At 67.1% G+C, this 48,656-nt stretch carries 40 protein-coding genes; 19 read left to right on the top strand and 21 right to left on the bottom strand.

Annotated elements, in window-relative coordinates:
* Positions 1 to 289: 289 nt before the first annotated feature.
* The 10 genes from argH to ACIQ7H_RS12605 all read right to left on the bottom strand — a co-directional run bounded on the left by argH (position 290) and on the right by ACIQ7H_RS12605 (position 10,063).
* On the bottom strand, positions 290 to 1,576 hold the full coding sequence (gene argH / locus ACIQ7H_RS12650; RefSeq protein WP_395791983.1) for an argininosuccinate lyase: 1,287 nt from the start codon (positions 1,574 to 1,576) through the stop codon (positions 290 to 292).
* Positions 1,573 to 2,538 (bottom strand): N-acetyl-gamma-glutamyl-phosphate reductase, encoded by a 966-nt coding sequence (gene argC / locus ACIQ7H_RS12645; protein ID WP_395791981.1) that lies wholly within the window; start codon positions 2,536 to 2,538, stop codon positions 1,573 to 1,575. The genes argH and argC overlap by 4 nt, the downstream gene beginning before the upstream one ends.
* Positions 2,535 to 2,807 (bottom strand): hypothetical protein, encoded by a 273-nt coding sequence (locus ACIQ7H_RS12640; RefSeq protein WP_395791979.1) that lies wholly within the window; start codon positions 2,805 to 2,807, stop codon positions 2,535 to 2,537. Before ACIQ7H_RS12640 ends, argC begins: the two co-directional genes overlap by 4 nt.
* Positions 2,808 to 3,027: 220 nt before the next feature.
* Complete coding sequence (locus ACIQ7H_RS12635) at positions 3,028 to 3,627, bottom strand: GNAT family N-acetyltransferase (RefSeq protein ID WP_395791977.1); 600 nt, start codon at positions 3,625 to 3,627, stop codon at positions 3,028 to 3,030.
* A 1-nt stretch (position 3,628) separates the two neighbouring features.
* On the bottom strand, positions 3,629 to 4,939 hold the full coding sequence (locus ACIQ7H_RS12630) for an acetylglutamate kinase (RefSeq protein WP_395791975.1): 1,311 nt from the start codon (positions 4,937 to 4,939) through the stop codon (positions 3,629 to 3,631).
* Positions 4,940 to 5,169: 230 nt separating this feature from the next.
* Entirely contained in the window at positions 5,170 to 6,249 is a 1,080-nt protein-coding gene (locus ACIQ7H_RS12625) for an acetylornithine deacetylase (protein WP_395791973.1), read from the bottom strand.
* Between the two features lie 116 nt (positions 6,250 to 6,365).
* Positions 6,366 to 6,830, bottom strand: coding sequence for a GNAT family N-acetyltransferase (locus ACIQ7H_RS12620; RefSeq protein WP_395791971.1), 465 nt, complete (start codon positions 6,828 to 6,830; stop codon positions 6,366 to 6,368).
* 8 nt (positions 6,831 to 6,838) lie between these two features.
* On the bottom strand, positions 6,839 to 8,068 hold the full coding sequence (locus ACIQ7H_RS12615; protein ID WP_395791969.1) for an argininosuccinate synthase: 1,230 nt from the start codon (positions 8,066 to 8,068) through the stop codon (positions 6,839 to 6,841).
* A 141-nt stretch (positions 8,069 to 8,209) separates the two neighbouring features.
* Entirely contained in the window at positions 8,210 to 9,226 is a 1,017-nt protein-coding gene (locus ACIQ7H_RS12610; protein WP_395791967.1) for an N-acetylornithine carbamoyltransferase, read from the bottom strand.
* A gap of 282 nt (positions 9,227 to 9,508) precedes the next feature.
* Positions 9,509 to 10,063, bottom strand: a complete 555-nt coding sequence (locus tag ACIQ7H_RS12605) for a glycine zipper 2TM domain-containing protein (protein ID WP_395791965.1) — start codon at positions 10,061 to 10,063, stop codon at positions 9,509 to 9,511.
* A gap of 255 nt (positions 10,064 to 10,318) precedes the next feature.
* On the opposite strand from ACIQ7H_RS12605, the gene cysS reads away from it, so the two are divergent.
* Together cysS and ACIQ7H_RS12595 are read left to right on the top strand one after the other, a co-directional pair.
* The gene (gene cysS / locus ACIQ7H_RS12600; protein WP_395791963.1) at positions 10,319 to 11,689 is read left to right on the top strand and encodes a cysteine--tRNA ligase; all 1,371 of its coding nucleotides are present in this window, start codon (positions 10,319 to 10,321) and stop codon (positions 11,687 to 11,689) included.
* A 10-nt stretch (positions 11,690 to 11,699) separates the two neighbouring features.
* Positions 11,700 to 12,158, top strand: a complete 459-nt coding sequence (locus tag ACIQ7H_RS12595; RefSeq protein ID WP_395791961.1) for a SufE family protein — start codon at positions 11,700 to 11,702, stop codon at positions 12,156 to 12,158.
* A 162-nt stretch (positions 12,159 to 12,320) separates the two neighbouring features.
* Here ACIQ7H_RS12595 and ACIQ7H_RS12590 read toward each other — a convergent pair whose 3' ends face one another.
* The 3 genes from ACIQ7H_RS12590 to ACIQ7H_RS12580 form a co-directional block, all read right to left on the bottom strand.
* A complete protein-coding gene (locus tag ACIQ7H_RS12590) occupies positions 12,321 to 12,821 on the bottom strand; it encodes a hypothetical protein (RefSeq protein WP_395791959.1) in 501 nt (166 codons plus the stop codon).
* Between the two features lie 801 nt (positions 12,822 to 13,622).
* Complete coding sequence (locus ACIQ7H_RS12585; protein WP_395791957.1) at positions 13,623 to 16,238, bottom strand: protein kinase; 2,616 nt, start codon at positions 16,236 to 16,238, stop codon at positions 13,623 to 13,625.
* On the bottom strand, positions 16,235 to 16,846 hold the full coding sequence (locus tag ACIQ7H_RS12580) for an ECF-type sigma factor (RefSeq protein ID WP_395791955.1): 612 nt from the start codon (positions 16,844 to 16,846) through the stop codon (positions 16,235 to 16,237). Before ACIQ7H_RS12580 ends, ACIQ7H_RS12585 begins: the two co-directional genes overlap by 4 nt.
* 191 nt (positions 16,847 to 17,037) lie before the next feature.
* Here ACIQ7H_RS12580 and ACIQ7H_RS12575 point away from each other — a divergent pair, with 191 nt between their 5' ends.
* From ACIQ7H_RS12575 to ACIQ7H_RS12550, 6 genes are all read left to right on the top strand, one after another.
* Entirely contained in the window at positions 17,038 to 19,158 is a 2,121-nt protein-coding gene (locus ACIQ7H_RS12575; RefSeq protein ID WP_395791953.1) for a choice-of-anchor Q domain-containing protein, read from the top strand.
* A 197-nt stretch (positions 19,159 to 19,355) separates the two neighbouring features.
* Entirely contained in the window at positions 19,356 to 21,104 is a 1,749-nt protein-coding gene (locus ACIQ7H_RS12570) for a DUF885 family protein (RefSeq protein WP_395791951.1), read from the top strand.
* A gap of 499 nt (positions 21,105 to 21,603) precedes the next feature.
* A complete protein-coding gene (locus tag ACIQ7H_RS12565; protein ID WP_395791949.1) occupies positions 21,604 to 23,262 on the top strand; it encodes a hypothetical protein in 1,659 nt (552 codons plus the stop codon).
* A 55-nt stretch (positions 23,263 to 23,317) separates the two neighbouring features.
* The gene (locus ACIQ7H_RS12560; RefSeq protein ID WP_395791947.1) at positions 23,318 to 25,240 is read left to right on the top strand and encodes a hypothetical protein; all 1,923 of its coding nucleotides are present in this window, start codon (positions 23,318 to 23,320) and stop codon (positions 25,238 to 25,240) included.
* A gap of 98 nt (positions 25,241 to 25,338) precedes the next feature.
* Positions 25,339 to 26,973 (top strand): hypothetical protein, encoded by a 1,635-nt coding sequence (locus ACIQ7H_RS12555; RefSeq protein ID WP_395791945.1) that lies wholly within the window; start codon positions 25,339 to 25,341, stop codon positions 26,971 to 26,973.
* Positions 26,936 to 27,244 (top strand): hypothetical protein, encoded by a 309-nt coding sequence (locus ACIQ7H_RS12550; RefSeq protein WP_395791943.1) that lies wholly within the window; start codon positions 26,936 to 26,938, stop codon positions 27,242 to 27,244. The genes ACIQ7H_RS12555 and ACIQ7H_RS12550 overlap by 38 nt, the downstream gene beginning before the upstream one ends.
* A gap of 198 nt (positions 27,245 to 27,442) precedes the next feature.
* On the opposite strand, the gene dksA is transcribed toward ACIQ7H_RS12550, so the two are convergent.
* Positions 27,443 to 28,531, bottom strand: coding sequence for an RNA polymerase-binding protein DksA (dksA, locus tag ACIQ7H_RS12545; protein WP_395791941.1), 1,089 nt, complete (start codon positions 28,529 to 28,531; stop codon positions 27,443 to 27,445).
* A gap of 241 nt (positions 28,532 to 28,772) precedes the next feature.
* On the opposite strand from dksA, the gene yidD reads away from it, so the two are divergent.
* Genes yidD through ACIQ7H_RS12530 form a run of 3 tightly spaced genes read left to right on the top strand, consistent with a single transcriptional unit; the run spans position 28,773 to position 30,396 of the window.
* Positions 28,773 to 29,048 (top strand): membrane protein insertion efficiency factor YidD, encoded by a 276-nt coding sequence (gene yidD, locus ACIQ7H_RS12540; protein WP_395791939.1) that lies wholly within the window; start codon positions 28,773 to 28,775, stop codon positions 29,046 to 29,048.
* Positions 29,041 to 29,874: a M23 family metallopeptidase gene (locus ACIQ7H_RS12535; protein WP_395791937.1), complete on the top strand. Its 834-nt coding sequence runs from the start codon at positions 29,041 to 29,043 to the stop codon at positions 29,872 to 29,874. The genes yidD and ACIQ7H_RS12535 overlap by 8 nt, the downstream gene beginning before the upstream one ends.
* 39 nt (positions 29,875 to 29,913) lie before the next feature.
* Positions 29,914 to 30,396, top strand: coding sequence for a YajQ family cyclic di-GMP-binding protein (locus tag ACIQ7H_RS12530; protein WP_395791935.1), 483 nt, complete (start codon positions 29,914 to 29,916; stop codon positions 30,394 to 30,396).
* 133 nt (positions 30,397 to 30,529) lie between these two features.
* On the opposite strand, the gene ACIQ7H_RS12525 is transcribed toward ACIQ7H_RS12530, so the two are convergent.
* Positions 30,530 to 31,201, bottom strand: a complete 672-nt coding sequence (locus ACIQ7H_RS12525; protein WP_395791933.1) for a TetR family transcriptional regulator — start codon at positions 31,199 to 31,201, stop codon at positions 30,530 to 30,532.
* A gap of 50 nt (positions 31,202 to 31,251) precedes the next feature.
* Positions 31,252 to 34,047, bottom strand: a complete 2,796-nt coding sequence (locus ACIQ7H_RS12520) for an EAL domain-containing protein (protein WP_395791931.1) — start codon at positions 34,045 to 34,047, stop codon at positions 31,252 to 31,254.
* Between the two features lie 230 nt (positions 34,048 to 34,277).
* On the opposite strand from ACIQ7H_RS12520, the gene lptD reads away from it, so the two are divergent.
* From lptD to ACIQ7H_RS12485, 7 genes are all read left to right on the top strand, one after another.
* Positions 34,278 to 36,554, top strand: coding sequence for an LPS assembly protein LptD (lptD, locus tag ACIQ7H_RS12515; protein WP_395791929.1), 2,277 nt, complete (start codon positions 34,278 to 34,280; stop codon positions 36,552 to 36,554).
* A gap of 146 nt (positions 36,555 to 36,700) precedes the next feature.
* Positions 36,701 to 38,029, top strand: coding sequence for a peptidylprolyl isomerase (locus ACIQ7H_RS12510; RefSeq protein WP_395791927.1), 1,329 nt, complete (start codon positions 36,701 to 36,703; stop codon positions 38,027 to 38,029).
* 55 nt (positions 38,030 to 38,084) lie between these two features.
* On the top strand, positions 38,085 to 39,095 hold the full coding sequence (pdxA, locus tag ACIQ7H_RS12505; RefSeq protein WP_395791985.1) for a 4-hydroxythreonine-4-phosphate dehydrogenase PdxA: 1,011 nt from the start codon (positions 38,085 to 38,087) through the stop codon (positions 39,093 to 39,095).
* Positions 39,092 to 39,874 (top strand): 16S rRNA (adenine(1518)-N(6)/adenine(1519)-N(6))-dimethyltransferase RsmA, encoded by a 783-nt coding sequence (rsmA, locus tag ACIQ7H_RS12500; RefSeq protein WP_395791925.1) that lies wholly within the window; start codon positions 39,092 to 39,094, stop codon positions 39,872 to 39,874. Before pdxA ends, rsmA begins: the two co-directional genes overlap by 4 nt.
* A gap of 44 nt (positions 39,875 to 39,918) precedes the next feature.
* Complete coding sequence (gene apaG, locus ACIQ7H_RS12495; RefSeq protein ID WP_395791923.1) at positions 39,919 to 40,314, top strand: Co2+/Mg2+ efflux protein ApaG; 396 nt, start codon at positions 39,919 to 39,921, stop codon at positions 40,312 to 40,314.
* Complete coding sequence (locus tag ACIQ7H_RS12490) at positions 40,314 to 41,150, top strand: symmetrical bis(5'-nucleosyl)-tetraphosphatase (protein ID WP_395791921.1); 837 nt, start codon at positions 40,314 to 40,316, stop codon at positions 41,148 to 41,150. The genes apaG and ACIQ7H_RS12490 overlap by 1 nt, the downstream gene beginning before the upstream one ends.
* A gap of 39 nt (positions 41,151 to 41,189) precedes the next feature.
* Positions 41,190 to 41,750 (top strand): hypothetical protein, encoded by a 561-nt coding sequence (locus ACIQ7H_RS12485; protein WP_395791919.1) that lies wholly within the window; start codon positions 41,190 to 41,192, stop codon positions 41,748 to 41,750.
* Positions 41,751 to 41,872: 122 nt separating this feature from the next.
* On the opposite strand, the gene ACIQ7H_RS12480 is transcribed toward ACIQ7H_RS12485, so the two are convergent.
* The 4 genes from ACIQ7H_RS12480 to rpoE form a co-directional block, all read right to left on the bottom strand.
* Positions 41,873 to 43,318 (bottom strand): DegQ family serine endoprotease, encoded by a 1,446-nt coding sequence (locus ACIQ7H_RS12480; RefSeq protein WP_395791917.1) that lies wholly within the window; start codon positions 43,316 to 43,318, stop codon positions 41,873 to 41,875.
* A 104-nt stretch (positions 43,319 to 43,422) separates the two neighbouring features.
* Positions 43,423 to 43,860, bottom strand: coding sequence for a SoxR reducing system RseC family protein (locus ACIQ7H_RS12475; protein WP_395791915.1), 438 nt, complete (start codon positions 43,858 to 43,860; stop codon positions 43,423 to 43,425).
* A gap of 15 nt (positions 43,861 to 43,875) precedes the next feature.
* Positions 43,876 to 44,517: a sigma-E factor negative regulatory protein gene (locus ACIQ7H_RS12470; RefSeq protein ID WP_395791913.1), complete on the bottom strand. Its 642-nt coding sequence runs from the start codon at positions 44,515 to 44,517 to the stop codon at positions 43,876 to 43,878.
* On the bottom strand, positions 44,514 to 45,110 hold the full coding sequence (rpoE, locus tag ACIQ7H_RS12465; protein ID WP_395791911.1) for an RNA polymerase sigma factor RpoE: 597 nt from the start codon (positions 45,108 to 45,110) through the stop codon (positions 44,514 to 44,516). Before rpoE ends, ACIQ7H_RS12470 begins: the two co-directional genes overlap by 4 nt.
* A gap of 298 nt (positions 45,111 to 45,408) precedes the next feature.
* Here rpoE and ACIQ7H_RS12460 point away from each other — a divergent pair, with 298 nt between their 5' ends.
* Positions 45,409 to 47,451, top strand: a complete 2,043-nt coding sequence (locus ACIQ7H_RS12460; RefSeq protein ID WP_395791909.1) for a 3-hydroxyacyl-CoA dehydrogenase NAD-binding domain-containing protein — start codon at positions 45,409 to 45,411, stop codon at positions 47,449 to 47,451.
* 328 nt (positions 47,452 to 47,779) lie between these two features.
* Here ACIQ7H_RS12460 and ACIQ7H_RS12455 read toward each other — a convergent pair whose 3' ends face one another.
* Positions 47,780 to 48,394, bottom strand: a complete 615-nt coding sequence (locus tag ACIQ7H_RS12455) for a hypothetical protein (protein WP_395791907.1) — start codon at positions 48,392 to 48,394, stop codon at positions 47,780 to 47,782.
* Positions 48,395 to 48,656: the final 262 nt, after the last annotated feature.

Genomic DNA, 48,656 nt, shown 5'->3' with positions numbered 1-48,656 from the left:
TCTTGTGCAGGCGAATGTTCATGCAGTCCTCGGAGCGGAAAGCTCGGTCAGCAGGCCAACCAAGACCTCTCGTCCGACCAGCAGCGCTGACCGATTATGCAGGATGCATTCGTCCGGGATGCGACACTCGGTGGCGCGCTGTGGAACGTGCGCTACCACCAATCAATGCTTGGCGAAGCGGACTTCGGCCAGTCCACGGGCGCGGTTGAGGCCGTTGATCAAGCGATCGAGATCTTTGTCCTGCAAACGCAGCACGCAGCTCGCGAGCTGCGAACTCCGAATCCCGCCCTCAAGGCGCAGCCAGACGCTCCCGCAGCACTTCAAGCCGCAGCTGCCCCGAAGCGCCCGGCGACACGCGTTCGGCGATGCTGGCTTCGGGATCGCGCTGCGCCCAGCGCGCGGGGTCGGCGGCCTGCACGTAGGCCTCGCGGAAGGGCAGGCCGTCGCGGGCGAGTTCGACTGCGAGGTCGGTCGCGTACATCGAGGGTTCGAGCGCGGCGCGCATGCGCTCGGGCACCCATTCGAGGTTGCGCAGCAGATCCGGCAGCAGCTCCAACGCGGTCAGGCCGCGGCCGAAAGCGTGGAAAATCGCGCCCTTGGTGTACTGCAGATCGCGGTGATAGCCCGAGGGCAGGCTCAGCAGCTGTTCGAGTTCGATCCGCGCGCCTGCCACCGAGGCGTGCACCGCGCGCATCAGTTCGACCACATCCGGGTTGCGCTTGTTGGGCATGATCGAGCTGCCGGTGGTGTACTCGGCCGGCAGCTTGACGAAGCCGAACTCGGCGGCGGTGAACAGGGACAAGTCCCAGGCCAGCCGGCGCAGATCGAGCGTCGCCGAGCCCAGCGCCTCGACCGCCGCCAGCTCGAACTTGCCACGCGAGAGCTGGGCATAGGTTGCCGCCAGCTGCATGCGGCCGAAGCCGAGTGCGGCTGTCGTGTGGTCGCGATCCAGCGGCAGGTTGATGCCGTAGCCGGCCGCGCTGCCGAGTGGATTGGCGTCGATCAAGGCCAGGGTGTCGCGGGCGCGCTGGGCATTGTCGATGAAGCCCTCGGCCCAGGCCGCCCACCACAGGCCGCAGCTCGACACCATCGCGCGCTGCAGATGGGTGTAGCCGGGCAACGGCAGCGCGCGTTCGATCTCAGCGCGATCCAGCGCCACGGTCGCCGTCTCGACGCAGATCGCATGCAGGCGGCTGAGCCGATCCTTCAGCCACAGCCGCGTCGCCACCAGCACCTGGTCATTGCGGCTGCGGCCGGTGTGGATGCGCTTGCCGGCGTCGCCGAGCTTGTCGGTCAGCCAGGCCTCGATGGCGCTGTGCATGTCCTCGAAGCGCGCGTCGAGCACGAATTCGCCGGACACGATCGCCGCATCCAGGGTGCTCAGTTCGCGCTCGATACCGGCCAGCTCATCCGCGCTCAGAATCCCGATGCGCTGCAGGCCCTGCGCATGCGCGCGGCTGGCGGTGATGTCGAAGCGGATGAACTCGCGGTCGAGGATCACGTCCTCGCCGGCCAGGAAGTCCTGGATGCGGGCGTCGACCTTGACGCCGGGCTTCTGCCACAGCAGTCCACTCACGGCAGGCGCTCCTGTGCGTTGAGGCCCGCGAACTCGTCGAGGCCGAAGGCGAGGTTGAGATTCTGCAGGGCCTGGCTGGCGGCACCCTTCATCAGATTGTCCAGGGTGGAAACGATCACCACGCGGCGGCCATCCGCCGACACCGTGAAACCGCCGATCTCGACGCCGGTCTTGCCGGCGATGCGGCTGACCCAGGGCGCGGTATCCGTCACTCGGATCAGCGGCTCACCGGCATAGCGCGCGCGGTAGAGCTCGACCAACTCGGCGACCGAGGTCGGCGCCTCCAGATGCAGGTTTACGGTCATGGTGATGCCGCGAAAATGCGCGGCGACATGCGGCATGAACTCGATGTCCTCGGCCAGCTGGATGCTGACCTCGCGCTCATGGATGTGCCCCGACAGGCTGTAGGGCATCAGGTTGTCGCGCAGCAGCTCGACGTTGTTCTTGTCGGACGGGCTGGTGCCGGCGCCGCTGTAGCCGCTGACGCCGAAGCACTGCACCGGGCCGAGGATGCGTCCACACAGCGGCGCGATCGCCAGCTGCATCGCGCTGGCATAGCAGCCGGGATTGCTGATGCGTCGCTCGCCCGGCGCACGCACGCGGGTCAGCTCGGGCAGGCCGTAGTACCAGCGCGCATCGAAGCGGTAGTCGGCGGAGAGGTCGAGCAGCGCCGGGTCGAGGCCCGCCGAATCCACCGCCGCGACAAACTCGTGCGCCTTGCCGTTTGGCAGCGCGAGCACCAGGGCATCAGCACGCGCGGCGACGGCGGCTTCGGGCCCGAAGTTGACATAGTTCAGAGCCGGATCTACCCCGGACTCGAAATCGCAGACGCGCTGACCCACGCGTTCGCGTGAGCTGACAAAGCCCAGCTCGAACTGCGGATGCGCGCTGAGCAGGCGGATCAACTCGCTGCCGACATAACCGCGGGCGCCGATCAGGCCGATGCGGATCTTGGAACTCATGGGGTGCTGTCTCCGGGCGTTGGGGCGCTTGCTGGATAAGACGGGTTCAAGGTGCGCGGCCTGCCAAGGACCGTATTCCGTAGGTTGGGCCAAGCGCAGCGCGGCCCAACACCGCGTGTCGCGAGAACGATGGCTGCGACGTTGGGATGCGCCTTCGGCTTATCCCAACCTACTCGCTCGAACTGCGGATGCGCGCTGAGCAGGCGGATCAACTCGCTGCCGACAGAGCCGCGGGCGCCGATCAGGGCGATGCGAAACTCGGGATTCATGGGGTGCGAACTCCAGGCCTTGTGCCGCCTGCAGGACGAGGTTTGTTGGCGGTGCGCGGCATGCCGAGCGCCGCGTCAAGTAGGTTGGGCCAAGCGCAGCGCGGCCCAACAGCGCGCATCGCAAGAACCGCTGCTGCGACGTTGGGATGCGCCTTTGGCTTATCCCAACCTACTCGACTTGCGTGGTCGCCAAAGGGGCCAACCCGGCGGGACAGGTCGCTCATGACTGCACCTCACGCCCCAGGCGCTGCATCAGATTCGCCCGCACCTCCGGCCACTCCGAATCAAGGATCGAATACACCACGGTGTCGCGCAGATGACCATCGGGCATGCGCATGTGCTGACGCAGGATGCCGTCCTGCTTTGCGCCCAGACGCTCGATGGCCGCGCGCGAGCGCAGGTTCTGCGCGTGGGTGCGCAGCTCGACGGCGACGCAGCCGAAGTGTTCGAAGGCCTGCTGAAGCAGCATCAGCTTGGCCTCGGTGTTGAGCGCCGTGCGCTGCACGCGCTGGGCGTACCAGGTGTAGCCGATCTCCAGTCGCGGCAGACTCCAGTCGATATGGCAGCAGCGCGTGCTGCCGACGACATCGCCCCGCGCATCGAGCACGGCGTACGCCAGCGCGCTGCCCTGCGCCTGATCATCCAGTGCGCGCGCGACGTAAGCCTCGACGGTGTCGGCACTTGGCACTCTGGTGACGCGCAGGTTCCACAGCTCGCCGTCGCTGGCCGCCTGCACCAGCGCCGGCATATGCGCCCGCGATAGCGGCAGCAAATGCACGTGCTGACCGATCAGCTCCTTCGGCGCGGTGATCGGCTCCATCTCAGCCCTTCAGCGTGGCCGGGCGCTGCCGGCAATGCTCAACCGCGAAACGGATATCGTCGAACGCCTCCAGCCCGTACCAGAACACGTTCCACTTCTCGCCCTTGAGGCAGCCGTCGCTTTCCGCGAAATAGAAATCGTTGATCGCATTCTCGCGTCGCGAGCGCCAGAACAGCTTCGGGTTCTCGGCGCGCATCACCTGCCAGGCGGCGCGGCCCAGGCCCTCGCCCTGGGCGTCGTCGCTGACTGCGAACTTGTCCAGATGCGGGATGCCGTTCTCCAGGGTGAGGATCAACGCCGCCCGGTAGTGCTCGCTCACGTAGACGCGGTAGGGCTTGACCGTGTCGAAGTAGTTCTTGACCAGTTTGCGGCCGAAGCTCGATTCGATCAGCGCCTGCAGGCGCTTCATGTCCACGCCCTTGAAACTCTTGCGGACATGGATCTTCTCGCCGCGCCGCACCAGGGTGCCGGAACCACGGTGAGTGAACAATTCCTTGGCCAGCTCATCGGGCTTGGTGATCGACACTGAAGACGAAGGCGGCAGCTGCATCAGCAGGTCGTGGATCTGCTCGATCTTGACCTTCATGCCGGAGTGCAACCAGTCCTGCTGCATCAGGTGTTCGTACTCGGTCGACAGGTTGATCGAATCGATCACCTGCCCTTCGCCGTCGAGCAGGCCACCGGTGCCGGTCAGGAACACGATCTTGTAGGGCTGCAGCTGCTTGACCAGGTCATTCGCGGCCCAGTCGGCGTTCAAATTCACCATCTGCCCGCCGGCGGTTTCGCCCAGGCTGGTGATGACCGGAATCGAACCGGCCTTGATCGCCGCCTCGATGCCTTCCGTGTGCACCGTGGTGACCTTGCCGACCAGACCGTACTTGCGCTTGTTGAGGAAGTCGGCCTCGAACACGCCGCCGGGAATCGAGGTCGCGCGCACGCCGGCCATCTGCAGGGCTTCGACCAGACGCAGGTTCTCGCTCATGAACACGCGGCGGACGATGCGCAGCACCTCGGGCGTGGTCACGCGCAGGCCGTCGAGGGTCTGCTTGGTGATGCCGGCGGCCTTCATCTCATCGTCGAGCTGCGGGCCGGCGCCATGCAGCACGATCGGCGTCAAGCCCACCTGCTGCAGGAAGGCCAGCGAGCTGACCAGGGCATCCATCTCATCGCGAAGGATGGCGCCGCCGACCTTGACCAAGGCGAACCGCTCGGCATCGACCTGCGAGAAGCGTTTGAGGTACTGCTGGATCTCCTTGGCCGAGGCCATGTTGGAGAGCAGACGGACGATGGTGGGGCGGAGTTCTTTGGCCATGGGGATCTGCGGGGGACTAGTCGTAAGGGAGCGCGCTTGGGTCGCTCGTTGAGGTCGGAAGTCGATCGCTTTGCTCCCCTCTCCCCTGGAGGGAGAGGGGTCGAGGGAGAGGGGGACGGGGCTTGCCGCAAGGCTTGGCCCCCTCTCCCCAACCCCTCTCCCACGAGGGGAGAGGGGCTTGATCGCACTGTTCTAGTTCACTGCGATTTTACGGCGCGCGGGCTTGCCGATCAGGCAAACAGGCGCAGATAGGTCTGGGCGACGGCTTCCAGCTGCGCCAACTCAACCCACTCATCAGCCGTATGCGCCTGGGCGATGTCGCCCGGGCCATAGACGAGTGCGGTCATGCCGGCTGCTGAAAACAGCGAGGCTTCGGTCCAGAAATCGACCGCCGGGCCGACCGGCAAGGCGAGTTCAGTGGCCAGCGCCTGCGCGCGTTCGAACTTGGCGGCGGCATCATTGCCGCTGGGCAGTGACGGGCCGCGGAAGGTTTCCTCGAAATGGGCCAGTGCGTCGGCCGACGCGAAGCCGCGAAAGGTGTCCAGCAGGCCGTCGATTGAATGCGAGGGAAGCGGGCGAAAGCCGAACCGCAGCTCGGCCGCCGGCGCGATCATATTGGCCTTGATGCCGCCATCGACGCGGCCGATGTTGAAGCGCAGGCCCTGCAGGCCGCCGAAGACTTCATCGGCCTGGCTCTGAACAAAATCCAGCGCGCGCCCACCGAAGCGGATCGCCTGATGCAGGGCGCTCTGCTCCATCGCCTGCGCGCCCGAGGCATGGCCCGCGGTGCCCTTGAACTTCATCAGCACCGAGCTGATGCCGCGATGCGCGAGCACCGCGCGCGCCTGGGTCGGTTCGGCGACGATGGCTTCGGCAAAACCATGACCCTGGGCGAGGAAGCCGGCAATGCAGCGCGCATCGTTAGCCTCTTCGTCGGTGGTGAACAGGAAGGCCGCATCGCCCCGCGTTTGTTCCGCTGCTGCGATCAGGCAGGCGGCCGCGCCCTTGATGTCGCAGGCGCCCAAACCGATCGCGCGGTCCGCGGTGACGCGCAGCACGTGCGGGTCAGCGCTCCAGTGAGGCGAGTCGGGCACGGTGTCCATGTGCACGTTGAACACGCGCTTGGGATTGCCGCGCACGGCCAGCAGGGCGATCGCACCCGCGCCGAAGTCGGTGAGCTGGAAGGTGAAGCCCGGCAGCGCCTGCTGCAGATAGTCGAAAAGCGAGCGCCCGATCTCACGCGGTGGATTGCGGGTGTCGAAGGACACCAGCTTTTCGAGGTGCGGAAGAATGGATTCGAGCAGTGCCATGGTGAATCACCTTGATCAGTGGTTGCCTGCGTGGGCGCAAGCAGAGCAGGCCTGGGTGCACTCAATCGGGCGTCGAGCGTCCAGGCGCCGGCACCAGAAGCGCAGAGTTCTGCGCGCTACAGCGTTTTCGCGTACTCCACGAACGCGTCGTCGCGGGTCCAGCCGGCTGCGGCATACAGCGCCTGGGCCGGATGGTTGTCGAGCGCGGTTGACAGCACCAACCGCACGGCGCCGCGAGCTCGCGCCAAGTCCTCTGCGGCACGCAGCAGTGCGCGCCCCACGCCCTGGCCACGCGCACACGGCGCGACGAACAGATCGTTGAGGATCTCGATGCGCGCTGCGCGCACTGACGAGAACAGCGGATAGAGCTGGGTGAAGCCCAGCCCTGCCCCATCGTCGGCAAGTGCGATCAACACGCTCGACTCGCCGCGCTCGATGCGCTCGCGCAGAAAGCCCGCGGCGAGCGCGAGATCGCCGGGCTGGCCGTAGAACATCCGGTAGCCGTCGAACAGGGCAACCAGCGCCTCGAACACCGGGGTATCGAGGCTGGACCGCGCCAGAACATGCAGCTGAAAGCTCATTGCAGCGCCTACTTGTTGATCTCGGCCCACAGTGTGCTGCTCATTCCGAACAGCCTGATGAAGCCCTCGGCCTCTTCCACGCCCCAGTCGGCCGACTGCGCGTACACCGCGCCCTTCGCGTGCAGGATGTGCTTCGAGCTGATCGCGACCGCATCGACGCGCGCGCCCTGGGTTTCCAGCGTCACTTCGCCATTGACCTTGGCCTGCGAGCTGGCGAGGAAGGCCTCGAGATCCGCCTTCAGCGGGTCGTGGTAGAAGCCTTCGTAAACCAGTTCCACCCACTTGCGCGCGATCTCGGGCTTGAAGCGGTTCTGCTGTTTGGTCAGCACCGCCTCTTCCAGCGCTCGATGCGCGGTGAGCAGGGCGATCAGGCCCGGTGCTTCGAAGATGATCCGGCCCTTCAGGCCGATGGTCGTGTCGCCGGTGTACATGCCGCGGCCAACGCCGTACTTGGCGAACTCGGCATTGAGCCAGGCCAGAATCCGCGCGCCGGGCATGCGTTCGCCGTTGATCGACACCGCCTCGCCCTGCTCGAAACCGATCCGCACCTGCAGCGGTGCCGTCGGCCAGTCAGCGCGCTTCGCGCACAGCCCGCGCGCGCCTTCGCCCGGTGCCTCCCAGCGGTCGATCTCGCCGCCGGACATGGTCACGCCAAGCAGGTTCTCGTTGATGGTGTAGCTCTTCTGCTTGGCGCGCACTTCGAAGCCGCGCTCCTCCAGATACGCCTGCTCATAGGCGCGGGTCTGGGTGTGCTCCTTCTGGATCTCGCGGATCGGCGCGACGATGACGTAGTCGCCCTGCGCTTTCACCGCCAGATCAAACCGCACCTGGTCATTGCCCATGCCGGTGCAGCCGTGCGCGATGAGCTTGGTGCCGAGCTCGGCACAGCGCTTCAGCGCGGCATCGACAATCAGATAGCGGTCCGACACCAGCAGGGGGTACTGGCCCTGATAGCCCTCACCCGCCCACACAAAAGGTTTAACGAAACCGCCCCAGATCGCCGGGCCACCATCGACAGTGACATGGCTGGCGCAGCCCAGCTCATGCGCACGCGCCTCGATGTAGGCGCGCTCCTCGGCATCGACACCGCCGGTATCGGCGAACACCGTGTGCACCTCGTAGCCGCGCTCTTTCAGCCACGGAATGCAGAAGCTGGTGTCGAGGCCGCCTGAGAAGGCCAGCACGATTTTGGAGCCGGGAGTGGGGATTCGGGATTCGGGATTCGTCGAAGCGGGCATGCGGCGGTCCTTGGGGAGAGGGCGAGCAAACGAAGCGGATTTTGAAAGGCGATCAGGTCCACGGGGCACGGGACTTTCGGGACGCCGCAACGAAGCAGCTCTAACGAATCCCGAATCCCGAATCCCCAATCCCGCTGCGCGCTAGCGCAGCAGCGAAGCCATCACCGCCTTCTGCACATGCAGCCGATTCTCGGCTTCATCGATGGCGATACAGGCGGCCGAATCCATCACGCCGTCGGTGGCTTTGACGTTGCGGCGCAGCGGCAGGCAGTGGCTGAACACGCCATTGTCGGTCAGGGCCATCTTGCGTTCGTCGACGATGAAGTGCTTGTGCGCGTCGCGGATGGGTTTCTCTTCGTCCCAGCGGCCGAAGTACGGGATCGCGCCCCAGCTCTTGGCGTAGACGACGTTGGCACCGGCATAGGCTTCATCAGGATCGTGGCTGACGCGGAAGCTGCCCTTGGCTTCTTCGACGTTGTCGGCGGCCCAGCGCATGTAGCGCTCGTCCAGCACGTATTCCGGCGTCGGGCACAGCAGGGTCACGTCCATGCCCAGGCGGGTGGCGATGGTCAGCGCGGAGTTGGCGACGGCCGTGTTCAGCGGCTTGGGGTGATAGGTCCAGGTCAGCACGTACTTCTTGCCGCGCAGGTCGTCGGTGCCGAAGTGCTCGCGCAGGGCCAGCGCATGTGCCAACTCCTGGCACGGATGGGTGATCGTTTCCATATTGATCACCGGCACGGTCGAGTACTTTGCGAAGGCGCGCAGCACGCGGTCATCGCGATCAATCGACCAGTCCTGGAACTTCGGAAACGCGCGCACGCCGATCAGGTCGACATAGCGCGCCAGCACCCGCGCCACTTCGGCGATGTGCTCTTCGGTATCGCCATCCATCACCGTGCCGAGTTCGAACTCGATCGGCCAAGCGTCCTTGCCGGGCTGCAGCACGACCGCATGGGCGCCCAGATGGAACGCGCCCAGCTCGAAGCTGGTGCGGGTGCGCATCGACGGGTTGAAGAACACCAGCGCGATCGACTTGCCGCGCATCTGCTCGCCGCGCGGGCTGCGCTTGAACGCGGCCGCTTGCTCCAGCAGGCCGTTCAAGCCGTCGCGGCTCCAATCCTGCGTGTTGAGGAAATGGTTCATCGGGGATGCGCTCATCGGTCGATCTCGCAGACGTGGATTCGAAGGGTGAGAAACAAGAAAGCCCGGCACAGGGCCGGGCTTTCCGTGAAACTGCGTGCGGGCTGCAACGCGCGGAATTACCCAGCGATGTGGGATTCCGGTCGACGCGCGCGCGAGGTCATGCCAGAAGCCATACGGGCGCTGGTCAGGACGTCGGCGTTGAAGGGAGCAGTCAGCATAGGGCGGCGATGTTGGCACAGGCCCCGCAGAGCGGCAAGCCTGCCGGGCATGAGACTTTCGACTGAAGAATTCGCCGGACTACTCGACCGGGGTGACGCTGACGCGCACGCGCAGGTTGTTGCCAGGATCGTAGGGCAGACGGGCAAAGTAGACCTCGTCCTTCAGCCGATACTCGACGTCGAAACCAGAAAGCCGGCGCTCTTCGCGGCTGACATCGACCACGCGACAGCGACGCTCGTTGCTCTCGTACTCGCGCTCGGGGCTGTTGTTGCGATCCACATTGCGGCCGATCGCGCCACCGGCAATCGCACCCGCCACCGTCGCCGCGCGGCGACCGCTGCCACCGCCCACCTGGTTGCCAACGACGCCGCCGATGATCGCACCGACCACCGTACCGGCGGTACCGTCATCGCGCTCCCGATACACCACGCGCTGGTCTTCGCACTGTTCCTCCGGCTCGCTGAAACGGATGGTCTCGTAGACCGGCGTCGCGCTCAGCACGGTGGCATAGGTGAAGCGGACGTTCTCCGCGGCGGGGCCCGACGGTTGCGCCAGCGCTACCCCCGCGACACAGAACAACGCCAGCGACGTGGCGAGGCGATGACGGGGCGTAACGGCCGTGAGCTTCGGCATTGCGGACTCCTTGGGATGCGGCGGATCGGGATACCGGTATCGAGGGTGCCCGGTCGCCGCGATCTTGGATGCCGGGTCGAAAGCGGGCGCTGCCGCGCCTTGTGCCGGCGCGAACCTGCTGGATTCAATCAGGCCGGCCCTGAATCAGCGCTGTAGAAATCCGTTAAGCGCGCCGCAGGCGGAGCGATATTCCGATGCCGGAGCCGCCGCCCCGCCCCTGCGAGCGCCGGCGACGAGCCGCTAGACTGTCGCGCTATGGACATCCGACTCTTCAACAGCAACAGCCGCCAGGTCGAGCCGTTCCGGCCGCAAGACCCTGATCGCGTGACCTTTTACGTCTGCGGCCCGACCGTCTACAACTACGTGCACATCGGCAACGCCCGCGGGCCGGTGGTGTTCGGCGTGCTGTCCGACCTGCTGCGCCGGCACTTCGGCCAGGTGGTGTACGCCCGCAACATCACCGACGTCGACGACAAGATCAATGCCGCCGCGCGCGAGCAGAACGTGCCGATCAGCGCGATCACCGATCGCTTCGCCGCCGCGTATCGCGCCGACATGGCGGCGCTGGGTGTGCCGCCGCCGGATCTGGAGCCCGCCGCGACCGATCACATCCCGCAGATGATCCGGATGATCGAGGCCCTGATCGAGCGCGGACACGCCTATGCCGCCGACGGCCACGCGCTGTTCGCGGTCGACAGCTACAAGGACTACGGCGCACTCTCCCGGCGCAGCACCGACGAGATGCTGGCCGGCGCCCGCGTCGAGGTCGCGCCCTACAAGCGCGCCCCCGGCGACTTCGTGCTGTGGAAGCCCTCGACGCCCGACCTGCCCGGCTGGGACAGCCCCTGGGGCCGCGGTCGTCCGGGCTGGCATATCGAGTGCTCGGCGATGTGCGAGGCACATCTCGGCGAGACCATCGACATCCACGCCGGCGGAGTCGACCTGCAGTTCCCGCACCACGAAAACGAGATCGCGCAGAGCACCTGCGCCCATGGCGGCAAGGTGTTCGCGCGCTACTGGCTGCACAACGGCATGCTGACCTTCGACGGCAGCAAGATGTCGAAGTCGGTCGGCAACATCCGCCGCGTGCACGACCTGGTCCAGGAACATCCGCCGGAAGCGTTGCGGCTGGCGCTGTTGTCGGCCCACTACCGGCAGCCGCTGGACTGGTCCGAAGGCGTGATCGAGCAGAGCGTGCGCACGCTGGATCGGCTGTACGGCACCCTGCGCGATCTGGCCGATGTCGAAGCCGGCGCGGCGGTGATTCCCGACACCGTCGAGCAGGCGCTGGCGGACGATCTGAACACGCCGCTGGCCTTGGCCGAGCTGCAGCGGATCGCCGCCGATGCGCGGCGCAGCGAAGGCGCTGAGCGAGCGAGTATCAAGGCCCAACTGCTCGGCGCCGGCCGCGCGCTCGGCCTGCTGCAGCAGGCGCCGGAAGCCTGGTTCGCGCGCGGCGTCAGCGCGGACGATGACACCCGCATCCAGGCCCTGGTCGAAGAGCGCGTCGCCGCCAAGGCCGCACGCGACTTCGCCCGCGCCGATGCCATCCGCAAGCAGCTTGCCGACGAGGGCATCGCGCTCGAAGACACGCCGCAGGGCTGCCGCTGGAAGCGCGCCGGATGAGGGCGCTTCGATGAGCGCCATCACCCGCGAGTCGCCGTTCCCGCTGGAGCTGACCGCCGCCGAAGCACAGGCGACGATCGCCGAGGAGTTCGGCTACTTCAGCGACTGGTCCGAGCGCTACCAGTACCTGATCGACCTCGGCAAAAAACTGCCCGTGTTTCCCGACGAGTGGAAGACCGAAGCCAACCGCCTCACCGCCTGCCAGTCGATGGTGTGGGTGGTGTCGGAAGGCGATGCCGACAGACTGGTCTTCCACGCCGTCAGCGACTCGACGATTGTTTCCGGCCTGATCTATCTGGCCCTGCGCGTCTACTCCGGCCGCAGCGCCAGCGAGATCGCCGCCACCGAGCCGACCTACGTCGCTGACATCGGACTCGCCAAGCACCTCTCGCCGACGCGCAGCAATGGGCTGGCGGCGCTGTTGGGGGTGATTCGGCAGACGGCCGCGCGGGCCATACAAGCCAGCTGAGGCCGAGCCGACGATTCGACGCTGCGCTCAGGCCGAAGCGCTGCGCTCGATTTCAGCGCGGAAGTGCCGGCGCCGGAAGAGTGCATGCGTTCAGGAAATCTCTCGCGATCGGCATCGTACTCATGTCGAGGCTGAGCGGCTGCTGGCGCGGCTCAGCGTGTATTACAGCGATTCGAACCCGCTTTCGAACAAGGCCCCGGCGCAGTCGATAGTCCAGCGCAAGCCGCGCTCGCCTCCGCTGCTGCCCTCCAGACAGATCAGTTCCTCAAGCGCGCCATCGCGCGCCTGGGCGCAGTGGATCTCAATGGGCTGCAGCGGCTGGGCTGGAAACGACTGCTCCAAGCCGGAGACTTCGATGAGGCCGCTGCTGACGCCGCAACTCAGGGCCAAAGGTGCCCGCGCCAAGGGCTCCAAGGCCTCGATGCTGACACGTGCGCGACCCTCAGCGTCAGCGCGCAGGGCTGGCATCGTTCCATCACAGTCGAGATCCGGAGCAGGAGAGAAGGCGAGTGCCGTGCTCCCCTGCGAGGCATCCAAGGCCTGGATGGAATTGCCCGACCACGTCAACGCAGGATCGCCACTGCCGCTGGAATGGACCTGCAGGCTTTCGATTGACAGCGGGTAGATCCCCGAAGCCACGTCGGCCTGGAACCGAACATCCACCTCGCACAGGAGCTCGGCCGAAAGGGACTGCTCGGGCTCCGCTTCCGCTGCGACAACCAGAACTCGCGACTCTTCGTTGAAGTGGCATCGACGACTGCTGAAGCAGCCTGGCGTCCTGACGCTCTGGTAGCGGCTTGCAGGGAACGGAACCTCGAAACGGAGAAGGCGAACGCTCTCCACCGATGGCGTGAAGAAGATCTGCAGAGTGGCCGGGCGCGCACTGTTCCCATCCTGTCCGCCGACCGAAAACAGCAGGTGTGAGGCACCCGCAAAGACCTGCGGTGAGGCCACACACGCGGCAAGCGCGATCGACACCCGACTGCTACGAGGGCAAGGTTGACCCCATGACCGAGCCGCAATCCACCGGTGCAGCATTCGCGTTCTCGCAGGACGCTCGCGTATCGAGCCGGCGCCAGAGGTTACACGAGCGGCACAGCGAGCAGAGTTAGCGGCCCCTTCCACTTGTGTGCCTGGCACGACGGCATCCTGATCGAACTGCATCGCTCAAGAGCTGTAGGTCCCTCGGTGACATTGGATGCCAGGACGCGGGCTCCAGTTCGGCTGTCGAGAAACTGATCGCCTTTGAGGGGCGTGCCTGGCGTGTGGCCGGTCCCGGACATGCTGCGGATGCTCTTGAATCTGAGTTCTCCCACGCCAAGCCTCTCTCGCCGACCGGCAGAACGGGCCTCGCGGCGCTGGTCGGGGTGATCCGCCAGAGGGCAGTACAGGCCATGCAGGTCGGCTGACATCTTGGCGGAGTCCATACAGCGCGGCACTCGTGCCGAAGGGCTGCGTCGGATTTCAGCGCCGCGGCTTCAAAGCCGGATGCGTCGACGCGAGCTGCTTCGCCAGCGTGGCCTGCAGGCGTTCGATCTCCGCCGCCACCGGCTCGCCGGCGTCGGCGCGCAGCTGCAGCTGCTCCAGTGCGACGAGCTGGCGCAGCGGGTGCCCGGCCGGCGTGCTCAGCGCGAGAGCGTCAAGGACCTCGGCCAGCGCGCGGGCGGCGTCGAGATCGCCGCGCGCATGCTGCAGCGCGACGCCCTCGCGCAGCAGCTCGGCGCGCTGGGCGGGCTGGGCATCGCGCGCTTCGGCGTCCAGGGTGTCGTACAGCGCCTGGGCGGCGTCCCACTGCTGCGCCAGCACATGCACGTGGACCTGCTTGATGCGTGGACGCAGCGCCCGTGCCGGCTGGCCCGACTCGATGTAGGCCTGAGCCGCGGCGTCCAGGCTTGCGAGGGCCTGGGCGTGCTCAGCCAGCATCGCTTGCGCCTGACCCAGCGCGTACAGCGCGTTGGCGCGACCCACCGCGTGCAGGTTCGACATCGCCAGCGCCGCCTCGGCCTGCGCGACCGCGCCTTCGGCGTCGCCACGCAGCGCCTTGAGCCCGGCGAGGTTGGCGCGGTGCGAGCCGAGGTTGGGGTGCTCAGGCGCCAATCGCGCGTGCAGGGCGACGGCGCGGGTGTAGTCGGCGTCGGCCGCGGCCCAGTCGCCGGCGCGCTGCAGGGCGCCGGCACGCGAGGCGATAAGGGTGGCGTGGTCGGTGCTGTCGGTAGTGCCCAGGGCTTCATCGAGCGCCATGACTTCGCCGTAGCGCTGCGCGGCCTCGGCGTCGCGACCCGACAGATCCAGCAGGGCCGCCAGCGTGTACAGCAGGCTGGCGCGACGCCAGCGCAGATCGCCGCTGGCGCTCAAGGCATCGAGTTCGGCCAGCGCCTGCGCGGCCAAGTCAAGCTCGTCCGCCTGCGCCTCGCCGCGGTACAGGGCGAGGTTGGCGCGCCCCTGCAGGCAGTCGATGCGCGCCAGCCGCGCGCTCCCTTGCAGGGCATCGGCGTCGACGATCGCGGCGGCGTAGACAGCGATGGCCTCGGCCTCGCGGCCCAGCATGGCCAGCGCGCTGCCGCGGCGGCAGCCGGCGCGTGCGCGCAGTGCGGGATCGAGATCCTCGGACTGGCTGTCAAGTCGCTCCAACAGCCCAAGCGCGCGCGCATGCTCGCCGCGGTCCTGCTCGACGGCAGCCAGGCGCACCAGCAGGGCCTGGCCCGCAGCGGCATCGCTCTCGACCAGCCGCAGCGCGGCATCGCGAGCGCGGTCCAGCCAGGCATTGGCGGTCAGCGCCTGTTCGGCGCCGGCCTGGGCAAACAGGCCGGCAAAGGTGTCGACCAGACGCTCGCCGCGGTCGGCTTCGGCCAGCGCGGCATCGCGGGCCTGCTCGGCCTGCAGGCGCGCGGCATCGGCGCGACGCGTTTCCTGGCGTGCGACCAGAACGCCGCCCGCCAGAGCCAGCACCAGGGCCAGGCCCAGAGCGGATTCCAACGGATGTCGCCGCAGGGCCCGATAGAGGCGCTCGGCTCGGCCGGGCAGGCGCGCGGCGACGCTGTCGCCGGCCAGCCAGCGCTCGATATCCAGCGCCAGCGCATCGGCGCTGGCGTAGCGCTGCTGCGGCGCGCGGGCCAGCGCTTTCAGCGCGATCGCATCGAGATCGGCATCGACGCCATCGACGCGGGCGTGCCGGCTCGGCGGCTCCGCATCGCGCTGGCAGACCCGCTCGACCAGCTCGGCCAAGGCGCGTGCATCGCTGCCGTGCGGCGGCCGCTCGCACAGCGCGAACCACAGCAGCGAGCCCAGCGCATGCACGTCGCTGCGCACGTCCGCGGGCTCGCCGCGCAGCTGCTCGGGCGCGGCGAACTCAGGCGTCAGCGCGGCCTCGCGGGTGATGCCGGGCTCGGCTTCGAGCAGCTCGCCGATGCCGAAGTCGAGCAGGCGCGGGCTGCCGTCGGGCTCGACGCGCACGTTGGCGGGCTTCAGATCCCGATGCAGCACGCGCTGGCCGTGGGCGTAGGCCGCCGCCCGCGCCAGCGCCAGCACCAGCGCCACACGCTCGCGCAGGCTCGGACCCGCCTCGCGCAGCCAAGCGTCGAAGCCGCGGCCCTCGACCCATTCGGTAACCAGCCAGGGCCGGCCGTCGGCGCTGACGCCGCCGTCCAGCAGCTGGGCGATGCCGGGATGCCGCAGGCGCGCCAGCAGGGCGCGCTCGCGCGCGATGCTGCGCGCCGCCTGCGGGCGATCCAGACGCAGGAATTTGATCGCGACCGCGCGCTCGAACGCACCATCGGTGCGCTCGCCGCGCCAGACCTCGCCCATGCCGCCGCGCCCGACCGCAGCGATCAGGCGCCAGGGCCCGACCCGATCCGGGGCCGCGGCCGCACCCTCGGACTCAGGTTCGCGCTCCAGCAGGCCCGCCGACTGCTCGATCGCGCGCAGCCAGCCGCGCAGGGCCTCGGCCTCGTCGACGGCCAAATCGACCAGCAGCGACTCGCGGGCGTCGACCGGAAGATCGAGCAGCGCGTCCAGGCGCTCGGACAGCGCCGCCCAGCGCTCAGCGTCCATGCCGCCCTGGCCGCCGCTGGCCGGGTTCACGCCGGCGCGCCGCCGAGGAAGCCGAACAGCCAGCCGCGGGCCTTCAGCCAGTCGCGGCGCACGGTGACCTCATTGACCTGCAGCAGCTCGGCGATCTCGCGATCGGTGAGTCCAGCGAAGTAACGCAGCTGCACCACTTCAGCGGCACGCGCGCTGACCTTCTCCAGCGCGACCAGCGCAGCATCGAGTTCGACCAGATCGACGCCGGCCTCGGCCGGCACGTCCTCGGCCGCCGACAGCGACAGGGCCAGGGCGCCGCCGCCGCGTTTGTCAGCGCGCGCCGCGCGGAAGTGATCGACCAGCACCTGGCGCATGCAGCGCGCGGCAATGCCGAAGAACAGCCTGCGATCCACCTGCTCGGGCAGGCGCGCGCCAGCCAGCTTGAGGTAGGCCTCGTTGACCAGTGCGGTGGTGGACAGGGTTTCGCCCGCGCCCATCGACAGGCGTTCGCGCCGCGCGATTCGGCGCAGGTCGTGCTGGGCAGCGGCAATGAGCTGATCCAACGCGCCCGGCTGTGCCGGATCGAGCCGCGCCAGCAGGCCGGTCAGGCCCGCGCTCAGGCTTTCGCCCAGCTCGCGCGAGAGCGCCTCGGCCAGGCCCTCGCTCATGCGCGAGCAACCGGGTGGCTTGCGGCCGCGGCGACGACGAGCAGGAGGGGTGCGGGCAGAAAGGGCATGGAATCCGGCTTCGGCTGTGTCGGGGCGGAACTATAGGGCCAGCGGCGGGCGCCCGGCAGGGGTGGATGCACGGAATCGGCCCCGTCCTACGCATGTGCGTCAGGACATCCCCGGAGCACGCCATGAAACGTCCCCACCCCGCCCTGCCCCATGCAGTCGCCCCGCTGCTAGCCCTGCTCTGCGCCCTGCCCACAGCCAGTCGGGCCGCCGACTGGCTGTGGCCCGACACCGTGCTGGGCGGCCCCTGCGCCGGCAGCCTGCAGGCCTGCATCAACAACGCCGCCGCTGGCGACACCATCCGCATCGTCGGTGACGAGCTGAACAACCCCGACCGCTACACGCCGATCGACGAGAGCATCGAGATCACGCGTTCGATCAACCTGCGCGCCGCTTCCGGCATCGACGCGGTGTTCGCCACCGAGCGCAGCCTGCGCGTGAACCTCGGTGCAGGCAGCCACACCGTTCGCCTCTCTGATCTCAGCTTCCGCCGCGGCGGCGTGGTGGTGACCGACCTCAGCACCGTGGACGGGGGCCTCATCGACCTGCAGCGCCTGCGCGTGCTCGAACTGGGGGCGAGCGACCAGCAATCCGGCCAATGCGGGCTGCAGGTCAACCTGGGCGGAAGCTCGGCGCGTCAGATCAACATCGGCGACAGCGTGGTCGCACGCGGCGCCGCGCGCGCGGCGGACGCCTTCGGCAGCCTCTGCGTCAATCAGAACGGCACGGGTGCGCTGAACGTGAATCTGTTCCGCAACCGTGTGCTGCCGGGCAGCGGCCGCAGCAGCTTCGGCATCACCGCCTACAACCTGGTCGGAGGCGGCAGCGCGCGCGCCAGCGCCAACCGCGTGTTCGGCCCGCGCGAGGACACCGCGCTGTATCTGCATACCCGCGGCGCGGGCAGCACCCTGCGCGCGGAGAACAACCTGATCGTCGGCACCAGTGGGGAGCAGTACGCGCTGGTCATGAACGTGCCCGGCGGCACGGGCGTGATCGTCAACAACAGCCTGCTGCAGGGACAGCTTGGCCTCGCCGCCGCCGGGCTGGGCGGCACATCACCGACCAGCCTGCGCGTGGCCAACAACCTGATCGCCTGGCAGAGCGTGAGCGGTGTGCGGCTGGAAGCCAGCAACATCACCAACGCCAACAATCTTGTGTTTGTCACGACCGGCGACAGCTGGACGCCGGGCCCGGGCACGCTCAACGTCGACCCGCAGGTCGAGTCGATGGAACATCCGCGTCTGCGCCCAAGCTCGGCCGCCGTCAACGCCGGTAGCGCGAGCGACGCCACAGGCTTCAGCTTCGATGCCGATGGCGAACGCCGAGTGGCGCTTGGCAGCGTCGATATCGGCGCCTTCGAGGCCAATGGCGAAGGCGCGGCGGTGATCACCGCGACGGCGGAGACCAGCTTCTTCAACGAGACCTTTCTCCAGCCGTTTCCGACCTCGCTCAACGAGACCGACAGCGTCGCCGTCAGCCCGCAGCGCACGCTGCCCGGCACGCCCGCCAGCGGCCAGCACCTCGGCGTCTATCTCAACCCGCAGAGCGCGAGCGGCTGGTCGATCTTCCACCAGGACAGCAGCGTCAACATGGGGATCGGACAGCGCTTCCACGTGATCGCCCCGGTCGCCAGCAAGACCGGCTTCTCCCACCTGACGAGCGCGGCCAACAGCAGCGGCGCGCTCTCGCGCATCGAACATGCCTCGCTGAATGGCCTGAACTTCGCGATCGCCATTGCCCTGCACCGCTGGGAAGGCGCCTACCACGACGTGCCGATCGGGCTGGCCTGGACCAGCGCTGGCGGCGGCCGCTGGCAGGTGCGCAACGAGGACGGCAGCGCCATGCCTGCCGCCCTCAAGTTCCATCTGCTCGTGGCCCCCCTGCTTTCGCCGAATGCCGCGCAGCTGAGCCCCGGCGGCCAGAGCGTGCGCGAGCTGCGCATCGAGCATCCGCTGCTGGACGACAACCCCTGCGCGGCACCCGTGGTCGGCCGCGTCGACGATCCGCTGAATGGCCTTACGGTCAACAACCCGCAGCGCTACAGCCTTGAGTACCGGGCGGCCAGCGGGCCCGGCGCGCCCGGTCGATGGTTCATCGTCGCCGAGGGCAGCGGTACGCCCGTGTTTCCGCCCAATGTCGCCTTCAACCTGATCGTCGATGGCGCCCAGGCGGAACGCTGCCGCGCCCCGCGCGAGGACGCGATTTTCCGCGATGGATTCGAAGCGCTGTGGGCGCTTGACCTCTAAGCAGCGAGGACAGGCGCAACGCAGCCGCGAGCAGCTTGCCGGAGGCATGAGGTCGTGTCGTGTGTGCCCAGATCCATCCGGCACGCATGCGCGACCTTCGCCCATGCGAGGTGCCCACATGGACACCAACCGAAGGCATGCGGCGCGGCCGGCTCGGACAGGCACAATCGCAGCCTGACCGTTCGCCGGAGCTGCGCATGACCCTCACCCGCCTGTCCGCCGCCCTGCTGTGCGCCCTGCTGGTGCCCGCAGCCGGTTTTGCTGCTGCACCGCTGCCGAGTGAGGCGCTGGTGCCCCCGGCCGCCGAGCATGCGCCCAGCGCGCAGCTGTTGGCGCCGCTGATCCAGCGCTTCCGCGCGGATCTGGCTGCGGTCGAGCACGTGCATGACATCGCCTGGGGCGAGGCGCGGCGCGCGGCGCTGGACGAGCTGTATCGGGGCTGGGTCACGCAGCTGGAGGCGATGGATTTCGAGGCGCTCGGGCTGGAGGATCGGGTCGATTGGATTCTGCTCAACGGTGATCTGGGTGAACGACTGCGCGGGCTTGAGTTCGAACGTGAGCGCTTAAGCGAAGCGACACCGCTCCTGCCCGAGATCAGTGCCCTGATCGAATTGGCCGAGGCGCGCCGAGCGTTGAAGCAGGCTGATGGCCGAAGCAGTGCGGGCCTGCTTGAGCGCGCCCGACTCGCTCTGGCTGCGCTGGACGCGCGCATCGAGGCCAAGGACGAAGCGATCGCCGCTCTGTCGCCGGCAGTGGCGCATCGCGCGGCGCGGATTCTCGACAGCACCCGCGCGGCCCTGAAGGAATGGCACGCGCACCAGGACAGCTATGACCCCGACTTCACCCACTGGCTGGCGCAGCCCTGGCCGGCGCTGGACGCCCAACTCACCAAGACTGCGGACCTGATCCGCAAGCGCCTGGCCGGGGTCGACAACCCGGAGGTCATCATCGGCGACCCGATCGGCCGCGAGGCACTGATCGCCGCACTCACCGCCGAGCGGATTCCGTACACGCCGGAACAACTGGTCGAGATCAGCCGGCGCGAGCTGGCCTGGTGCCGCGAGGAGTTGAGCAAGGCGGCGCGCGAAATGGGCTTCGACGACTGGCGCGAAGCGCTGGAGGCGGTCAAGCAGAAATCGCCGCCGGTCGGCCAGCAGCCGCAGCTGGTGGTCGAACTTGCCAATGAGGCTATCGAGTATCTGACCGACAACCAGTTGGTCAGCGTGCCCGAGCTGTCGCGGCGCGACTGGCGGATGAACATGCTGAGTCCGCAGGCCCAGCTGCAGGCGCCGTTCTTTCTGGGCGGGCGCGATGTGTGGGTGGCGTATCCGCATTCGAGCATGCCGCATGAGAAGCAGCTGATGAGCCTGCGCGGCAACAACCGGCATTTCTCGCGCGCCGTGGTTCATCACGAGCTGATCCCCGGCCACCACCTGCAGTACTTCTACAACCTGCGTCACCAGACCCATCGCCAGCTGTTCCGCACGCCGTTCTGGGGCGAGGGCTGGGCGCTGTACTGGGAGCTGTTCCTGTACCAGCGCGGCTTTGCGCAGACGCCCGAAGACCGCATCGGCATGCTGTTCTGGCGCAGCCACCGCGCCGCGCGGATCCAGTTCAGCCTCGGTTTCCACCTGGGCACGATGACGCCGCAGCAGGCGATCGAGCTGCTGGTGAACGAAGTCGGCCATGAGCGCGAGAACGCGGCGGCCGAGGTGCGACGCAGCTTCACCGGCGACTACGGCCCGCTCTATCAGGCCGCGTATCTTCTGGGCGGCCTGCAGCTGATGGCGCTGCGCAAGGAGCTGGTCGAGTCCGGCCGGATGGACGAGCGCAGCTTCCACGACGCCATTCTGAAGGGCGGCACCATGCCGATCGATCTGGTCCGCATGCGGTTGCGCAATGAGCTGCCAGCGAAGAATCAGGCGCTGTGGCGGTGGGAAGGCTGAGGCCACTTACCGAGGCCCGTGCGCGGGGCGCCGGGGCTGAAGTTCCGGCTCTCGACCGCGATCATCTCTGACGCAGACCCCTCTCCCGCGCCTGCGCTGGAGCGGTCTCGGCCGCGCCCGCCGAGCGCCGATACGGACCGTATCGCCGACCCTTCGTCCCGCGCTAGGCGGCGCTGACTCGGCCCATGGCAGCGCTGACATTCGCGCTTGACAGTTGGTCATAATTGATCAAACTCCATGCCTACGTCGGCCGTGTGGCCATCCGTCCGGGGAAAGTTGCAGGGGCGGTGAGGACGACGACACAAGAGGCCCTACGGCCCGAATCACAGCGCTGCGGCGGCGTGGGCGCTGTGCAAACCGATGAAGCCCCCGCAGCGGGGCGGTCTCGCATGGGCTGCGTTTCGCCCCAACGTCTCGCTGCGCGATGTGCCTTGCTGCCGTCGCCGCTGGGCGATTGTGCCTCCCGTCCCTCAGCATCCCCTGCAACGGAGTGACCCAGATGCAACGTCGACACTTCCTCAGCCTCGCTGCGGCTGTCGCTGCCTGCTTTGGCTGGCGTCGCAGCCATGCAGCAGTTCTAACCGCACCGCCTGAGCGCTGGGATGGCTTTCTGGCCGCCGGCCAGTTCATGCCCGCGAAGATGACGTTCGCGCCCGAACGCGTCGTGCTGCCACGCCCGGATGCAGAAACGTCGACGCGCGCGTTTCATCGCAATGCGCATGTTGGCCTGCCCTACGAACTGCCGATCGTCGTGCAGGGCGGAAGTTGGCCCTTTGTCTACGAACTGATCGCCGGACCGGCCGGCGCCAGCCTGGGCCGAAACTACGGCGATGCCGGCTACGGCATCCTGCGCTGGACGCCGACCGCGAACGGCGCCTTCAGCTTCACTGTGCGGGTGCGAGATCAGGACGGCGGCAGCGTGCAGTTCAGCTGGAGCGGCGTGACCTCAACGACCTGGGCGCGCTTCGTCGATGCCGCAAACGGCAGCGACAGCAGCGGCAACGGCAGCCTGGCCGCACCTTGGCGCAGCCTCGGGCATGCGTACGCGCAGGTGCAGGACGGCGGCGCGCTGTGCCTGCGCGCGGGCCAGTACCAGGCGCCCGGCGAAGCCATGAATATGGCAGTCAGCGGCGGCACTGGCGCCGGCCGCGTTGGCAGCCTGATCGGCTGGCCCGGCGAGGCAGCGACGATCGACTGCAGCACGCTCGCTTCCGCAAACTTCGCCTGGTACAACAGCAGCGACATCTATGTGGGCCATCTGAGCTTCATCGGCGGCCCCAGCGGCCAGGCCAATCCACGCTATTTCGTTTCGCTGAGTGTCAATCATCGCTGCTACCAGTATCGACTGAGCTTCGACTCGCCGACCGTCGGTACGGCGGCGGGCGGTGGTGATGACAACAACAGCTGCCTGTTCCTCGGCGCTGGCGGCGCGGTGCGTTCGTACGTCGCGCAGGTGTTCTGCACCTTCCGCCGGCTGCACGAGACCAGTAACGGCTTCAGCGCCATCGACACCTACCAGACGCGCTATCTGGTCGTGGCCGACAACGTCTACGACGCCCCCGCTGCCAACACGGCGCGGTATGCGCTTTGGATCAAGGGTTGGGAGCAGGAAGACGTCAGCGTGCGCGGCAATCGCTGGACGCAGGCCTGGGGCGGCTCGCTGATCGAGGCCTCGATGTCGGCCTCGGCGAGCGCGTTCTCGGCCCGCCGCATCGAGGTCTGCTTCAACACCGTAGTGGCCCGGACCGGCGCTGCGGCGATGAACTTGGGCAGCGCGCCAAGCGGACCGGAGCGCGGACCGATCTGGATCTATCGCAACACCCTGGTCGGGCTGCCGGTGATCGCGCGGCGCAGCTGGCCGCTGATCATCAGCTTCGAGAACGATGTGGTGGTGCACGACGTCACCACCTTTGGCGGCACCGTGTCGGGAAAGCTGTTGATGTCGGATCCGAATGCGCCCGCGGGACGTTTCTACGATCCCGCATTGCGCGAAAACATCACGCTGACCAGCTTGAACCTGGAATGCCATGGCAGCAGCAGCGACGGCATCCTCGACGCCCAGCATCGTCTAACCGGCATCTGGCGAACCCAGTACCTGGGCAGCCACGGCGCCGAGATCGTTCCACCCGATCGCGTGTTCGCCGATGGCTTCGAATGAGCGGCTGACCTGCACCCATTGAATCCCGCGTTTCCCCTGCCCCCAGGAGCTGTCCGTGAATCCACTTTGCAGTCTGCTGTCGAAGCGCCTCCCGGCCCGCGGCCGGCCGTACTCGTCTCAGGTCATCCGCTGCGCCGTGCTGGCGCTGCTGGTGCTGAATGCGTCGCCGATGGCGTTCGCCGGCGGCTTGGTGCCGGTCAATGTCCGGCTTGAGGGTCTGGCCCTGGGAAATTCCGTCTCGCTGCGCCAGGGCGGCGTCACCGTCAACGCCAGCCTCAACGGGCCGCTGGTGCTTGGCCAAGCAGAGGCCGGCAGCGCCTTGAGCGTCGACGTGATCGCACAGCCCGACGGCCAGATCTGCGCGCTGTCAGCCCAAGCGCCCGCACAGGTGCCCGCCTCGGGGGCGCCGGTTTTCGTTCGCTGCGTACACACCGCGGCGCCGCGCATCACCGTGCCAACCACGGCGCCCGATGATCCACTGGGCTGGTGGCACAGCGGCGCCGGTCTGCGTCCGATCGCATACCCCGGCCTCGCCTACGAGAGTCGGCCCGGTGTGGTCGGCGGTCAGTTTCCCTACGAGTTCCGCCTGCTGGCGATGCGCTTCAACGGCCAGCCCCAGCCGATCTCCACTGCCAGCCTCGATTTCCGCCGCGGCACGTTGCGCTTCGTGCCCGCCGCAGCCGGCAGCTACGAGTTCGACATCGAGGTGCGCGACAGCGCCGCCGTGCCTAAGGTGGCTCAGCGCACCTTCGTGGTCAGCGCTGCGGCGAATCATTTCCTGTTCGTGGCGCCCGGGGGCGTCGATGCCCCCGGACGCGGCAGCATCGATCAACCGTTCCTGACAATTCCCTACGCACTGGCTCAAGGCAGTTCGACGCAGGCGCTGATGCTGCGGGCTGGCACATATGCAGGTCGCTTCGATCTGAACGACGGCCGCACCCGCCAGATCGTGTCCTACCCCGATGAAGTGCCGGTGCTGGCCATCAATCAAACGGGCAATATCACGGTGCGCTTCACTCAGGCACCCGCTGCGCGCCTGGAGGGGGTCGACATCACCGGCGTGCGCCAGTACGGCATCGTCAGCGATCCCTCCCTGCCCGGCCTGGTGGTGCGCCAGGTGCGGTTTCTGGATGGCGTGGTGGCCAACGGCGGTGAGAACCCGGCCTACATCCACGGCTGGGGCGATCTGCTGCAGCGGCATCGTTTTCTGGTGCAGGACTCCGAGTTCAACAACTACCCGGCCGGCTATGCCACCACCTGGTTTGACGCCGGCGATTCGCTGTTCGAGAACAACCAGGTGCGCCTGGGCGCCTCGACCGTCGGCGTGCACGACAAGGACAACTCGCAGCGCAATGTGTACCGCGAGAACTTCATCGAGTACGCGCCCGGCTTCGCCAACAACAACGGTATCCAGATCTCCGCGCAGTACGGCTCCGAGCAGGTCCACATCCACCACAACCTGTTCATCAACACGGGCGTGCTGCTCGGCGGCCAATGCCTGACCGAGGGCTGCACGATGCGCGCACACGACATCCACCACAACACGATCGCGACCGGCGCCATCGTGCTGCGCTGGGGTGCCTTCAATGTGGGCAGCGCCGACACCCGGATCAGCCACAACCTGATCCGCTCGACGCCCGCACCGTATGCCTGGGCCTCGTGCCTCAACACCGTGCCCGCCGCCTTCGCGACCCAGCTGCAGGCGCGCGCCAACCGTCTTGAGACCGGCAGCACCAACGCCATGCGCGACACCGAATGCGGCGGCTCGGTGATGAACATGAGCTGGGCCACGTGGCGCAACACCCACGGTCTGGACACGCTGGCCTCCGGCAGCGTGCTGAGCGCCAGCAGCGATCTGGTCGGCAGCGGCGCGCTGCTGCGTCTCCCCGCTGGCGATTCGCGCCTCGCCAGCCTGGGCCATCGTTACCCGCTGCCGATGAGCGCCAGCCTGAACGTGTTCGCCAACGGCTTCGAGTAAACGCCTGTCGGCTTGGCGCCGAAACGCGCCCAGGTCCATTCGGGTCGCGGCGGAAGTCGTCGCGCCGCAGAACATCCAACCCAAGAGAACATCTCACGATGAAGCGCCGCCAGTTCCTGCTGATGACCACGGCCGCCAGCGCCGGACTCACCCTGCGACCAGCTGCCGCGGCCTCGCACACGGAAGCGCTGGGCGGATCGAACGCAGTCTTCGCCGATGGCTTCGAGGTGGTGCCCCCCAGCACCAACACCGCCTATCTGTTTCCGCCCGGCTACTTCGAACCCGACAGCCTGTTGCCGCTGCAGAAGATCTACCCGCAGAGCGATGCCGTCACCGCGGCCGCCTCGCACCATCGACGCGCCTATCCCGGGCTGCGCTGGGAGTGCCCGGTGCGCGCGATGGGCGGCAGCAATCCGCGCTTCTACGAGCTTCTGTCCGGGCCTGCAGGCATGCGTGTCGGCGAATTTCTGCAGCGCGATGCGTTCGGCGACTACGTTCCAACGCCGGACTACGCGACGCTCATCTGGGAATCGCCGGTCGCCGGCAGCTATCTGATCCGCGTGCGCTGCAGCGATCAAAACAGCACGCCGGTGCTGTTCGAGTTTCGCCTGCAGGTGGCACTGGATGGACATCTGTTCACCGCACCGACGGCGCTGGGCAGTGGTGACGGCAGCAGCCCGCAGAATGCGATGGCATGGAACCAGGCGATGCTGGGCAACGGCATCGTCTCGCCGAGTCGCGGCAAGGTGCTGGTGTGTCGAGGCGGCAGCTATACGCTGAGTGACGACCTGCTGGTCAACGCCAGCCATATGGCGACTTCGCTGATCGCCTACCCGGGCGAGATCCCGGTGTTCAATCGAGGCATCCAGATGCGCTCGTCCGACGTGTTCGTCGGCGGCCTGCGTTTCGACGGCGTCGGCACCGGCAACTTCGGCGTGATCAACGACTGGAAGTTCAACCACCGCTGGAGCGTCTGGCGCTGCCACTTCGAGCGCTGCTTCAACTCGAACACGGCGCAGAACAACAACCAGTCCTGCATCGGCGCGGTGAACGGCGGGCGGGCCGCGGGTCGGCAGCACCTGCTGCTGGCCGAGAACACCTATCGCAACTGCAACGGCCTGCACGGCTACGATTTCTACAACGTCGACACGCATCTGTGCGAACGCGAGACCTTCGTGATCGATGATCCAAGCATCGCTGTCCGCCACTCGGTGTGGTTTCCGAAGGGCTACTGCCGCTTCTACGAGATCTCGTTCTGCCGCGCCGATCTGCCGCCGCAGGCGGTGGAGGTCGAGAACATCATCCAGGCGCACAACGGTGCGTACGCCGTGTCGCTGCCTGGCGTGGGCTCGATCGAGTACAACTTCGTGCGCGGCGGCAGCAATGTCGGTGGCCTGGCCAGCAACGGCGCGGCCAACGGCACCGCGCCGAACGTGGGGCCGATCACGCTGGTCAACCAGGTGCGACGCAACACCTTCGTCGGCAAACAACTCGGCGTGCGCAATTGGGATCGTGGTTCCGGGGTCGACCGGCACAGCTACTTCGCTGCGAACGTGCTGCAGACCGCAGGCAACGGCGCCGTCGGTCTCCTGGGGGCGGCGAACGCGAACCCGGTCTGGTTCATCGAGCGCGACGCGTTGAGTGCAGGCAGCGGTCTGGTCGACGCGGCAGGACGACTGGTCAACACGTCGTTCCGTGGCCGCCGCGGCGCACAGGTGTGGAGATCTGAATGAGCATCCGACCTGGCTGGAGACCGGCGACGCGGGTCGCAACAACGGCAGCGGCACACTGTGGGTGAACGGCTCGATCCTGCTCAGCAGGCGCGACTCCCCATTCCTTGCTGCCGGCGTTGCCGCCGAGTGGGAAAACGTGTGGATGGACCCCAGCTACGGCGGCCGTCCCGCCGTGGCCCAGGAATGGATGGACATCGGGCACGTCTACGTGTCGGTGGGGACAGCCGCAGAAACGGTGTTCCTCGATGGCTTCGAGGCGATGACCCATTGACGGATTGACGAGCGCGCGCAGATCGCGGCGCTTGCCCGTTCGGCGGTCGCTCCGTCAGGTGCTGCTGAGCGCGGACCGTGCCCGCCCGCTGCGATCTGCCTTCTAGCATCCCGAATCGGGAATTCCGCACTCCACAACGCGAAAGGCCCCGCTCGGCGGGGCCTTTCGCGTTGTGGAGTGTTCGCCGCAGGCCGCTGACTAGTCGCCCATCAGCTTCTGGCGGTGCTCCCAGCGCTCCTGGGCGTCCAGGCACAGGGTGGCGATCGGACGCGCCTCAAGCCGGTCCACGCCGATCTCCTCGCCGGTTTCCTCGCAGTAACCGTACGAGCCATCGTCGACGCGCTTCAGCGCTTTCTCGATCTTGCTGATCAGCTTGCGGTAGCGGTCGCGGGTACGCAGTTCCAACGAGTTCTCGGTCTCACGAGTGGCGCGCTCGGCTTCGTCGCCGACATCACGCACTTCCTCGCGCAGGTTGTCGATGGTCTGCTTCGACTCTTCCACCAGCTCCGCGCGCCAGTTGACGAGCTTCTGGCGGAAATACTCGAGCTGCAGGGGGCTCATGTATTCCTCACCGGCCTTGGGCTTGTAGCCGGCGGGCAGTTCGACCCGAACGGCCGACGGCGCGGTGAGCAGCTCCTGTGGAGCGGCCGGGCGATTGGGCTTGACCCCCCGCGCGCGCGCGCCGGGCTCGGCCGCTTTGGGGCTCGGGCTCGGTGAAGGGCTTGCGGCGGGGCTGGTGGCTTTACCTTTGGTGACGCTGGGTTTCATCGTGTTCCCTGTTTCGCTTTTGGCGTCCGTGCGGCTTGCCGCGGCCGGAGCACTGATCTTGGACTTGCCGGTCGGCGCCGCCGGAGCGGTCACTTTGACATGGCCGGTTTCTGGTTTCTTGGTCGAAGTCGGAGTTTTCGCATCCGGCGCGGGTGCGGGCTTCGATTTCGCGGAAGGAACGGTGGCTTTCACCATTCCAGCAATTGCTTTGGTAATGCTCTTGACGGTGCTGACGGCTTTCTCGGTCGCCACAGCCACCGGACTGGGCTTCGGAACAATCGTCGGCTTTGGCTGGGGTTTGGTCGCCGGCTTCGCAGCAGCCTTGGGCAGTTGCACAGCGATTGGCTTGCCTGGCGCCTTGACCGCCACCTTCGCCGCGGGCTGCTTGATCGGCGGTTTGACCACTTTCGCCGCGGGTTTCGCGACTGCCTTGGCGGCAGGCTTGGAAGTCTTAGCTGCACCCGCAGCGGTTTTGGCCGCCTTGGCTGGAGCTTTTGCCGCTTTCGTCTTCGCTGCCACGTTAGCCCTTCCCTTGTATGAGTTGCTTGAGGCTCAGCGGGCGCGTGTTATAGCCTGTCAACTGCGCTGCGGCAAGCAAAACACGTGCGACCCGTTGCGCTTCGGCACCGTCTCGGCTGCTTTGAAACCGCTCCCTTCGCGAGTTTGCCTCCCCCGTTTGGCCCCATGGACAACGCCCGGCTGCGCGCTCCGCGGGCGGCTGTTCGAGGCCTCAATCTCACTTAACGCCAGAAGACGCCCGGTGCAACGACTGCTGATCCTACTCCTACGAGGTTACAAGCGATTCATCAGCCCGTTGCTGGGTCAGCACTGTCGTTTCCATCCGAGCTGTTCGATCTACTCGATGCAGGCGATCGAGCGCTTCGGTGCCGTGCGCGGCAGCTGGCTGACCGTACGCAGGCTGCTGCGCTGTCAGCCTCTGTGCGAGGGCGGGCTGGATCCGGTGCCTGAGACCTGGCCACGCCGCGGCGAGCATCGAGGCTGCGGCCATTCGCATCAGGCCGCTGGCGATGAGTAGTCCGCACCGGGTGCCGCTGCGCGTGATGGCCATACGCGTGCTGATCGCGGTGGTCGGACTGGTCGGCGCAGCCGCAGCCCGAGCTTCCAACCTGCCCGAGCGGCTGCCGCAGGGGGGCACCGTCATTCTGCAGTTGGCGGCCGGTGAGTCAGCCCGACTGGATGGCCGCACGCTGCGGGTTTCGGACGAAGGTTGGGTCGTGTTCGGCGCCGGACGCGATGCCAGCCAACCGCTACGCTTCGAACGCATGGATACGCAGGGCACGGTGACGCGCAGTGAGATTCGCCTGGTGCCGCGCGATTTCCGCATCGAACGCGTCGACGGCTTGCCGCAGCAGACCGTCACGCCTGATCCGGCCCTCGCAGCGCGCATCGCGCGCGAGCAAGCCCTGGTCACACGTGCCCGTGAGCGCGACGATGCGCGCGCTGATTTCGCCGCAGGCTTCGTGCGGCCCGTGGCGGGCGGCCGTATCAGCGGGGTCTATGGCAGCCAGCGCATTCTCAACGGCGAGCCGCGGGCGCCGCATATGGGCCTGGACATCGCGGTGCCCACCGGCACGCCGATCACGGCGCCCGCCGCCGGCATCATCAGCTTCGCCGAGCCCGACCTGTATCTCACCGGCGGCACCGTGCTGTTGGACCACGGCCACGGCCTGTCGTCGAGCTTTCTGCATCTGTCGAAGATCGACGTCCAGCCCGGTCAGCGCGTCGAACGCGGCGAGCGGATCGGCGCGGTCGGCGCCACCGGCCGCGCTTCGGGCCCGCATCTGCACTGGGGCTTGAACTGGTTCGACACCCGGCTTGATCCGGCCTTGTTGATCCCTTGAGCCCTGACACTCTTCCCTCCTGCCGACTGGAACCCCTCCATGCCCTCGTTCGATATCGTGTCCGAAGTCGATGCCCATGAACTCACCAATGCGGTTGATCAGGCCAGCCGCGAGCTCGGCAAACGCTTCGATTTCCGCGGCACCTCGGCGGCGTTCGAGCTGGAGGAAAGCGCCGTCAAGATGGTCGGAGACAGCGAGTTCCAGCTGCAGCAGATGATGGACATCCTGCGCCAGCGCCTGACCGCCCGGAACATTGATGTGCGCTGTCTGGACCCTTCGGACATCGAGACCAATGTTTCAGGTGCGCGACAGACGGTGAAGGTCAAGCAGGGCATCGAGCAGGCAACAGCCAAGAAGATTGTCGCGGCGATCAAGGCCAGCGGGCTCAAAGCCGACACCCAGATCCAGGGCGAGAAACTGCGCGTCAATGCGAAGAAGCGCGACGACCTGCAGGCGGTGATGGCGCATCTGCGCAAGACCGATCTGGAGCTGCCGCTGCAGTTTGACAATTTCCGCGACTGAGAGCTCTGCGCGTCGTTTCGACGCGCCGGCTTGGGGGCGCGCAGAGATGCAAAGCTCTCAGCGCGCCTGTTCCGCACGCGGCAGCGTTTCCTATCTCAGCGCGCCTGTTCCGCACGCGGCAGCGTTTCCTATCTCAGCTCGCCTGCTCCGCACGCGGCTCTCGCCACCGCTGGGCTCCAAGGAAAATCATGCGCAGCTGGCGCACCAGCTCCTGCAATTGCTCGCGGGCAGCTTGCGCGTCGCCTTCGGGCAGATCGAGGATGGCATTGATCGCATTGATCACCGTCGCCACCACCAGCCGACACAGCAACCCGAGAGTCGGAGCATCGAGATCGGCCATCAGCCCCAGCCGACGCATGTCCTGGGCCATTTCCTGGGCGAAGTGGCCCTCTTCGGTACGGATGGCACGACGGATGACGGTCGCGCCGCCACCACGCTCGGAAGCGATGAACAGAAAGTGCGCGCGGTGCTGCTGCACGTAGCTGCGGAAGATCAGCACCGAGCTGTGCAGGATGTGGGTGGGCGGCAGGCCGGTGCGGCGCGCTTCGCGCAGCAGCCGGCGCAGCGTCACGCCCGACTCTTCGACCAAGGCCAGACCCAGCTCGTCGAGATTCGGAAAATGGCGATAGAACGCAGCCGGCACCACCCCGGCGCCACGGGTGATCTCGCGCAGGCTGAGCGAGGCGAAGCTGCGGCCGGTCCCCATCAGCGCCAGCGCCGCCGACAGCAGATGCGCGCGGGTCAGCTGGCGACGCTCATCGCGGCTGATGGCGACCTCGGCTTCGGGGCTGATGCGGTTGGGCATGCTTACTTTTGCGGTGGCGACATGCAGGCCCGCAAGTGTAGCGCCGCGGCTCACGCCACGCCGCGCTGCAGCCAGCGTTCGAACTCGGCGGCCGGCAGCCCGGGTGCGAACAGAAACCCCTGACCGCGATCACAGCCCATCGCAACCAACGCGACGCGCTGCTCCTCAGTCTCGACGCCTTCAGCCGTCAGCACCAGGCCAAGATCGCGGGCGAAGCCGACCACGGTGCGCACGATCGCCCGATGGCGCGGGTTTGCATCCATATCGCGGATGAATCCGCGGTCGATCTTGAGTGCGTCGAAGGGCGATTCCGCGAAACTGTCCAGCGAGGAGAATCCGGTGCCGAAATCGTCCACGACCAAACCAGCCCCGGTCGATTTGAGCCCGGCCAAGCGCTCGGCTGTGCTGGCGAAATCACTGCGGAAGACCCGCTCGGTGACCTCGATGTGCAGGCTGGATGCCGGCAGCTGCGATCCCACCAGGGCCTCATGCACCCGCACTGGCGTAGTTGGAGCGGCCACCAGACGTTCGTCCATGTTGATGTTCACCGACAAAGCGGAATGGCCCGGCAAGGCCTGCCAGATCGCCAGCTGACTGCAGGCACTTTGCAGCACCCACAGATCGAGCTCGCCGATCAGTCCGGCTTCCTCGGCCAGCCCCAGGAAGTCGTTTGGCAGCAGCAGACCGCGACGCGGATGCAGCCAGCGCACCAAGGCCTCGCAGCCCAACGCACGTCCGGTGCTCAATTCGACAATCGGCTGGAAGTGCACCACGAATTCGTTGCGATCCAGCGCCTGCCGCAGGTCGGTCTGCAGTTCAAAGCGACGGCGCGCATCGGCGTGCATGACCTCATCGAACACCGCGAAACCCGCCTTGCCGGCCGCCTTGGCGCGGTACATCGCGGTATCGGCGTCGCGCAGCAGTTGCTCCGGCCAGCGGTACTCGGCATTGCCGAGCACGATGCCGATGCTGGCGCCGGAATAGACTTCGTGACCGTCGACGCTGAACGGCCGCTGGAACAGGCCGCTGATCCGCGCAGCCATTTCCAGTGCACGTTCGCGCGAGCACTCGCCGTGCGGCAGCAGGCTGAACTCGTCGCCGCCGTAGCGCGCGAGCATCGCCTCGCGCCCCAACTGCAGTGAAAGCCGCTCACTGATCGCCACCAGCAGGCGGTCGCCGGCGCCATGGCCCAGGCTGTCGTTGACCCATTTGAAGCCGTCGAGATCGAGAAACATCACGGCGTAGTCATGGGCGCCGCGGGCCTGCGCTTCGCCCAGCGTGCGCAGCAGCTGCTGCTCGAATTGCCAGCGGTTGGACAGGCCGGTCAAGGGATCGAAATTGGCGTGAAAGCGCAGCAGATGCTCGGCCTCGCGCTGCCGGCTGATGTCAACGACGGAACCGGTCAGCTCCATCCCCCGTGCATCTTCGCCGGTGCGCCGCACACTCAGATTCACCCACACCAGACTGCCGTCGCCGCCCAGCAGCCGGGTGACGAAGTCATTGACCACACCGCCATCGCGCAGCGCCTGCAGCAGGCGTTCGCGGTCGTCCGGATCAGCGTAAAGGCTGTGAACCTGCTGGATCGCGGCCAGCAGAGTCCGGGCGTCGACGTAGCGCAACATGTGGGCCATTGCCGGGTTCACTTCGATCAAGCGTCCGGACTCGGTCGAGCGGAACAGGCCCACCGGTGAGTTCTGGAACAGTTCGCGATAGCGCGCTTCGGCTTCTTCCAGCGCCTGTCGCTGGCGGCTTTCGGCGGTGATGTCGCGCATCACGCCGGTCGAGGCGATATCGCCCTGGTAGAGCAGCGCATCGGCGTGCACCTCGCAGCTGACGGTGTGGCCGTCGCGGTGCATCAGCCGGATCACGTAGCGCTGGGCGTCGAGCGCGCCGTCTTCGCGCGCCTGCCGCCGCGCCTCCTGCGCGGGATGGTCTTCGGGGCAGACGAAATCCATGTAGGTCAGGCCGTTCAGCTCAGCGGGCGCATAGCCGAGCATCCCGGCCAGGGCCTCGTTGACGAACACCAGCCGGCCGCGCTGGATCAGGAACACGCCGTCGCGGCAGTTCTGCACCAGGGCGCGATAGAGCGATTCGGATTCCCGCAGCGCACGTTCGGCTTCGCAGCGGTCGCTGATGTCGATCATCGAGCCTTCGTAGAACAGCGGATTGCCCTGCGCATCCACCACCGCGCGCGCGTTTCCGCTGATCCAGATCAAGTGGCCATCGCGCCGGCGCATCCGCAGCTGGCGGGAGTGCAGGCGGCCTGACCCTGCGAGTTCCTCGCGCGCCCGTTGCGCATCGTCAAGATCGGCATACAGGCCGCTGACATCGTCGCCGAGCGCCAGCAGCATGTGGCTCGGCGATTCGTAGCCGAAAATGCGCGCCAGGGCCGGGTTCGCGTCGATCAGGCCGGCTCCAGGCAGGCTCCGATACAAGCCTTCAGCGGCGTGCCAATACAGTGATCGATAGCTCTCACGCAGGGGGTCATCGGTTTCGCAGGCAAGCTGCTCCGGCGCGCTGTCGAGCAGGACGAACACCACCTCCTCGCCCCGCCAGACCGCCAGCTCGCAGCACAACCGACACAGCAGCACGCTGCCATCGGCGTGTCGCACCATCACCCGAAGCCCGGAGACTCGTCGCTGTTCGCGCAGTCGGCCCCAGATCGCGGCACGAACGGCCAAATCGGGCCACAGCCCGATCTCCAGCGGCGTCCGTCCGACCACCTGCTCCGGTGCATAGCCCAAGGCGCGCTCGAAGGCCGGGTTGATCTCCAGCACCACGCCGCGGTCGGCGCTGAGCACAGCCACAATGCTCTCGGACAGTGCGAACGGGTCGATCAGGCCCACAGTTTCCCCTTGCGCGATACGCCCGCCGACAACGCTCTGATGGCCACGACAGCAACAGTGCCCACCCTAGTCGTCCTTTGCCTGGTCCGGGCCCGATGCGTGCGGCGTTTGCCGGTCCACCGCGCTTTCCTGCAAGCTTAGGGCCAATACACGCGGCGCCGGCCGCCGCATTCCGCCGCCCGCCCGCGCGGGTTGAGGCCGCCGTCGACCCTCCCGCATCGAGCCCTGCCTTGAAACCGCATAACTCCACGTTTCACACAACCCGGCGCGCCTTCAACCGGCTCGACCGCAGCCCGCTCTGGCTCGCCCTCGCCCTGTTGCTGGCGCCACCAGCGTTCGCCGGCTCGCCAGCGCCCGAAGACCTGCCCGACTGGAGCTTCTGCCGACCGCTGCAGTACTTGCCCTTTTATCGTCCAGATCTGCCGCAAAGCGGCGATCGCCAGCAGTCGCCTGTCGACATCGCCGCCGACGATTTTCAGATCGGCGAGGACGGCAGCTACACCCTGCGCGGTTCGGGTGAACTGACGCGCGCTGATCAGTTTCTGGCGGCCCCGGTTCTGCGCTATTACCAGTCGCCAGCGCGCTTCGAAGCCCCCGAAGGGCTGCAGTACCAGGATCGCGCCCTGCTGATCGAGGCGCAGTCGGCCAGCGGCGACCTCGTTGCCGACCGTACCCGGCTGGAAGGCCTGCGCTATCAGCTGCTGGAGCTTCGCGGCAACGGCGTCGCCGCCGCCGCCAGCCTGGAAGGCGAACGCAGTGCGCTGGAGTCGGTCACCTACACCACCTGCGATCCTGATTCGGAAACCTGGCAGTTCCGCGCCGAGAACATCCTGCTGGACACCAGCACCGGCATCGGCAAAGCCCGCAATGCCCGGCTGGAGCTCGGCGGCGTGCCGGTGTTCTATCTGCCCTATGTCAGCTTTCCGATCGACGACCAGCGCCGCAGCGGCTTCTTGTATCCGGGCGTGGGCTCCGGCAACAGCAACGGTCTGGACCTGCGTCTGCCCTACTACTTGAACCTGGCACCCAACTACGACGCCACCTTGACCGCGCGCAGCCTCGGCCGCCGCGGACTGATGCTGGGCGGCGAGTTCCGTTACCTGGGGCGCAATTTCTCCGGTAGCGTCGAGGCCGACTGGCTGCCCAACGACGACGTCAGCGGGCGCGACCGCGGCGCCGTGCGCTATCGCCACAACGGCCGTATCAATCAGAACTGGACCGTGGGCGCCGACCTCAATCATGTCTCCGACGACCGGTACTTCGAAGATTTCGGCGACTCGCTGACCAGCATCAGCACCACCCTGCTCGAAAGCCAGGCCGGGCTGTTCGGCCAAGGCAGCCTCTGGCGCGCCAGCGCGGTGGTACGCGACTTCCAGCTGGTCGACCCCTTGATTCCCGACAGCGCAGCGCCGTTCCAGCAGCTGCCGCAGGCACGCTTCGCCTACGCGTTGCCGCTGGGCCCGATTCGGCTGGGGCTCGATTCTGAACTGGTCGCCTTCGGCCACGACGAGCGCGACGCCGGCCAACGCTACGATCTACGGCCATGGCTGCGGATGCCGATCGAGCGCGCCTACGGCTTCGTCCGGCCGGAGATCAGCTGGCGCCATACCGGTTACCGGCTGGAGCGAGGCTTTCTGGACAGCCTGCCCGAGCGCACGCCCGAGCGCAGCCTGCCGATTCTGAGCCTCGACTCCGGCCTGGTGTTCGAACGCCCGGCCCGGTTGTTCGGCCAGAATCTGCTGCAGACCCTCGAACCCCGCGCCTACTACCTGCGCGCGCCCTATCGCGATCAGGACGCGCTGCCGCTGTTCGATACGCAGGAGCTGTCTTTCAGCTTCGCCCAATTGTTCCGCTCCAACCGCTTCACCGGTGCCGACCGGCAAATGGACGCCAACCAACTCACGCTTGCAGTCGGCAGCCGCTTTTTCGACGCGGACGACGGCCGTGAACGTCTGGCCGCCAGCATCGGACAGATCCGCTACTTCGACCCGCCGCGGGTCGGGCTCACACCCGGCCAAGTGCCACTCGATCGCGACGCCTCGCCCTTTGTCGGCGAGATCTCGGTGAACATCAGCGAGCGATTCTCCGCCGGCATCGGCAGCCAGTGGGACAACGACGCCCGCCGCACCGACCTGTCGGCGGTGCGCGCGCAATATCGCTTCGGCGACGGCGGCGTGGCCAACCTCAGTTATCGCTTCCGCCGCACCGGCGGCGTGCCGGTGGAGCAGGTCGACAGTACCTGGCTGGTGCCGGTCAGCCCGGCCTGGCGTCTGCTTGGACGCTGGAACTACTCGATCGCCGACCGCTCGACCATCGAAGCCTTCGCCGGCCTGCAGTGGGAAAGCTGCTGCGTCGCGGTACGGGTGCTGGGTCGCCACTACGTGCGCAACCGCGAGGGCGAGAAGAACAACGCCCTGTACGTAGAGATCGAGCTGAAGGGCCTGGGCCGCTTCGGCCGCGACTCCGAGGAGCTTTTGCAGCGTGCTATTCTCGGCTACTCGCGTTGAGCGCAGGCTGCGGCGCCGCGACGCTTGTTTAAGCCGCGTCCATGCGCCCCATGCCAGCCTTGGCCGCGCGCTGCAGCCGTCCGATCGCGTTCGCCCGGTCCCGCTGCCGTACTCCTGACCACCCGACCTCACGAGACCGTTCACACATGAACCGGATCGCCCCGCTTCGACTGCTGCGCCCCGCCTGTTTCACCGGACTCCTGACCGCACTGTTCGGCCTCAACCTTCTACAACCTGCCCAGGCCCAGCTCGCCGTGCCGATGGCGCCGGTGGAAAGCGTGGTCGCAGTGGTCGAGGAGGATGTGATCCTGCGCAGCGAGCTGGACCGCGCCATCGCCAACATCCTGACCCAGTACGCCGACCGCCGCGACCAGTTGCCCCCGCAGGCCGCACTGGAGAAGCAGGTGCTGGAACGCCTGATCCTGGTCAAGCTGCAAGTGCAGCGCGCGCGCGAAGGCGGCATCCGCGTGCAGGATGCCGAGGTCGAGGATTCGATACGCCGCATCGCCGAGCAGAACAACATCACCGTCGATCAGATGCGCGCGCAGCTGGCGGCGGACGACATCGACTTCAGCGAGTTCGCGCAGTCGCTGCGCGACGAGATCACGGTGCAGCGCCTGCGCCAGTCGATCACCCAGAGCCGGGTCAATGTGAGCGAGAGCGAGATTGACATCCTGTTGGCCGGCGACAGCCTGCAAACCGGGCAGATTCGCGCCGCCAACATCCTGGTCGCCTTGCCCGACGGCGCAACGGCTGAGCAGATCGAGCTGGGGCGGACCAAGATCGAAGGCGTGCGCGGGCTGATCGAGCGTGGCGAGATGACCTTCAACGCGGCCGCGATCCGCTACTCGGATGCGCCCAACGCGCTGGAAGGCGGCGACCTGGGCTGGCGCCGCTTTGACGAGATTCCGCCGCTGTTCGCGCGCATGCTCGAAGGCATGCAGCCGAACCAGGTTTCGCCTGCGGTCCGTGGGCCGGGTGGCTTTCAGCTGTTGCAGCTGACCGATCGCCGCGAGGCCGGCCCGGAAAAGGTCACCGAATACAACGCTCGCCACATCATGGTGCGCATCACCGAAGTGGTCGACCGCGCCCAGGCTGAGGCCCGCATCCAGGCGCTGAAAGCGCGGCTCGACGCCGGTGAGGATTTCGCCGCCTTGGCCAAGGGCGAATCGGACGACAGCATGACCCGCAACCAGGGCGGCGACATGGGCTGGTTCCCCGTCTATGGCTGGGGTCAGGCGATCGGCGACAACCTGCTGACCTTGGAAGACGGCCAGACCTCGGCGCCGTTTGCCAGTGACACCGGCTGGCACGTCCTGCAGCGCTTGGGATCTCGCGAGCAGGACGTCACCGAGAAGGTGCGCCGCGATGAAGCCCGCGAAGCGATCGCCCGCCGCAAGGCGGAGGACGAGTACGAGCGCTACCTGCGCCAGATCCGCGACGAAGCCTACGTCGAAACCCGGCTGGCCGGTTGAGCAGATGCACCGCATGCAGCGGCCCGCGTCGGCGCTGCACGCTGTGACCGGGCCGATGTCGGCTTCGGCAGATGCGAGGCCGGTCCGTCTGCTGCTGATTGCCGGCGAACCCGCCGGCATCGGCCCCGAGCTGGCTCTGAAGTTGGCCCTGCGTGAACGCCCCTGCGAGCTGTTGGCGCTTGCCGATAGCGCACACCTGCGCGCACTCGCAAGCCACCTCGGGCTGGCCGTACAGATCAACGACTACAGCGGCGGCGCCATCACCTGCGCCGCCGGCCAACTGAGCGTGCTGACCGAGCCGCTGGCACACACGGTCGAACCGGGCCTGGTCGATGTCGCCAATGTCCCGCAGCTGCTGCGCTGCATCGACCGCGCAATCGACCTGTGCCTCGACGGCAGCTTCGATGGGCTGGTCACCGGCCCGGTGCACAAGGCCATCATCAACGCCGCGGGCGTTCAGTTCAGCGGCATGACCGAACGCTTGGCCGCGCGCGCCGGTGCCGACGATGTGGTGATGATGCTGGCCTCGCCGACGCTGCGGGTCGCACTCGTCACCACGCATCTACCGCTGTCGGCGGTGCCGGCCGCGATCACCGCCGAACGCATCGCCCGCATCGCGCGTCGCTTGCACCTCTCGCTGCAGCAGGATTTCGGCCTGCCCCAGCCGCGCATCGCAGTGCTGGGTCTGAACCCGCATGCAGGCGAGGACGGCCACCTGGGCCGCGAGGAGATCGAGATCATCAGCCCCTGCCTGCACGCGCTGCGTGCCGAAGGCCTGAACCTCGGTGGCCCGCTGCCGGCCGACACCGCCTTTCTGCCGCAGGTTCTGAAGGACTATGACGCGGTACTGGCGATGTACCACGATCAGGGCCTGCCGGTGCTGAAGTACAGCGACTTCGAGCAGGCGGTGAACATCAGCCTCGGCCTGCCCTTCGTGCGGGTTGCGGTCGATCACGGCACCGCGCTCGCCCTGGCCGGCACCGGCACCGCCGACCCCAGCAGCCTGATCGCCGCATTTGAAACGGCCTTTGCCATGGCCAGCCACCGCAGAGCCGCCCGCGCATGAGCCACCAGACCAAGAAATCCCTCGGCCAGCACTTCCTGGCCGACCCGGCGATGATCGAAAAGATCGTCTGCGCGATCGGCCCGCAGCCCGGCCAACGGCTGATCGAGATCGGCCCCGGTGCCGGCGCGATCACGCGTCCGCTGCTGCAGCGCCATGGCGCGCTGACCGTGATCGAATTCGATCGCGATCTGATCGCACCACTGACTGCACTCGGCGCTGAGCTGGGCGCCGAGCTCAACATCGTGCATGCCGATGTGCTGACCGTCGACTTCACCGCGCTGGCCGGTGACCAGCCGATCCGCCTGGTCGGCAACCTGCCCTACAACATCTCCTCGCCGATCCTGTTTCATGCGCTCGACCACCTGCCAGTGATCACTGACATGGTGTTCATGCTGCAGAAGGAGGTGGTCGATCGCATGGCCGCCGCGCCCGGCAGCAAGGTCTATGGCCGGCTCTCGGTGATGCTGCAGGCGCGCTGCAAGGTGACCCCGCTGATCAAGGTGCCGCCGGGCGCGTTCCGGCCGCCGCCGAAGGTCGATTCGGCGGTGGTGCGGCTGGAGCCGCGCCCGGCCGATGAGCTCGGCCTGCAGCAGCCGGCGCTGTTCGAGCGCGTGGTGCGTGCGGCCTTCGCGCAGCGCCGCAAGACCTTGCGCAATGCGCTGGGCGAGGTCTGCAGCGCCGAGCAGATGCAGGCGCTCGACATCGATCCCGGCGCCCGCGCCGAGACCATCGCCGTCAGCGACTACGTGCGTTTGGCCAATGCCCTCGGCGCAGCCTGAACGAATCGCGACCTGCAGCGGCGGGCGAGGCTAGAATGCCGCGCATGACTACACCACCCACCATGCAGACCGGCGCCTTGATCGTGGTCGAGGTCCGCAGCGCCTATCTGCCGGAACAGTCGCAGCCGGAGGCCAACCGCTACGCCTTCAGCTACACGGTCCGACTGTCCAACCGCGGCAGCGAGCCGGCAAAGCTGGTTGATCGCCACTGGATCATCACCGACGCTGACGCCCGCGTTGAGGAAGTCCGCGGCGCCGGCGTGGTCGGCGAGACGCCGCATCTGGCGCCCGGCCAGAGCTACGAATACACCTCCGGCGCCGTGTTGCGCACGCCAGTGGGGCGGATGCACGGCAGCTACGGCTGGATCACCGACGACGCGCTGCGCTTCCGTTCGCCCATCCCCGAGTTCGTGCTCAGCATGCCGCGCGTTCTGCACTGATGGCCGTCTACGCGATCGGCGACATCCAGGGCTGCCTGGATCCTCTGCAACGCCTGCTGGACGCGATCCGCTTCGACCCGGCCAATGACCGTCTGTGGTTCTGCGGCGACCTGGTCAACCGCGGTGGTGATTCACTCGAAGTGCTGCGCCTGATCCACTCGCTGGACATCCACAGCACGGTGGTGCTCGGCAATCACGACCTGTCCCTGCTGGCAATTGCTGCGCGTCCGGAGAACGAGCGCCGTCGCACCAATGCCGAGCTGCAGAAGGTGATCTTCGCCGACGACGGCCCGCAGCTGCTCGACTGGCTGCGTACGCGTCCGTTGGTGCATGTCGACCAAAGCCTGGGCTGGATGATGCTGCATGCCGGGCTGGCACCGAAGTGGACGGTGAAGATCGCCCGCGCCCGCGCGCATGAGGTCGAGCAACGCCTGGCCGGGCCCAACCACGCCAAGCTGCTGCGCAGCATGTTCGGCAATCAGCCCGCCACCTGGAGCCCGAAGCTCGACGGCATGGACCGGGTCCGCTCGATCATCAACATCTGCACGCGGATGCGCTTCTGCTCGCCCAAGGGCACCCTGGATTTCGACGAGAAAGGTCGCCCGGGCAGCCAGAAGGCCGGCCTGTATCCGTGGTTCGAAGTGCCCGGCCACGCCGAGCGCGAACTGAAGATCGTCTGCGGCCACTGGTCCACGCTCGGGCTGTTCCAGGGCCTGGGCGTACATGCCATCGATACCGGCTGCGTGTGGGGCGGCAAACTGACGGCGCTGCGTCTGGACACTGAGATTCCGCAGTTGATACAGGTGGCCGGAAAGTTCGGTGGCAAACCCGAATAGGCCGCCCTGCGCCTCGTCACGCCCCCTGGAGCCCTGCGCATGAACCCGTTTCCCCGCATCAGCCTCAGCCTACTTGCAGGCGCGCTGTTGTTCGCGTTGCCGCACTCCCGCAGCGCTGCACAGGACACGCAAGCCGAAGACGCCGTTGAGATCGACCCTGCCGCGGCCGAAAAGGCCGCCAAGAAGGTGGTCACGGACAGCCGGCTGCTGACCGCGGTCGAAGCCGAGGGCCTGAAGTTTTCGGTGGCCAGCAATGGAAATCTTGAGGTGCTGATCGACTACAGCGAAGAGTCGCGTACCCAGCAGGTGTATCTGCAGTCGAAGACCTTCCGCTACGACGACAACGAGTTCCGCGACGTGTATTCGATCGCCTACCGCTTCGACGCCGCAGCCGGGCTTGAGCCCGCGCTGGCGCAGCGCCTGCTGGAGGCGAGCAACAGTTTCACCCTGGGTTTCTGGGCGACTCAAGAAGGCACCGTCTACTGCATCGTCCGCCTGCCGGCGCGCGCCACGCCCAGCCAGGTCCGCGACGCAATCATGTTCGTCGCCGCTGAAGCCGATGAGCTGGAGAAAGAGCTTCTCGGCAGCGACGAGTTCTGAAATGCACAGGCCGCGGTGGGCTTCCCCGCCGCGGCCTGCTGATCAAGGGTGGGCCTTCCGTGGCCCCCGGGCAAACCCGGAATTCTGCCGCCGCGCACCACGGCGCGGCGGGCCTGGACGTATCAGCGCTCAGGCGCGTTCGTCTCGTCCTCGCGCGACGGCGTCACGGTGACGAAGCTGGTCTGCTCGCCGCGGCGGATCAGCAGCATCACCGGCTCGCCCGGCTTGGCGTCCTTCACGGCCGCATTGAACTCGGCAGCGCTGCCGACACTGGTGCGGCCCACCATCAGCACGACGTCGCCCTCGCGCAGCTCGGCGCGGCGTCCGGCAATACCGCGAATGCGCTGGATAACCACGCCCTCGCTGCTCTTCAGCCCCAGCGCTTCGCGCTGTTCCGCAGTGAGATCCTGCACATCCAGGCCCAGCGGGTTGGTCGGGGCCGCCGAACCATTGCGCTCAGCGCCGCCCGCCTGCTGCGATGCATCGCGCGGCAGTTCGCCGACCGTGACCGCCAGCTGGCGCTCGCGGCCATCGCGGAACACGGTCACATCGACCTTGGTGCCCGGGCGGGTTGCGCCGACGGCCGGCGGCAGATCACTGCTGCGGTTGATCGTTGTGTTGCCGAACTTCAGGATCACATCACCGCGCTGGATGCCGGCCTTCTCGCCCGCGCTGTCCGGGCTGAAGCCGTTGACCATCGCGCCGCCCGGGCGCGGCAGACCCAGCACCTGCGCCGCTTCGCGTGTGACTTCCTGGATCTGCACGCCAAGCAGGCCGCGCGCCACGAAGCCGGTGTCCTTGAGCTGCTCGACCACGTCCATCGCGACCTCGATCGGAATCGCGAACGAAACGCCCATGTAACCGCCGGTGTTAGAGAAGATCTGCGAGTTGATACCGACCACCTCGCCCTTGATGTTCAGCAGCGGGCCACCGGAGTTGCCGCGGTTGATCGGCACGTCGGTCTGGATAAAGGGCACGTACTGCTGACCGGTCATCTGCGAGGAGCGGCCCAGCGCGCTGACGATACCGGCGGTGACCGAGTGCTCGAAGCCGAACGGCGAGCCGATTGCGACCATCCACTGGCCGGGCTTGAGTGCGCTGGAGCTGCCGATCTTCGAGGCCGGCAGGCCGGTTTCCTCAAGCTTGAGCAGGGCGACGTCGCTTTGCGGGTCGCTGCCGACCACGCTGGCTTCCAGCTCGCGGCGGTCGCGCAGTCGCACGATCACCTGATCGGCGCCATCGATCACATGGTGATTGGTCAGCACATAGCCATCGCTGGAAATGATGAAACCTGTGCCCATCGAGGTGCGGTCGCGCGGCATCTGCGGCATGCCGGGCTGCTGCTCGAAGAAGCGCCGGAAGATCTCCGGCATTTCCTCTGCGTCCATGTCGTTGGGGCCCTGGCGCGCCGCCGCTTCCGCGGTGCGGGTGGCTTCGATATTGACCACCGATGGGCCGGCCGCTTCCACCAGCTCGGTGAAGTCGGGCAGGGTCTGGGCTTCGACCGAGCCGGCCAGCATCAGCACGGCGCCAAGCCAGAAGGAATGCAGCGGGTGTGTGGTGCTCATGGGCGTCGAACTTCCTCATGGGTTTGGGTTTGAAGAGGCGTGCGGGCGCAGGCCTCGCGATTCAAGCTGCCTGGCTGCGTGTCGGACCTTGCTTGGCCGGGCTGCTAGGTAGATCCACCGTCGCCGTCGCGCGCCGCTGTCGGCGCGCTGCCGCGCAGTTCGGGCTGGCTGATCGGGACGCGCTTTGAAAGCAGAAGGGCAAGCGAAGTTCCACCGACCGCGCCGACCGCAGCGGCCACATCGCCCCAGGCCTGCAGTGCAGCAGCGCCCAGCAGCAGCCCGAGTACCGGCAGGCCGTAGCCCAACAGCGCCTGGCGCTGAAGTTGGCCCGAGGGCAGGTAAAGGACGACGCGTTGACCGACAGCCCAAGGCTGGCCGGTCGCAGGATCGGTCGATGCAGGCAGGCTCAGCGAGCTGTCGGTACGGCCGCCGAACACCTGGCAGCGACCACCGCAGCCGCCACAATCACTGCACTGACCCAGCAGGCGCAGCTCGACGCGATCTGTCGCGACCTGCACCACCTCCGCCGCGCGTTCGCTCACGGCGGGCGCTGCGGATTAGTGCGCGTTCGCCGCGCGCAGCGGCGGCTGCAGAGATTCGAGCGGTGCGGCGTTCGGCATCAGCGGCGAATACGGCACCAGCACCAGCCGGCCGTCGGGCTGCAGCACCGGAACGTAACGCACCGGAACCGAGCCGGTCATCGGCAGTGGATACGCACCCATGCCACTCTGCCCGGCGACAGTGTGCGCAGCACGCGACAGATCGGGGCGCAGGTCCTGCTCGCGCAGGCCGGTGGGCGCCACTTCGGCCAGTTCGCTGCCCGGCGCCTGCAGCGGCGAGTTCGCCTGCGGCACGGTGATGATCGCAGCCAGTGCGACGGCCGCCGCCACTGCGCCGCCGCCGATCCAGCGTGCAATGCCGTGGCCATAGCCACGCGCCGGTGCCGACTCGGCCTCGATCGCAGCCTGCACCCGCGCGCTGAAATCCAGCGGCAGCGGCGGGCCGGCTTGCCCGCGCAGGCTGTCACCGATCAAGTGGTAGTTCGACCACGCGGCCTTGAGTTCAGCGTCGGCGGCCAGGCGCTTCAGCAGGAAGCGACGACTGTCGGCGGCCAGCTCGCCGTCGGCATAGGCCGAGAGCTGCTCGCGCGTCTCGGCGCTCGGATCAACAGGGGCGTCGTCGCTGCGGTGGGTGTTCATGGACGGACTCGCTCGTCGGTGCCCATCATCGGGCGCAGTTTCTGGTCGATGGCGTCGCGGGCGCGGAAGATCCGCGAGCGCACGGTGCCGATGGGGCAGCCCATGGTCTGGGCGATGTCTTCATAGCTGAGGCCATCAACCTCACGCAGGGTGATGGCGATGCGCAGTTCATCCGGCAGCGCTGCGACCGTAGCCGCCACGGTGCGTTCAATCTCCTGCCGCGCGAGTTCATGCTCGGGTGTGTCGGTGTCGCGCAGCCAGGTGCCGCCGTCGTACTGCACGGCGTCGGATGCGTCGATGTCGTCGGTGGGCGGGCGCCGGCCACGCGCCACCAGATGGTTCTTGGCGGTGTTGACCGCGATCTTGTACAGCCAGGTGTAGAACTGCGCGTCGCCGCGGAAGTTACCCAGCGCGCGGTAGGCGCGGATGAAACTCTCCTGGGCGACGTCCTGGCATTCGCTCCAGTCGTTGATGTAGCGCGAGATCACGCTGACCAGTTTGTGCTGGTACTTGCGCACCAGCAGATCAAAGGCGCCCTTCTCACCTGCCTGCACACGGCGGACCAGCTCGTAGTCGATTTCGTTCTCGGCCATGCGCGGCCGCTCGGCGGAGGACTCGACCGCAGCAGGTTCAGCAGGGACAGGTTCAAGACGGGAAGACACGGTCGGGGGCATCTCCCGCGGGTTGAGGACAGGGAAATCGAGAGTGTTCATGGCGAGGACGGCGTTCATACCGGCCTGCGACCCTCGGTTTAGTGTGAAAGTTCACTTCGACTTGGCCACCCTACGCCACCGGATTGACCGCAGCATGCAGCAGTCCGGATCATAGCCCCTCGATTCACCTGGCGTGGCGGGCCGAACCTGTCCGCCCGCCCCTCTGCAGGAGACTCCCATGTTCGACGGCTTGCGCTTCAATCACTGGCGCGCGGAAGTGCGCGACGACCGCGTGGTGGTCCTGACTTTCGACCGCGCGGCATCGAGCGTGAACACGCTGGCGCGCGCGGTGCTGGAAGAGCTCGAACAGATCATCGAACGCGTGGCGATCGAGAAGCCAAAGGGCCTGGTGGTGATCTCGGGCAAGACGGCCGGTTTTGTCGCCGGCGCCGACATCGGCGAGTTCAAGGTCTATCACGAGCGCGGCACCGTGTTCGAGTCGATCCGCTACGGCCAGAACGTTTTTCAGAAGCTGTCGGAACTGCCCTGCCCCACCGTCGCCGCGATCCACGGCCACTGCATGGGCGGCGGCACCGAACTGGCGCTCGCCTGCCGCTACCGCGTCGCAAGCACCGACGACAGCACCCGCATCGGCCTGCCCGAAGTGAAGCTCGGCATCTATCCCGGCTGGGGCGGCAGCGTGCGCCTGCCGCCGCTGGTCGGCGCGCCGGCCGCCTTCGACATGATGCTGACCGGCCGTGCACTGTCGGCCAGCAATGCGCGCGCGATCGGCTTGGTCGACAAGACCTGCGAACCCGCCGTGCTGCTCGACACCGCACTCGGCCTGCTCAAGCGCGGAGTACAGCGGCCGCTGAAGCAGCGCCTCACCGCCTGGGCCACCAACTGGTGGCCGGTGCGGCAGGCGCTGGCGCCGATGCTGGTCAAGAAGGTCAGCCGCAAGGCACGCAAGGCGCACTACCCGGCGCCGTTCGCGCTGATCGAAACCTGGCGCCGCAGCGGCGGGCCGGTCGAGGCGCGGCTGGTGGCCGAGGCCAAGTCGGTTGCCAAACTCGCAAACACGCCGACCGCCCAAAACCTGGTCCGCGTGTACTTCCTGCAGGAGCGGCTGAAGAGCCTGGGCGGTAAGTCGCACGACATCCACAACGTGCATGTGGTCGGCGCCGGTGTGATGGGCGGCGACATCGCTGCCTGGTGCGCACTGCGCGGCTTCGAGACCACCCTGCAGGACCGCAGCCTGGAACAGGTGCAGCCGGCGATTGCGCGTGCCCACACCTTCTACGAGAAGAAGATCAAGCGCGAAGACAAGCGCGCCGGCGCGATCGCGCGGCTCAAGGCCGATGTCGAAGGCGCAGGCGTGGCGAAGGCGGATCTGGTGATCGAGGCGATCTTCGAGAACCTCGATGCCAAGCGCGCGCTGTACGCCAAGGTCGAGGAGACCCTGCCCGCGGGCGCCCTGTTGAGTTCGAACACCTCGTCGATCGCGCTCGACGATCTGCGCGCGGAGCTGAAACATCCGGCGCAGTTCGCCGGCCTGCACTTCTTCAACCCGGTCGCGATGATGCCGCTGGTCGAGATCGTTCGGCACGACAGCATGGATGCCGAAACCGAGCGTCGCCTGGCGGCGTTCTGCCGCGCGATCGACAAGCTGCCGGTGCCGGTCGCCGGTACGCCGGGCTTTCTGGTCAACCGTATCCTGATGCCCTACCTGCTGGAGGCGATGACCTGCTACAGCGAGGGCGTGCCCGGGCCGGTGATCGACAAGGCCGCACTCGCCTTCGGCATGCCGATGGGCCCGATCGAGCTGGCCGATACCGTCGGCCTGGATGTCGCCGCCAGCGTCGGCAAGATCATGGCCGAGTTCCTCAACCTGCCGATCCCCAGCGGCCTCGACAGCCTGCTCGCCTCCGGCAAGCGCGGCCGCAAGGACGGCCAGGGTTTCTATACGTGGGAGAACGGCCGCGCCAAGAAGCCCGAGGTGCCGAAGGAGTACAAGGCACCGGAAGACCTGACCGATCGCCTGGTGCTGGCCTTCGTCAACGAGGCCGTGGCCTGCCTGCATGAGGGCGTGGTGGCCGATGAAGACCTGCTCGATGCCGGCGTCATCTTCGGCACCGGCTTCGCCCCCTTCCGCGGCGGCCCGATCGCCTACGTCCGCGCCGAGGGTGCGGCCAAACTCAAAGCGCGATTGGAACAACTCGCCACCCGCCACGGCCCGCGCTTCAACCCGCGGCCAGGTTGGGATGCGCTGATCGGCGGCTAGCCCACCCGCGTGTGACTGAACAAGTGACTGAGGCGGCCCCATGCGGAGCCGCCTCAGTTGTTTCAGGCACGATCGGCGCGCGGTGGCTGCTGCTCGCCCACGTGCTGGCGCGTGGCTTCCGCCGTTGCCACAGCTACGGTCTGCCGCAGCTCGACGCACGCACCTGCTGCAGCACGTGAGGACGGTGAGGCCACCCCGTCCGCATCAGCGCCGGGATGGCACCGGCAAAATCCCGAAACACCTTTTCCATAAGAAAGGTCGAAGGCCTCCACCATGCTTGTTCAACCACCGCATCGGAGCGCGGCTGCTCGCGATCTATCCTTTTGCGTTAGGCGTCAACGCGATCGACGCCGCCTGACGGAAACATGATGAAGACCCGCTTTGCGCGAAAACCCATGGAGGAAAGCGTGCTCCGAACTCTTTCCGCTTGTTCCTCTTGTCGGGCCTCGAACCCCTTGAACGCTGGGCAGGCGCTGACGTTGAAGACCACAACCGCATCCGAATAGTCTTTCAGAGCCTTCTTGGATGCCGTGCGCTCGATGATCGGGATCAGTTCTTCGAAGTCATCTCCAGGGTCACCAACGCGCAGGCCTCCAATCCCAGACTCGGCAAGCTCACGGCCTATTGACGCTCTAGCACTCCCGTCAATAGGATTTGCAATCTCTACTCGCTCCAATAGTCGCCCTTCTGCATCGTGAACTTCCGCGTCGAAACCTTGATTGCCAAGAACCGGCGAAACTTTGCAGCTTTCGGGATAGACCGCCGCCGCAAACTTGGCCAGTGGCACGATCTCATCGAAGAACTCTTTGAGGTAGCCTCTACGAAGATGGCCAGCGGTTCGGAGTTCGTCGTCCGTCTTTGCACGCTCCCGGACCGATTCAACGAAGGCAAGAAGCTCTTGCGGCGTTCGAGGCTGTTGGATTTCTTCCGGTGAAAGTGGCATGCGATTGGCCTTTGACACCCAACGCCTGAGTCAAGCCGCCAAAGAAAATCGCGAAGCGCTTGATTGGTCCGCTTAAGCGAGTACGTTAGGCGGCATCGTCGGGATCTTTCCGATCATCGTCAATGACGGTGTGGGTAGTCTTACTTGTGGGATTCTTGCCGGTGATCTCCTCGTAGAGAACCGGAACGCGTCAACCCCTTTGAGACAGCCTGTTCACCAGATAGCTGTCATTCGTTCTCCTGAGTGGCGGATTCGCTCATGC

The sequence above is a fragment of the Aquimonas sp. genome, assembly GCF_044377145.1.
Lineage (GTDB): Bacteria > Pseudomonadota > Gammaproteobacteria > Xanthomonadales > Xanthomonadaceae > Aquimonas.
Note: the sequence above shows the minus strand (reverse complement) of the source record. Positions and strands in the feature narration are given on the sequence as shown.

What these genes read in the sequence shown, in the direction of transcription:
- argC (WP_395791981.1), bottom strand. Translation starts at nt 2,538, where the DNA reads ATGAGTTCCAAGATCCGCATCGGCCTGATCGGCGCCCGCGGTTATGTC.
- ACIQ7H_RS12640 (WP_395791979.1), bottom strand. Translation starts at nt 2,807, where the DNA reads ATGAATCCCGAGTTTCGCATCGCCCTGATCGGCGCCCGCGGCTCTGTC.
- ACIQ7H_RS12635 (WP_395791977.1), bottom strand. Translation starts at nt 3,627, where the DNA reads ATGGAGCCGATCACCGCGCCGAAGGAGCTGATCGGTCAGCACGTGCAT.
- ACIQ7H_RS12630 (WP_395791975.1), bottom strand. Translation starts at nt 4,939, where the DNA reads ATGGCCAAAGAACTCCGCCCCACCATCGTCCGTCTGCTCTCCAACATG.
- ACIQ7H_RS12625 (WP_395791973.1), bottom strand. Translation starts at nt 6,249, where the DNA reads ATGGCACTGCTCGAATCCATTCTTCCGCACCTCGAAAAGCTGGTGTCC.
- ACIQ7H_RS12620 (WP_395791971.1), bottom strand. Translation starts at nt 6,830, where the DNA reads ATGAGCTTTCAGCTGCATGTTCTGGCGCGGTCCAGCCTCGATACCCCG.
- ACIQ7H_RS12615 (WP_395791969.1), bottom strand. Translation starts at nt 8,068, where the DNA reads ATGCCCGCTTCGACGAATCCCGAATCCCGAATCCCCACTCCCGGCTCC.
- ACIQ7H_RS12610 (WP_395791967.1), bottom strand. Translation starts at nt 9,226, where the DNA reads ATGAGCGCATCCCCGATGAACCATTTCCTCAACACGCAGGATTGGAGC.
- ACIQ7H_RS12605 (WP_395791965.1), bottom strand. Translation starts at nt 10,063, where the DNA reads ATGCCGAAGCTCACGGCCGTTACGCCCCGTCATCGCCTCGCCACGTCG.
- cysS (WP_395791963.1), top strand. Translation starts at nt 10,319, where the DNA reads ATGGACATCCGACTCTTCAACAGCAACAGCCGCCAGGTCGAGCCGTTC.
- ACIQ7H_RS12595 (WP_395791961.1), top strand. Translation starts at nt 11,700, where the DNA reads ATGAGCGCCATCACCCGCGAGTCGCCGTTCCCGCTGGAGCTGACCGCC.
- ACIQ7H_RS12580 (WP_395791955.1), bottom strand. Translation starts at nt 16,846, where the DNA reads ATGAGCGAGGGCCTGGCCGAGGCGCTCTCGCGCGAGCTGGGCGAAAGC.
- ACIQ7H_RS12575 (WP_395791953.1), top strand. Translation starts at nt 17,038, where the DNA reads ATGAAACGTCCCCACCCCGCCCTGCCCCATGCAGTCGCCCCGCTGCTA.
- ACIQ7H_RS12570 (WP_395791951.1), top strand. Translation starts at nt 19,356, where the DNA reads ATGACCCTCACCCGCCTGTCCGCCGCCCTGCTGTGCGCCCTGCTGGTG.
- ACIQ7H_RS12565 (WP_395791949.1), top strand. Translation starts at nt 21,604, where the DNA reads ATGCAACGTCGACACTTCCTCAGCCTCGCTGCGGCTGTCGCTGCCTGC.
- ACIQ7H_RS12555 (WP_395791945.1), top strand. Translation starts at nt 25,339, where the DNA reads ATGAAGCGCCGCCAGTTCCTGCTGATGACCACGGCCGCCAGCGCCGGA.
- ACIQ7H_RS12535 (WP_395791937.1), top strand. Translation starts at nt 29,041, where the DNA reads ATGAGTAGTCCGCACCGGGTGCCGCTGCGCGTGATGGCCATACGCGTG.
- ACIQ7H_RS12530 (WP_395791935.1), top strand. Translation starts at nt 29,914, where the DNA reads ATGCCCTCGTTCGATATCGTGTCCGAAGTCGATGCCCATGAACTCACC.
- ACIQ7H_RS12525 (WP_395791933.1), bottom strand. Translation starts at nt 31,201, where the DNA reads ATGCCCAACCGCATCAGCCCCGAAGCCGAGGTCGCCATCAGCCGCGAT.
- ACIQ7H_RS12510 (WP_395791927.1), top strand. Translation starts at nt 36,701, where the DNA reads ATGAACCGGATCGCCCCGCTTCGACTGCTGCGCCCCGCCTGTTTCACC.
- pdxA (WP_395791985.1), top strand. Translation starts at nt 38,085, where the DNA reads ATGTCGGCTTCGGCAGATGCGAGGCCGGTCCGTCTGCTGCTGATTGCC.
- rsmA (WP_395791925.1), top strand. Translation starts at nt 39,092, where the DNA reads ATGAGCCACCAGACCAAGAAATCCCTCGGCCAGCACTTCCTGGCCGAC.
- apaG (WP_395791923.1), top strand. Translation starts at nt 39,919, where the DNA reads ATGACTACACCACCCACCATGCAGACCGGCGCCTTGATCGTGGTCGAG.
- ACIQ7H_RS12490 (WP_395791921.1), top strand. Translation starts at nt 40,314, where the DNA reads ATGGCCGTCTACGCGATCGGCGACATCCAGGGCTGCCTGGATCCTCTG.
- ACIQ7H_RS12485 (WP_395791919.1), top strand. Translation starts at nt 41,190, where the DNA reads ATGAACCCGTTTCCCCGCATCAGCCTCAGCCTACTTGCAGGCGCGCTG.
- ACIQ7H_RS12480 (WP_395791917.1), bottom strand. Translation starts at nt 43,318, where the DNA reads ATGAGCACCACACACCCGCTGCATTCCTTCTGGCTTGGCGCCGTGCTG.
- ACIQ7H_RS12470 (WP_395791913.1), bottom strand. Translation starts at nt 44,517, where the DNA reads ATGAACACCCACCGCAGCGACGACGCCCCTGTTGATCCGAGCGCCGAG.
- rpoE (WP_395791911.1), bottom strand. Translation starts at nt 45,110, where the DNA reads ATGGCCGAGAACGAAATCGACTACGAGCTGGTCCGCCGTGTGCAGGCA.
- ACIQ7H_RS12460 (WP_395791909.1), top strand. Translation starts at nt 45,409, where the DNA reads ATGTTCGACGGCTTGCGCTTCAATCACTGGCGCGCGGAAGTGCGCGAC.
- ACIQ7H_RS12455 (WP_395791907.1), bottom strand. Translation starts at nt 48,394, where the DNA reads ATGCCACTTTCACCGGAAGAAATCCAACAGCCTCGAACGCCGCAAGAG.